Source organism: Gluconobacter sp. (assembly GCF_047723935.1).
In the GTDB taxonomy this organism is placed as follows: Bacteria; Pseudomonadota; Alphaproteobacteria; order Acetobacterales; family Acetobacteraceae; genus Gluconobacter.
In genome coordinates this window covers 1-49,792 of sequence record NZ_JBDOBO010000018.1, presented here as the reverse complement: position 1 = coordinate 49,792, position 49,792 = coordinate 1, and the positions used below count along the sequence as shown (strand labels likewise).

Genomic DNA, 49,792 nt, shown 5'->3' with positions numbered 1-49,792 from the left:
CGCTGCAGACGGGAGAACAGGATGATCTCATCCAGACGGTTCAGGAACTCGGGCCGGAAGTGATTGCGCACCACCTGCATGACCTGCGCCTGCACCAGTTCCGGCGATTCACCATCTTCCTGATTGGCTAGCACATCTGAACCAAGGTTACTCGTCAGAACGATGATCGTATTGCGGAAGTCCACAACACGTCCCTGCCCATCCGTCAGACGGCCATCATCGAGCACCTGAAGAAGGATGTTGAAGATGTCCTCATGGGCCTTCTCCACCTCATCAAACAGGATGACCTGATAAGGACGACGACGCACAGCTTCTGTCAGCACACCACCTTCGTCGTACCCGACATATCCCGGAGGTGCACCAATCAGGCGCGACACTGCATGCTTCTCCATGAATTCACTCATGTCGATCCGCAGCAGAGCCTTCTCGTCATCGAACAGGAACTGCGCCAGAGCCTTCGTCAGCTCGGTCTTGCCCACACCCGTCGGACCAAGGAACAGGAACGACCCAATCGGACGGTTCGGATCCTGAAGTCCTGCGCGGGCACGACGAACGGCATTAGAGACAGCCACAAGTGCCTGCTCCTGCCCGACCACACGCTCACGCAGCGTATCTTCCATCCGCATGAGCTTGGCACGCTCGCCTTCGAGCATCCGATCTACCGGAATACCCGTCCAGCGGGAGACAACCGATGCAATACCCTGATCCGTGACGCTATCTGCGAACAAGCCAGATTTGGATGCTGCGTCTTCCTCTTCCTGCGCTTTGGCAATCTGAGCTTCCAAGTTTGGAATCAGGCCGTACATCAGTTCGGAAGCCTTCGCGAGATTCCCCTGACGCTGCGCCACATCCACATCGGAGCGTGCTGTATCCAACTGCTCCTTCAGCTTCTGAATGGCGTTCACGCGATCTTTTTCGGCATGCCACTCGGCACCCATCGCATCGGACTGCTCTTCCAGATCTGCCAGTTCGGCCTCAAGAGCCTGCAGACGATCCTTGGACGCCGTGTCGTCTTCCTTACGGATGGCTTCACGCTCAATCTTCAGCTGAATGATGCGGCGATCGAGTTCGTCCAGAGCTTCCGGCTTGCTGTCAATCTGCATCCGCAGACGGCTGGCAGCCTCGTCAATCAGATCAATGGCCTTATCCGGCAGGAAGCGATCCGTAATGTAACGGTTGGAAAGCGTTGCAGCGGAGACGATGGCGTTATCCGTGATGCGCACACCATGGTGAAGTTCATACTTCTCCTTGATGCCACGCAGAATAGAGATCGTATCCGCAACAGATGGCTCACCGACGAAAACCGGCTGGAAACGACGGGCAAGCGCGGCGTCTTTCTCGATGTACTTGCGGTACTCATCGAGCGTCGTCGCACCAATACAGTGCAGCGTCCCGCGAGCAAGTTCCGGTTTGATAAGATTGGACGCATCCATCGCACCATCGGAACGGCCAGCGCCCACCAGCGTGTGCATCTCGTCAATGAAGAGAATAACCTCGCCTTCGGCCGTCTCAACTTCTTTGAGAACTGCCTTCAGACGCTCTTCAAACTCACCACGGAACTTCGCACCTGCAATCAGGGCGCCCATGTCGAGCGACATCAGTCTCTTGTTTCGGAGCGCTTCTGGCACATCGCCATTAACGATACGCAGCGCCAGACCCTCAACGATTGCGGTCTTACCAACGCCTGGCTCACCAATCAGAACCGGATTGTTTTTGCTGCGGCGGGCCAGAACCTGAATGGTGCGCCGGATTTCTTCATCACGGCCAATCACCGGGTCGAGCTTGCCAGCCTGGGCGATCGCCGTAACGTCACGCGCATACTTCTTCAGCGCATCAAACGTATTCTCGGCAGATGCGCTGGTCACTGTCCGCCCCTTGCGGATCTGTGCAACAGCACGTTCCAGCGCAGAGGCATCGGCCTTTCCTTCAACCAGTGCTTTACCTGCGGCTGATCCGCTCGCAGCAATGGCCACGAGCAGGCGGTCCTGCGCAACATGGCTGTCACCTGCGGCTTTTGCAGCGGCTTCAGCGGAGTCCAGCAGTCTGACGAAATCAGGCGTGGCTTGCGGCTGACCTGCACCGCCGCCCTGAACCTTCGGGAGCTTGGCAAGTGCTGCGTCATTGGCAGTCTGAACAACTTTTGGATCACCACCCGCAGCCCGAATAAGGCCGGATGCGGCGCCCTGATCATCATCCAGCAGGGCCTTGAGCAGATGTTCCGGCGTCAACTGCTGATGGTAGTCTCGAAGGGCAATAGTCTGTGCGGCCTGAAGGAAACCCTGGCTCCGCTCAGTGAATTTCTGAATATCCATTCTAATATGTCCTCTCATGCCCCGTATCGGCGGCATATGGTGTCTCGGTCGCCCCCGAAGGCGACGACCGGTGATGAATATTTAGGCACTCATTTTTTTGTTTCAAGGGCATCCCGATGACGTTTCGCTGGCCCGTGCAAGACCATGTCGGCCTCTGACAACCTGCCAAACGCATTCCGCTGCTGATGCCAGTACGGATAAATCAGATCCGGCGCACTGACATCGTCAAGCCGTGCGACTTGTGCCTTCGTCAGACGTAGCGATGCCGCAGCAAGATTATCCAGCAACTGGGCTTCCTTACGGGCTCCAATCACTACGGAAGTCACACCCGGTTTGTGCAGCAACCACGCCAGCGCAACGCGTGCAGGCGAGACATCGTGTTCCTCTGCGATCTCCACCAGCACCTCAACCGTATCGTAGAGTTTTTCGATATTGCGGACTTCCGGTTCTGGCCAACCCGAAATACGGCGGCTATCCGCAGGCGCCGTCTTCCCGCGACGATATTTGCCCGTCAGCAGCCCACAGGCCAGCGGGCTCCAGATCTGAACGCCCAGTCCTTGATCCACAGCGAGTGGCAGAAGCTCATATTCCGCATCCCGTGCTTCCAGAGAATAATAGATCTGTTCGGAGACCGGCGTGATGAGACGGTCCCGCTCTGCGGCAGACAGAAGCTTCATGGCCTGCCAGCCCGCAAAATTGGAAAGTCCCGCATAGCGGATCTTCCCCTGATCCCGAAGCGTCTGAAGTGCCTCCAGCGTCTCTTCAACCGGCGTCAGACCATCCCATTCATGCAGATAATAGAGATCGATATGGTCTCGTCCTAAACGGCGCAGGCTATCATCACAGGCATTCAGAATATGATGCCGCGACAGGCCCTCTTCGTTCGGCCCTTTGCCCGTCGGAAACCGGACTTTGCTGGTCACAAGCAGTTCCCGGCTTCTGCCTTTCAGAACACGGCCAAGGATCTCTTCGGCTTCTCCGCCCGAATAAGCATCGGCTGTATCAAACATGTTGACGCCATGCTCGACACAGAGATCCACCATTCGTGTGGCCTCTGAGACGTCAACATTGCCGGTGGAAGCGAAATCGCCCTGCCCTCCGAACGTCACAGAGCCAAAATTGAGTGCGGAAATTTTCAGGCCGGAGCGACCTAGCTGACGATACTGCATATCCATCAGGTTCCTCTTCTGAGACAGACCATGACACACAACACCTCAACGGTGGATCAGTCCCGGTAAAATCGGCCCTGCTCTCATCATCGTGAGCAAGGCGACTTCTCATGCTCGTGCACTCTGTTCAGGAACGACAGGTCAGTCCATGATTGATGTCAAAACCTTTCCTGTCCCGGAGCCGCCATGCCGTCATTCCGTCTCCGCAGAGCCCTGCTGTCCTGCGCGTTCCTGTCTTCCCTGCTTCCCGCCTTACCGGCCATGGCCTCCGAACCTGCATCATGCATGCTCGATCTTGCCAAAACACGGAATGGAACACTGGGTCTGCCCACACGATCAGAAGTGACACCGGACGGACATTCGGTTCTCTTCCTGCGTTCTGGCCCGTTCGACACACGCCTGCATCTGTTTCGCTACGATCTGCCTGACCATTCGCTGCACGAACTTGCCGCCCCGGAAGCGGGTCCAGAACACTTGTCCGTTGAAGAGAAAGCCCGGCGAGAGCGCGCCCGTCAGTCCATGTCTGGCATCACCGACTATCAGATGAGCGAAGATGGCGGCACGATCCTGGCATCTCAGGGTGGACGCCTCATCCGCATTGCTGCCGATGACGGCCGGGTATCTTCCGTTGATGGCAACTGGATCGCCCCCCGTCTTTCTCCGGACGGGCAGACCATTGCCGCAGTGCGGGACAATGACCTCTACGCGGTCAATCTGGTGACAGGCGCCGAAACACGCCTGACCACTACAGGCACAGAAACGCTGACCAATGGGTTGGCCGAATTTGCCGCAGCAGAAGAACTGGAACGCCCGGATGGCGCCTGGTGGTCTCCGGACAGTCAGACCGTGCTGTTCGAAGAAGCTGATTCAGGCAACGTCGAAAAACATTACATCACCAATCCAGAGACGCCGCAGGCGGCTCCGGTCGAGTTCCGTTATCCTCGCGCCGGCACGCCCAATGCACGAACACGTTTTGGTCTCACCAGCATCAAAGGCGGAGACGTTCGCTGGATTGGCTGGGATCATGAAGCATGGCCCTACATGGCGCGTGCGGTCTGGCGGAAGAACGGTGGCCTGTTCCTTGTTCTGCTCAACCGGGAACAGACGCAGGAACAGGTTCTGTCCGTTGATCCAGCCACAGGCAAAACGACGCTCCTCCTCGCAGAAAGCGACAAGGCCTGGCTCAATCTTGATCCGCGAGACGCCGGTGGCAGCCATGCCTTACCCGTCGTACTGAATGGCCAACAGGGTTTCCTTTGGGCCTCGGAGCGCGGAAAGACGTGGCAGCTTGAACATCACGCTGCAGATGGGTCCCTGAAGCGGGTTTTGACGCCCGATACCCTGCCTTACGTCGCGTTCAATGATTACGACGCAGACAGCAACAGCGTTGTCGTGACGGTACGCCCGAACCGGATTGATAACGAGGTCGTCCGGATTTCACTCGCGGACGGCAAGATCACTCCGGTCATCACAGAGCCGGGCATCCACAATGTCCATTTCACCAATGGCACCCATCGCCTGCTGGTCGATGCGTTTGCCGCCGCTGACGGAAGTCGGCGCACTCTTCTGCGAGACGCAAAAGGAAAAATCCTGGCCAGCCTCCCGGGTATTGCGCAGCCCCCTCACCTTCCCGTCCACGTCCAGTTCACCACGGCCGGGGAACGACAACTCGATGCCGCGATCATCCGGCCAGAGCATTTCCAGAAGGGCCATCACTATCCGGTCGTGTTGTCCGTCTATGGCGGCCCCGGCGTAAAGCTGGTGCACGATACACCGTCGAGCTTTCTGGAAGACCAGTGCCTCGCCAATCAGGGCTATGTCGTTGTCACGCTGGATGGACGCGGCACTCTGGGCCGGGATCATGACTTTGAACGTGCCATCAAAGGCAACCTGATCGATGCTCCCCTTCAGGACCAAATCGATGGCTTGCAAGGGCTAGGCAAAACCTACCCTGAACTCGATCTTTCACGGGTGGGTGTTTATGGCTGGTCTTTCGGGGGCTACTTCACGGCAATGGCCACCATCCGCCGTCCGGACGTCTTCAAAGTTGGCGTTGCAGGTGCACCCCCTGTCGATTTCGCCGATTACGACACCGCCTATACCGAACGCTATCTGAACACCCCGCAGAACGACCCGGAAGGATATCGCAAAAGCAACGTCCTAACCTATGCGGACGGCCTGAAACGCCCCCTTCTGGTCATGCATGGCCTGACAGACGACAACGTGTACTTTGAAAATACCATGAAGCTGACACAGGCCCTTCTGAAAGCCGGGAAACCTTACGATCTCCTTCTGCTTCCCGGAACGCATATGCTGCCTGATCCGCTCTTACGCGCGCGCGTAAGCCAGCGTCGTGCAGAGTTCCTGGGTGACGCTTTAAAGCCCTAAGGTTGATCTGCCTGGGCAGCATGATCCGAATGATTCGGAGAGGCGGCCCAGGCTTTCAACGCGGCCCGATATTCCCGCGATGCTTTGAGCCTTGGCAAATAGGTAATAGCCCGGCGGCTGGATGCCGGAAATGTCTGCCCATCAAACAGTCCCCGCGCTCCACAGTGCCCGGCCCGGCAAGCACCGTCAGCGTCCTGCAAAACAATATCTTTCCCAGCCCGGCGAACCGTCAGGCGACAGGGCTTCTCGCCTGCCATGAAGGGTGGCTCCTGATATACTAGAGCCTCTCCCTCCATGCGGCCGACGCCTGACAGGGAACACATGTGCCCATTGAAGAACTGTGTTTCTATTCGCAGATAGGTCGCCTCGGCGTCGACGGGCACAACCTCCAGAACATTGTCGCTCCAATAGGTATCACCTGAAACATCACCGTTTTTGAAATGCGTACTGTACCGCCCTGAGAGCTGATTTTGTTCAGAAACGGGCCGCCCCATCGCGGCATGAGCCATCGTCGCTCCCGCCAGAACCACGCCCACACAGACAGCAACACTACGCATCTACAAAGTTTTCCTCTTAGTGAGACAGCTCCGGAATCAAAACCAGAAGCGCATCCATTGCGGGACCAACGGCGGAAACCGGCGTCCGTTCATTCAGTCCATGCATGAAGGAGTCTGAATTCTTGATGAAGATCGGGCTGATGCCATAGCTGGGAACACCATGAGAGCGGAACCACATGCTGTCGCTCGCTCCGGATGACATGGCTGCAAAGACCGGCACGCCCGGATAAGCCGCGTGAATGGCGGCATCAATCGCATGCACCACATCAGGCCGCATGGGAGATGCAGCAGTTTCAACAGACCCTTCTGTCGCGTCTTCAATCTTCATACCCGGGTCCTGCGCCGCGTCTCGCAGCTCAGCCATGATCGAAGCCCGGGAGTGCCCCGGAAAGATGCGACAATTGATATTAGCCGTCGCCCGCTGTGGAAGCGCATTAAGCGCATGACCACCTTCAATCATCGTGACCACACAGGTTGTGCCAATCCGCCCCACAAAGGACGGGTCAGCCGATAGCGTGGCAATGGCCTTTTCATTGGCTGGATTGGCTGCGAACGCTTTCATGGCAGCCGCAATATCAGGCTTTTGCCAGCGGGCCGCGTTGACAAAGAAACTACGGCTCAGGTCATTCACTTCCGGTTTGAAGCGATGTTGCTGGATCCGCAGAAGATCCGCACTCAGCTCATCAATGGCATTGACGGATCTCGGCTCCGAAGAGTGACCACCGGGGTTCGTCACGGTCAGACGGAAATCAGCGTAGGTTTTTTCCGCACCTTCCCATGTGAAATAATCTGGCTTCCCCGTCTTTTCATCCAACGTGCCATTAGCCCCGTCCATGTTCAGAACAAGTTCGGCATTGGACAACTTGTCAGCGATGATGGCGCCAGTTGCCATCGTCGTCTCTTCATCTCCCGAGAACTCGATGATGATATCCCGGCGGGGCACATATCCTTCTTTTTTCAGCTCCAGCAGAGCAGAAATAGCCAGTGTGTCATCCAGCTTCATGTCCGTTGAGCCACGGCCTAGAAGATAGCCATTTTCAATCTGTGGTTTGAAAGGATCATGCGTCCAGTCAGACGCCTTGGCTTCAACCACATCCATATGGCCGGAAATCACCAGCGGTTTGAGAGACGAATCACGGCCAGGCCAACGGGCAATCAGATACGCTGTATCCTTGTAGGGCGTGATCGTCACATCCGCAGGCGCAAAACCTCCCTTAACCAGAGCCTCCCGGAAAAGGGCTGCGACCTGTGGTGTCTGGTTGGCAGGCCCCGCGACCGATCGCAGAGCGATGGCCTGTTCAGCAAGGTTCAGGGCCTGCGTTGCGGCGTCATGATGCTGGGGAGCTGCAGCAAGCACGCTCCCGCTCATCAGGGCCAGTAACAATCCTGCGCCAATCATATTCCGCATCGTCTTCTCCTGCATCAGATGCGAAATCGTAACCATACGGACAGTGGATGCCTAGCCGGGGCGTTGCAGGACATTTCCATCCATCCGGCGAGACGGTTTCAAGATGTCCTGCAATTACCTTCCCTCAGGCCGCGAACCCATCCAGCAGGCTCACACCGGATTTTTCAGACATGGCCTGACGGTAAGCCTCAACCCCGAGCGGGTAACGCAGTCCTTTGATGAGTGACATGCTGTGAAGCTGGGCAAACAGATGAATATCATCTGTGGAAAGCGTGCCATTCACGGCTTCAGGAGACTGGATCAGGGGTTCGAGCTCTCCCAGCAATGCGTTCAGCTCTGCAATTTCCTTTGAGCCATCTGCCAGAATTTCCCAGAACGGGCCGGTAGATTCTTCCTTGCGGCGAATGAAGGCCGCCCGGGAAGACGTCGTCGCGAATTCAGGCAAGGGTGCGCAAACTGCGCGCGGCAGGAAGAGCCGATACGTGGCCTTGCTACTGGCACGCAGCCAGTCTGCAATGTCCTTGCGAACCGGCCCGTTCAGAACCGGCGCGCCCACTCCATCAATATGGGAGACGATATCCATGCTCTCCGGCATGTATCGACCATTCTCCTCCAGAATCGGGACAACCTTTCTCCCAACCATACTGATCGGGCCAGCTTCGTCGTCATTCAGGAAAATACGCTTCTCGAACGGGATGTTTTTCAGGCCAAAAATCATCATGGCCTTCACGCAGAACGGGCAGTGCTCATAAACGTGAAGGATACGGGTTGTCTGATTCATGATCTGAAAATCCTCATGTCTGTCAAAAGTCGTTGCTCCGAATAAATCGGTCAGGCTTCACCCATAGCGGAGGAGAGCAGCAGCGGATCAATATTGATGGCCGCCAGTGCCTTCCCCCATTTTTTCGAATGATCCATGCCAAAGACAATCTCATCACTGGCCGGCGCAACCAGCCATGAACTATCCCGCAGAATCTCTTCTTCAAGCTGACCAGGGGCCCAAGACGCATGGCCAATAGCCATCAATGCCCGCTTGGGCCCCTGCCCCGCAGCAAGTTCCCGCAGCACATCCAGACTGGCCGTCAACGTCGCCTGATCATTGACGCCCAGGCTGCCCTCTCCATTCCAGTCTGTCGAATGCAGAACAAACCCATGTGAATGATCGACGGGGCCACCCATACAGACGGCAATCCGGCGTTCCGGAGGGTTCGGCTCGATTCCGAGCTGCGCAAATAGATCATCCAAACCCGGCTGGGCCAGACGACGGTTGATAATCAGCCCCATTGCCCCGTCTTCGGGGGAGTGAGCACAGAGATAGATCACGCTCTGGGCGAAGACTGTCTCCGCCAGTTGCGGCGCCGCAACCAGGAGCATGCCTGTCAGGTTGTCATTCTGTCCGGCGAGTGTTTTCTTCATTCTCTACAAATGGGTGCATCTCGTGCCTCTTTGCAAGCGTTCCCATGTCGAGAGTTTTATGGAGGTCTTCATGTCCCTTACCGTTCTCGTGACCGGTGCCACTGCCGGCTTCGGACACGCCATCGCCACGCGCCTCGTGCAGGATGGTCACCGCGTCATCGCGACAGGAAGACGGGCAGAACGTCTTGAAGCCCTGAAAGTCGAACTCGGGGAAAATCTTCTCCCCTTCCCTCTGGACATGACGGACCGCGACGCACTCCGCGCACTGCCGGGCAGCCTGCCGGAAAACTGGCGAACCGTGGACGTTCTGGTCAACAACGCCGGCCTTGCACTCGGTATGGAGCCAGCACAGGAAGCCAAGATCGATAACTGGGAAACGATGATCGCCACCAACGTCTCCGGTCTGGTGGAAATGACCCACGCCCTGTTGCCCGGAATGGTTGAGCGCAACTCCGGATATGTCATCATGCTCGGCAGCACGGCGGGCCTCTACCCCTACACTGGCGGCAACGTTTATGGCGCCACCAAAGCATTCGTAAGGCAGTTCAGCCAGAATCTGCGGACGGATCTTCTGGGCAAGCGCATCCGTGTCACAGATATTGAACCCGGCCTTTGCGGCGGAAGCGAATTCAGCTCCGTTCGCCTCAAGGACGATGGCAAGGCCGCAGCAGTTTACAAGGACACCACACCCCTCACGCCCCACGACATCGCAGAAACAGTATCATGGCTCGTGGGGCTGCCGTGGCACATGAACGTCAACACAATGGAGATCATGCCTGTCTGTCAGGCTTCTGGTGGGCTGGCGGTGAACCGTCATGTCGGCTGAAAGCGGTATTCCCTCGCGCCTGACAATTACGGACGGCACCAAGTTCAAGCTGGCTGACTTCAGAACCGATGACCGGATTGGGCACGACAAGAAAAGTGCCCATACCCGCATCCGGGACTGCGTGGACCGGATGGCTATCCTGCAAGGACGTCTGGCCGCGCACGGAGAACACGGAATTCTGGTCGTGCTGCAAGGCATGGATACGGCAGGAAAGGATGGCGCTATCCGCCACGCCTTTTCCGGCCTGAACCCACAGGGCTTTCACGTCACATCCTTCAAAACCCCAGCCGGAGCAGCAGAAAAGCGTGATGACCTGTGGCGTGTGCATCTGATGGCGCCGGCCCGAGGCGAAATCGCAGTTTTCAATCGCAGCCACTATGAAGATGTTCTGATTGCCCGCGTCCATCCGGATATCGTCAAAGCACGCGGGCTTAACCCCGATGAGCCCGGCTTCTGGGACCGGAGACTGGCAGACATCCGGCACTTCGAAAGCTACCTGACGCATCAGAACGTCGTTATTCTGAAGCTCTTCCTGCATATCTCTGCGGACGAGCAGAAGAAACGTATTCTCAAACGCCTGACCCAGCCCGAAAGGCGCTGGAAGTTTTCACCTTCCGATCTGGCAGAACGTGGGAAGTGGCCTGATTACACCAAGGCCTATGAGGCAGCGATACAGGCAACATCCACTCCGGAAGCCCCCTGGCACATCATTCCCGCTGACCACAAATGGGCAGCCCGGCTGATGGTCGCGGAAGCGCTGTTGGAAACCATGGAAAAGCTTCATCTCAAAGTACCTGAAGAGAAGCTCTCCGATACGTTAAGGGCTGCACGTGATGCCCTGCTCGCAGAAGGGTCCTCCAAGACCTGAAAAGAAAAAACCCCCGCCGGATCGCTCCGGCGGGGGTTTTTCAGTTCTGATGTTCGATCAGCGATCAGGAACGACGCTTACGGCTCGCGCCTTCACCAGCAGAGCCGCCAGCGCTTGGCTTGGGACGACCGAAGCCGGAACCGCCACGGCCCTTGTAACCGCCGCCAGCACCGCCACCGCGCGGACCGCCCTTGAAGCCGCCACCAGCGCCACCGCCGGACCGACCGAAGCGCTTGCCTTCGCCCGGGTTACGACCACGGGAACCATAGCTGCTGCCACCGGCAGGCTCAGCAGACGGCTCGATCGTCACTTCATCAGGCTCAGCCCCGGCAACACAGGACTTGAAGCGCTCGACGCTCTCATCCGTGATCTGGAAGTAGGTCTGATCCTGCTCGATACGGATGCTGCCGATGTCACGCTTCTGAACGTTACCAAGGCGGCAGATCAGCGGGATCAGCCACTTCGGATCAGCGCGCTCTGTACGACCGACGCTCATCTTGAACCATTCGCCCGACACGATGCGCTCTTCACGCGGTGCGCGTTCCGGACGATCGCCTCGGCTCTGAGGAGCCTCAACGGACATCGCACGGATCTGCTCAACGTTCGGCAGGCGGGCACGGTACATCTGCACCAGCGCTGCTGCGAGCTTCTTTGCGTCGTAGGTTTCAGCCAGCTTCAGAACCAGCTCATCCGTCGTGTCTTCAGAAGCGTTGGCAAGGATCGGATCGTCCAGCAGACGCTTCGTGTCCTGGGCGGCAATCGCATCCGCCGTCGGAACAGCTTCCCACTCGGCATTTACACGTGCCATGGCCAGCAGACGCTCAGCGCGACGACGCTGGTTCATCGGCACCATCAGCACACTGGTGCCCTTACGGCCCGCACGACCGGTACGGCCAGAACGGTGCAGCAGGGTTTCAGAAGCCGTCGGGATGCTGGCGTGAATCACGAGGTTCAGCGCTGGCACGTCAATGCCACGAGCAGCAACGTCAGTCGCAACACAGACACGGGCTTGACCGGAGCGCAGGCTCTCGATCGCACGGCTACGCTCGTTCTGACCCATCTCGCCGGAAATCGCGACAGAAGCGAACCCACGCTCCAGAAGAGCAGCCTGCACCTGACCAACCATCATACGGGTGTTGCAGAACACCATGGCCGTCGGGCTTTCGTAGAAACGCAGAACGTTCACGAGGGAACGCTCGATTTCCTGCGGAGCCGTTACGACGCAGCGATAGGTGATATCCGAATGCTGCTTCGCACCCGTTACCGTATCGATGCGCTTGGCATCTTTCTGGAAACGCTTGGCCAGAGACGCAATTTCGCGGGCAATCGTGGCGGAGAACAGAAGCGTGCGGCGCTCGGCCGGAGACGCATCCAAAAGCTGTTCCAGCTCGTCACGGAAACCCATGTCCAGCATTTCGTCGGCTTCGTCGAGAATGACGCAGCGCAGACCGGACAGGTCAAGGGAACCACGGGACTGATGATCACAAAGGCGGCCTGGCGTTCCCACAACGATGTGGGCGCCACGGCTGAGGTCGCGGGCTTCACGGCGGGCATCCGTGCCACCAATGCAGCTCGCGATACGAGCGCCGGTCTCGGCATAGAGCCACTCAAGTTCGGACTGGACCTGAAGGGCCAGTTCACGCGTCGGGGCAATAACCAGAGCCAGCGGCTGTGGCGACGGCGGGAGGCGATCAGCCTCACCAAGCAGCGTCGGCGCAATAGCCAGACCAAAAGCTACGGTCTTGCCTGAACCCGTCTGGGCGGAAACCAGAAGATCACGATCCTCCAGCCCTGGCTGCAGAACTGCTTCCTGAACGGGAGTGGGCTGTTCGTAGCCGCGCGCCGTTAGGGCGCGCAGAAGGGCAGGATGAGTATCGGGGAAAGGCATATTTAATGAACACTCGGCAAACGTCACGCCGACGGCAAAAAGCGGCGGCTGGGATGCCGCTGCATAAAGACTTCCGAGCATAAATGCCAGAAGTAACGCATCCGAACCTGCGAATCAGGCAAAATCAGCCTCTGGGCTTCCGCCCGACAACCGCCCGAACCGTGTCACGCCATGCCGTCAGATCTTCCGGAGGAACGACTTCACCCGTGTCGAGTTCCCCAAAACCAGCCTTCGAAAGAAGAACACTGACAAGACGTGCCCGGTCTTCTGGCTCCAGAGCCTGCCACATTGCAACAGCTTTCTGCTGATGAAACTGATCTGAGAATGTGACAATCAGAGGAGCTCCTTCCTTCAGAACACGAAGGGCTTCCGTCAAGACTTTCAACGGCTGCGTCAGGTATGCCACCCCGTCACACAGCGTTATGGCGTCAATTGTGTCGTCTTCGAACGGCAGGATTGGGTCTGCGTTCAGATCCTGTACGATCCGTGTCGTCAGCACAGGATTGGTGTCCAGCGCAGCCTTGGACGCTCCCAGGCCGATGGCATCCTGAAACCTAGCCTCTTCCGGGTAATGGCTGAGTGATCCCGCCATCAGATCCAGAACCGTGCCCCCAACGGGAAGGGAGGTCTGGTAAAGTGCCGCAACCGCCGTGCGTGCCCCCATGTCCATCAGCGAATCCGGAAGACGCTGCGCATAGAAGATCGTATCCGGTTCATTATTGACGCGCGTAAACGCCGCTGCGTGAAAACCTTCAACCTGTTCCGTGCCGCTCATATCCATCTCCTCCTGACTGACCTGTCGAAATGAGGGTATGTTCCTCGTGCGTCAACCCGCAGGATGCTCTATGGGAGGCACCATCATGACCCTTTCTTTCACCAAGATGCACGGCCTGGGCAATGATTTCATCGTCATTGATGGCCGCGAAACCGACCCCGCCCTTGACGAAGCCACCATCCGGCACCTGTGCGACAGACGCTTCGGCATCGGCTGCGACCAACTCGTCCTGCTCTCTGCCCCAACCTTGGAAGGTGCGGATGTTCTGGTCCGTTTCTTCAATGCCGACGGGTCGGAATCCGGCGCCTGCGGGAATGCATCGCGGTGTGTTGCCAGTCTCGTCGGTAACAATCCCGTTCTCCAGACCCGGGCCGGACTTCTCCTCACGTCACAGGATGGCGATCGCATCACGGTGAATATGGGCGCTCCCCGAACTGGCTGGCAGGACGTGCCGCTGTCCAAGGACTGCGACACACTTCACCTGCCTCTGCATGATGCAGCCGCCTGCTCCATGGGAAATCCTCATGCGACCGTTTTCGGCGACGTATCGCGCGCAGAAGACCTTGGCCCCTCTCTCGAGAAGTCTCCGCTCTTCCCACAGCGCGCCAATATCGGATTTGCGGATCTCATCACTCCCGGTCACATGCGTCTGCGCGTCTGGGAACGCGGTGCGGGTTTGACGCTGGCTTGCGGCTCAGGAGCCTGCGCTGCCGTGGTGAACGCCGTACGCCGGGGCCTTGCAGACCGGACCTGCCTCGTGACCATGGACGGTGGAGACCTAGAAATCACCTGGCAGGAAAACGGAGACGTCCTGATGACCGGACCGGCCACAACCGTTTTCCATGGCAAGCTTCCGTGACATCCCCTTCCGTTCTGACATTCGGCTGCCGTCTCAACGCGCATGAGAGCGACGGCATGGCGCATCACGCCCGCGGGCAGGATGACACCATCATCGTCAATACATGCGCCGTTACGACCACAGCCGAGCGACAGGCGAGGCAGGCCATCCGCCGCGCTCACCGCGAGCGCCCGGATGCAAAAATAGTCGTGACAGGCTGCGCGTCGGAAATTGACGCCAAGCGCTGGATGGAGCTGCCCGGCGTGGTGCGGGTCGTGCCCAATGCTGACAAGCTCAAGCCCACCACATGGGGTGACAGCAAGCCCGGCCTTCCGCCATCACGGCATGCCCGTGCTCTGCTTCAGGTCCAGCAGGGATGCGATCATCGCTGCACGTTCTGCATCATTCCCTATGGCCGGGGAGACTCCCGCTCCACCCCCACAACGGAAGCTCTTTCGAGAGCCCGCGCCCTAACTGAGGCAGGGCATCGTGAAATCGTTCTCACGGGTGTTGATATTGCTTCATGGCAAGGCACAGATGGCGAAGGTCTGGGCCGGATGTGCCGGACGCTCCTGCAGGACGTTCCCGCCATCGAACGTCTGCGCCTGTCGTCCATCGACCCTGTCATTCTTGATCCGGAAACGGGAGATCGGGATCTCTGGTGGCTTCTGGAAAACGAGCCCCGCCTGATGCCACATCTGCATCTGTCTCTTCAGGCTGGTTCCGACCTCATCCTCAAGCGCATGAAACGCCGACACACCACCATGCAGGTTGCGTCCATGCTCCAGCATGCTCGCACACTCCGCCCGAATATTGGTGTTGGTGCAGATCTCATCGCGGGCTTCCCGACAGAAACAGACACGCTTTTCAACGAAACCCTCTCCTTCATCGAAGAGCAGGCCATCCCGTTCCTGCATGTCTTTCCCTACAGCGAACGCCCCGGCACACCCGCCGCCCGAATGCCCGCTGTGCCGAACGGAGAACGTCAGGCCAGAGCAGCCCAGCTCAGAGCTGTCGGTGAGGCGAACCGCGATACGTTTCTTGAAAGGTTCATTGGTCAGACGGTAGACGTCCTGATCGAAACACCGGACCGCGGTCATTCTCCCGAATTTGCGCCTGTGCGCTTGGCAGCCGATGCTTCCCCCCCAACCAGAGGAAGCATCGTCCCGCTTTCGATCTACGGTGTGTCAGAAGGGCATCTTCTAGGACGCAGCCCTGCCTAAAAACCTGCTGTCAGGGCGAAGCGGGCAGAAACGGGCTCCAGCGGATGACCTGTTGCACCGCTCTGCACAGCAGAGGCCGGTGTTAGACGATAGTCATACGCATATTGTGCCGCATAGGCATGCGTATTGAAGACGTTAAAGACATTTGCTTCGAGTTTCAGATTTTTGGTGAAGCAATAGCCAATATTCAAATTGAGTTCCTGATATCCCTTGGACCGCAGGCTGTTATCCTCCACCAGCGGATATCCCCCCAGCCAGCGTACCTGCAAACCGCCATACCAGGGGCCGCGATCTGCAAGGATGCCGAATGACCAGACGAAACTTGGGGCATTCGTCACGTACCGACCATCAATTCCATAGCTGGCCAGATCTGACGCCTGATAACGCGCTTTCGCAAAGGACAGATCCGTATTCAGTTCAAGCCAGGTAACCGGATTATACTGTGCGGAAAACTCAATTCCCTCCCGACGACTGGCAGGGCCAGGAGAGGTAACACCAGCGTCGCCGTCGTAACTCAGCTCAGACGCAAAATCGATGATGAAGGCAGCCGCCTGCACATTCAGATGACGGAGAGGCGTAGTCCGTACACCGATTTCACCGCTGACAGCCGACGTCATAAGAGGAACTTTAACCGATCCTTTGGCAAATTCGTCTGACGCATAAGAACCAGACACTGAGCGGAAATCGTTGGAGTGGAACCCTCTTCCGCCACTCAGATAGAGTTCGGTTTTCTTCCAGGGGCCAAACACCAGACTTCCCTTGGGTTGAAACAGCCACTGATGCTTTCTGGTCAGGCTGCCATCAACAAGATTTTCGTCTGTACCGCCCTGATAGTCTTCACGTAAACCAACAACCATTCGAAGCCAGGGTAACCAGTGCGTCGTGTTCTGGACAAAAAGACCGACAGCTCCAAGATCGATGTTATCCCCGTTACACAGGTCAGGCACCGTGCTCTCCAGACTGGATGGGCACTCCGGCAGCGTGACACGCTGGTGGGTATGGCGCCGATCCACATACAGAAAGTCGTAACGTCCCTGAACGCCAACCTGAGTATCAGTCCGGATACGGCCCACATGGTCCTGTCGGAAATAGACACTGCTTCCGCCAAGCGTAGTTCGTGTCTCGTCCTGCTGCTGCTGATCTCCGTTTACTGGGTCATCCAGATAATGCGTGAAGTTGTTCCAGAGCGTCAGCCGGTCATGAATGGCAAAAGCACTCGTAACCCATTTCCAGTCATCGCCAGCAAGATGATAATGCGCTGACAAACTGTAGCGCTCCGAAAAGCCGCCATCGGTCGGGTCCAGAGAGCCATAGCGGCTGATAAGCCCCTCACTATAGGCCGCCACCGGTTGATCGTTTGTGGCCCTCCATTGACCGCGATAAAACATCCCCGTCAGGTCAAAGCCTTTGGTGGCGGTTCCGTGGGTGTAATGCGTCAATGCACGGATGCTCCGGGCATTGTCCGGATATTTCCAAGGACCGTCTGAATGAGAAATATTGAAGGCATTGACCCAACGATCGCCATTAGAAAATCGGGCCGTACCGCCAATGTAAGCCCGATAATCCCCTAGCGTTCCGGCACTCAGGCTAATCTGACGGGCGATGTGATCTGCCAGCTTCATGTGATCAGACCCGGCCACACCAAAATCCCCGATATCTGCGTGAAATGGCCCTTTGGTATAATCAATGCCTGAGAGTGTTTCGGGTATCAGGAAATTCAGATCCGTGTAGCCCTGACCATGCGCGTTACTGACGCCATTGACCGGCATGTCATCAACAAATGTTGCCAAGTCCGTGCCATGATCCAGATTAAAGCCCCGCAACAGGAATTGATTGGCCTTTCCCTCCCCGGAATGAGACGTCACCACCAGTCCGGGAACAGCCTCCAGAATTTGCCCCACGCGATACGCAGGCCGCTGCTGGATTTCACGTGCGGTTAAAGATCCTTCACTCGCCGTGTCCGCTCGTCCCAGAAGATTACGGCGGGAGGCCATGACACTGATGCGCTCCACCAGATGGTTTTGCGCCGCAGAAGTGGTTTTCTTTTCCAAATGTCCGGATGCTTCGACTTTATCCGTATCAGACGCCCCTTCTGCAGCAACTGCCAGTGTAGGGCCCATGAGCAAGCCGCTTATCACAACGGACACAGAAATAGTCGATCGTCGCCAGTTGCAACGACGCTTTTGAAAAGGAACAGCACTTTGCCTGAGGCGCTCTTCCGGTAACAGTACAGTCATATGAGCCCTGCTCGGTATGACAGGAACAGGGCAGACACGTTCGCAATCCGGCTGTCACAGAGGACTCCGGAACGCCACAAACAGCCGCCCCGGGCACCCCGCCGGTGGTTGAAATTGCATGGCAGGTCTCCTGGCTCACGGGTCTTCGCAGCCACCCTGTCTTCCCAGAGGCATAGGCACTCCAGTGACATCAGTCGGGTGACGGCTCGCCATTTACAGTTGCGGGGGCAGCGCCGGCCTTACACCGGACTTCCCTCTTAGCTTCACGCCACAAAACCGAGGGTGAAGAACCATACCGAAACACAAAAACTGAAACGCTTCCGTACTGTCAATGTCTGAAACACTCCTCCAAAGGCACGTTTGCCCTCAGGAAATCGACGCTACAGACTTGACGTTGGGCCTGACCTGTCCGAACTCCCGTGCATGGCTGGATTTTTCTCACGACTCAAACAGGGTCTTTCACGCTCGAGCTCACGTCTCGGAGCTGTATTCACGCATCGCAAGCTGGACGATGCCGCTCTTGAAGAACTCGAAGACGAACTGATCGCGGCAGACCTGGGTCCTGTCGTAGCAGAGCGCGTTATCGAGAGCTTTCGAAGCTCCCGTTTTGGCAAGGACGTCACAAGTGACGAAATTCGCGATGCCCTGGCCGAAGAGATTGCACGGGTTCTGGAGCCCGTTGCGATCCCGTTTGAGCCTGATCCGAAGAAGAAGCCCCATGTCGTCCTCGTGGTCGGCGTCAACGGTGTAGGCAAGACCACAACCATCGGCAAAATGGCCCGCCATTACAGTGAAGAAGGCAAATCCGTCATGCTCGTGGCGGGAGATACCTTCCGTGCTGCGGCGGTCGAACAGCTTCAGGTGTGGGGGCAACGCTCAGATGTGCCCGTTATCGCGGGAAAACACGGAGCTGATGCTGCTGGCCTCGCCTATGACGGTATCAAACGCGCGACCGAAGAGGGCAAAGACCTCCTCTTCATCGATACCGCCGGCCGCCTGCATAATAAGGGCGCGCTCATGGAAGAGCTGGCCAAGATCATCCGCGTCATGCAGAAATTCGACCCAACCGCCCCGCATTCCGTATTGCTGGTGCTGGATGCAACGACCGGTCAGAACGCCATTGAGCAGGTACGGGTGTTCCGTGAGCTGGTGAACGTCACAGGCCTGATCGTGACCAAACTGGACGGTTCTGCCCGCGGTGGAATTGTGGTCGCACTTGCAGAACAGTTCAAACTGCCCGTGCACATGGTCGGTGTCGGCGAACAGGCCGAGGACCTGCGCCCGTTCTCAGCTCAGGATTATGCGCGCGGTCTTGTGGGTGGCGCTACGGGAGATCTTGCCTCCCGGCTTGTCGAGAGCCCCTCAGAAGAAGAAACTCCGGAAAATTGAAGAAACAGGCCTCTTCAGGCCTGCCTCTCACTGTCTGAAGTCAGCCATTCCTCTCGCAGGGCGTCGATCTTCTTTTCGATGCTCCTGCGCTCCCTGCGAACGTAATCCGCATACCAAAGCCTGGCACCAATGGCAGACGCTTCCGCGACAAGCCACGCCACACCAACGGCCATCCAGTCCATGACAAGAAGCATTGGCTGCATAATTTGCTGGGTACAGGCATCCCAATCCCCATGCGACAACCATGCTTCCCTCAGGGGATGAACCATGACAGCCCCCAAATAAAACAGAACGATCATGATCCGCTGCCGATCAGCATCAGGATCGATAAATCGAAGCACGATCAGAGGCAGCAGCAGGACACCACCCACAAGCAGACTGCCCGGCACATAGGCCAGAAGCAGGCCAAGGATGAGGCCGTGCCACCATTTGAAACTGGCCTCTGGCACGCGCAAACGCCCTGACTGGCGCGTCATTCACAAAACTCCAGCCAGATGCTGGCCATGGCGACAGCAATCCCGATCAAGAGTGAAAAGAACTCTCCAGCATTACGGGCCTGTTTTTCATGGACAGCTTTGCGGGCGGGCTCCTCCTCGAGAACTTTCTCAAGATGGGCAATCTCTGCTTCAGCCTGCCGAGCCAGTTTGCGATCATGCTTCAAACCCGCAGGGTCCGTGACGTTATCAAGAAATTTCGTAAGATTTCCTGCTTCCGCCAGCTGAAATAACCGGGCACGACGCTTTATTCTGGTCGTTCTGCTCCGCCACTGCTTGAGCTCGATTTCCAGCAGCGAAAGCGCCCGCTTTGCCACCGAACTAAGAGGCGTCTTGTCGAAACGGCGCTGGGCGGCAGCCATCAACGTCAGATCTGAAAGCCAGGACGGAAGCCCCGCTTTCTGGGACTGCGCTAGTGGGATGATCCCCTGGCGCGCGCAATGACTTTCCAGAAAAGTCCGCATCTGATCGTCCAGAAAGCCTGAACGCCCCAGATCGTCGGCAGAAAGCTCCTGTTCCGAAACGTGCTGATCCAGCCATTGCAAGAGACCCGCCGACAACGAAATCCGTTCTTTCAAGCAACGAGAAGACAGGCAGGGCTGATAGACATTCACGTCGTAAGGCACACGACGGATCTGCTCCATCCCCTTTGCACCTGTTCGGCGGGCATCAGTCGCGAGATCATTGATCTGCTTTGCCTGCAATGCGGGCAGCGAAGGAACATCAAACACTTCCGGACTCGTCATCAGGAAGCCGGCTATCCCACGGATATTGCGTTGCTCTTCAGGCGGGAACCGTCCGGCTTCGGCACACGCCAACATATGAGGAATGGCGGATGGCCAGAACCAGTGGCCAGCCCAGAACATTGGAGCTGCAGGGTCCAGAATGGCAATAGCCCGCGTCACGACCATCGTCGTCGGGTCTACGGCTTTGTTTCCGCTGGATGGCAAAAAAGCAATCCCAGCCTGTTCGATCAAGCTCGACATAACTGACAGTTCCAGTTCGCGGTGTAACCACTGACTGACGATCTTTCGTTGAAGCAGAGACAGGAATTCATTGGGGTATTTCCCGGCATACCATGCCAGTGCCCGTGGCGTTCTGACCTCCGCCCCCCCAATGACCAGAGGCGAGCGCGCGGGAATATCAGACCGGATCGAAAACAGCTTGCTCGGCGCAATGGTTATAAGATCATTAGGAGAAGGTCGGTTCTCGGGCCGGTCAGACAGCATGGCCTCCAGAAGGGAGACCAGGCCCGCGGGAACGTTATGTCCCTGCATGTAGGCCTCGGCAGAGCCCACTTCAAAACGTCGCTGTAGAATTTCTTTATCTGACAGGTCCCTCAGGGGCAGTTCCCCGATGCAAAGGGAGAGAACCAGTACACCCAATGAGAAGATGTCGCAGGCAATCGTCCCGCCTCCCCGCGCCGTTGGATGACAGACCGCGGAAGACAAAGGCTCGAACAAGACAGGCTGCGCGTCTGCATTGCAGGCAACCCCCAGCGGGCCAACCACCACTTTATGAAGCCCCTGTCCGACAAACAAATTATCCGGACGAATTCCACGACAGGTCAGCCCCATAGATGAGAGCTTCTCAAGAGCATCGGCAATAGGGCGTATAACCCCATCAATGATCTGGCTTTCAGACCAGACACCCAGATTGTCTTTCAGGGACGGTCCGGGAGGGTGCGGACATAGCACCCAAAGCGAACCTTCATGATATTCATGGGCATGCAGGCCGATGACACTCTCATGTCGGAAAAACATAAGATCGGAAAAATGGGGGGATGGCATGGACGGTGCCAAAGCCAGCCAGGTTGAACCTGTGGCCGTAACGTCCTGAGCCACCCAAGCAGGACAGCCGCTGAGATCAGGTTGTTTCTGGCGCGTGTTCACCAGATAACGGTCTGCGATCAGCAGTTCGGGGCTGTCAGCTCCCTGAGTGTAATCCATGTCCGATCCATCAAATTCCTGTCTGACATTATGTGCCAAACAGGAATTGAGGCTTCGTTAACGGACCGGCTGATTCCCGTTCAGAAAAAACTCAGTCTTCGAACGGGTCACGCATCAGGATCGTGTCATCACGCTCCGGGCTGGTGGACAGCAGCGTAACCGGAGCTTCAATCAGCTCTTCAATGCGACGAACATACTTGATGGCCTGTGCCGGCAGCTCACCCCACGAACGGGCGCCCGCTGTGGTTTCCTGCCAGCCCGGCATCGTCTCATAAATCGGCTTTACGCGAGCCTGCGCACCCGGAGCGGATGGGAAGGTGTCGATCTTCTTGCCGTCCAGCTCATAGCCAACGCAGATCGAGATTTCTTCCAGACCGTCCAGCACGTCCAGCTTCGTAAGCGCAATACCCGTGACGCCGCCCACACGCGCTGCACGACGCAGCATGACAGCATCGAACCAGCCACAACGACGCGGACGGCCAGTGACCGTGCCGAACTCATGACCGCGCTCACCGATCGTCCGGCCAACGTCATCAAACAGTTCGCTCGGGAACGGACCTTCGCCCACGCGGGTTGTGTAGGCCTTGGCAATACCCAGCACGAAGCCGATGGAAGACGGGCTGACACCACTGCCAGACGCAGCAACGGCCGCAACCGTGTTGGAGCTTGTCACGAACGGATAGGTGCCGTGATCGACGTCCAGCATGACGGCCTGCGCGCCTTCAAACAGTATACGACGACCAGCACGACGCGCTTCGTCCAGACGGTCCCAGACCGGGCATGCGAAAGACATCAGACGCGGTGTGAATTCCGTCAGGAAGTCCTTGAGCTCTTCCTTCGTGAAAGTCTCAGCACCCAGACCCGCCAGCAGCGTGTTGTGATGCAGAAGTACTTCGTCCAGCTTCCAGTCCAGCGTCTCCGGCTCAGCCAAATCACAGACGCGAATGGCACGACGGGCAACCTTGTCTTCGTAAGCCGGGCCAATACCGCGACCCGTTGTGCCGATCTTGCGATCCCCACGAGCAGCTTCACGCGCACGATCCAGCGCACCATGTACCGGCAGGATCAGCGGAGCATTCTCAGCAATCCACAGCGTTTCCGGCGTGACCTTCAGGCCCTGCGCCGTTACGCGGTCAATCTCGGACATCAGAGCCTTCGGATCGATGACGACGCCGTTGCCGATCACACCGATCTGACCGCGCACGAGACCCGATGGCAGCAGTGACAGCTTGTAAACCTGATCGCCGACAACCAGCGTATGACCGGCGTTGTGACCACCCTGGAAACGGACAACGATATCAGCGCGGCTGGCAAGCCAGTCCACGATCTTGCCTTTACCCTCGTCCCCCCACTGGGTTCCGATCACGGTGACGTTGGACATGAGCTGGCTTCCTCGACTTGGTATGCAGAGCAGAAATTAGAAAAAACTGGGGGTCAGAGCGCGTGCGCTGCGCCATTCCGCCAGACATGGGTGCAGCGCAGATGGCGCGCTTCGGCATCAGGCTCTGCATCTACTTCAAGTGCAGAAACCGTCGCAAAACCTTGAGCATGGAGGGCTGCCATGGCCTCATCCTCCAGCCGAACGGGCACATAGCACCGCGGACGGGACGGCGGCACAGGAGCCGCACGCAACAGCGCCTGCGGACGCAACGTCAAACCACAGGCTGGCTCCTGACCCGCAATATACCGTCCACCACGACCCAGTTCTTCACGCGAGGTGGTGGAAAAGACCGTGATGCATAGCCCGGTATGATACTGCCATCCCCGGAAATCCACGGGATCTACCGTCAGACGCAGGGACGGTGCGCGCTCGCGAATAGCGGCAACGGAGGCAACCAGACGCTCGAAATGCGGACGGACGGAAGCCGGAAAGTCGAGAGAGGCGAGCAGATCAAGCGCGCGACTGGCAGGGCCTGCGGCCTGAAGCATGACCGCGAGAGTGTCCGCGATTGAGCCGCCAAGTTCAGCAACAGACGCTGCATCCTTGCGGTTCAGCGCCTGAATCAGATCTTCCCGGTCCGCTTCAGGAATAGCAGTCTCGATCAGGCCCAGAGCCAGAGCTGGCATCGAGAGATCAAAGGACACACCCTTGATGCCAAGCTCTTCAAGTGCTCTGGCGCCCAGCGCCACTACTTCAGCATCAGCCTGTGCGGAATCCGGGCCGATCAGTTCGATACCAGCCTGGGAAACCTGACGGTCAGCTTCACGTCCTGGCGTACCGATGACGATACAGCTTCCGGAATAGGAGAGACGCAGCGGGCGCGGTGCATCCTGAAGGCGGACACTGGCGATACGGGCAATCTGCGTCGTCATATCTGGCCGAAGGGCCATCATACGATGAGAGCTTGGGTCCATCAGACGGAACGTCTGAGTGGAGAGCGCACCGCCTGAACCGTTCAGAAGGGAGGTTTCAAACTCCAGCATGGGCGGACGTACACGCTCATAACCATGCCGGGAAAAGGCTTCCATCACGCAGGCAATACCACGCGCCTCAGCTTCGGCTTCACCCGGCAGAAGGTCAGAGAAGCCAGACGGCAGAAGGGCAGCGCTCGGGGTCTCGGAATACAGGCTCATGCAGCAAACTCCTCGCGCGTGCACTCATACGCCCAGTCCAGCCACGGAAGGAGAGCCTGAATATCCGCTGCATCAACGGTGGCTCCTCCCCAGATCCGCAAACCAGCAGGGGCGTCTCGATAAGACGCGAGGTCATAGCCTGCACCTTCCTGTGCGACCAGCCCGGTCAGGTGCTTGACGGCCTTGGCCCGAGCTTCAGGCGACAGTGCCTCGAACCAGGGTGCTACGATTTTGAGGCAGATTGACGTGCAGGACCGCGTTGCAGGATCGGACGCAAGAAAGGACACCCAATCCGTCTTTTCCACCCATTCCGCTACGACGGCCAGACTGGCTTGCGAGCGCGCCTTGAGAGCAGGGAGACCACCCGCAGACTCTGCCCACCGCAAACCATCCAGCGCATCTTCGACGCACAGCATGGAGGGCGTGTTGATGGTATCCCCTTCGAACACAGCCTCCAGCAGACCTTTCTTTCCCGTCAGACGGAAAATTTTGGGCAGCGGACGTGGGGCAGCCTCTGTCAGACGAGCGGCAGCACGGGGGCTGATGGCCACCATGCCGTGAGCAGCTTCACCGCCGAGGGCCTTCTGCCAAGACCACGTGACGACATCCAGACGATCCCACGGAAGGTCCATGGCGAAAGCAGCGGATGTTGCATCACAGATGATCAAACCGTCATGCTCGACGGGAATAGCCTCTGCATTCGGAATGCGAACGCCTGACGTTGTACCGTTCCAGGTCAGGACGACATCGCGGGACCAGTCTACAGCCGCCAGATCCGGAAGCTCTCCATAAGGAGCGTCCAGCACGCGAAGATCTTCGATTTTCAGAACGTCCCGCAGATCCTGCGCCCATGTTCCAGAAAAACTTTCAAAAGACAGCACATCCATGCCGCGCTCACCGGCGATGGCCCAGAGAATCATCTCAACCGCACCAGTGTCCGAGGCCGGAACAATAGCCAGCCGCCAGTCTGCGGGAATGCCTAGGATATTTTTTGAGCGGGTAATGACTTCCTTCAGGCGCGCACGACCTTCAGGGGCACGATGTGACCGTCCCAGCAGGGCCTGATCCAGAGCCGAGAGGGACCAGCCAGGGCGTTTTGCGCACGGACCAGAGGAAAAGAACGGGCGGGAAGGTCTGACAGTCGGCTTGGACATGCTCGTTCCGGGCTAAACGGTCCTCGGGTGCAGCCAGACTGGTGCGCCCGGTTTGTGGTGCGAGAGGGGGGATTCGAACCCCCATGCCTTTCGGCGGTCGATTTTGAGCCGACTGCGTCTACCGTTCCGCCACTCTCGCGCGAACGGCCCAGACCCTAGTGCATTCCTGAGCAAAGGACCAGACCGTGAAAAAAAAATCCCAAACCGTGGAAAATCAGAGACCCAGCATCAAAAGCAGATTCTGGATCGCAGCGCCAGAGGCTCCTTTACCCAGATTGTCGAGACGCGCGGTCAGAACCACTTTTTCTCCTTGCGCATTGCCGTGCACACGGAGCTCCATATTATCCGTATTGGCCAGCGCATCTGCCAGGAGTTTGGGTTCAGACGGCAGAACCCGGACATGGTCACACCCGCGATAAGCTTTTTCAAGCGTTGCCTCCAGATCGCGCGGCGTCGGATGGCCGGGCAGATCCGCAAGGTGAAGCGGGATGGACACAATCATGCCCTGCGGAAAGTGCCCTACAGACGGCACGAACACCGGCTGGCGCGTCAGGCCGGAGTAGTGCTGGATTTCTGGAAGATGTTTGTGTTCCAGCGTCAGCCCGTAAAGAAAGAATGCCGGGCCGCCATCCCGTTCATGTGCCTCAATCGCGGAGCGCCCTGCCCCGCTGTAACCCGAAACGGCATTGATGGAGATGGAGTGATCTGCTGGGACAAGTCCAGCGCGAACCAGCGGCCGCAACAGTGCAATTGCACCCGTCGGATAACAGCCAGGATTCGCAACATGGGTCGCACCGCGGATCAGAGCGCCCTGATCTTCATCCAGTTCCGGCAGACCATAAACCCAGCCAGCAGCAATCCGGTGCGCCGTACTGGCATCCAGAATACGGACGTTCAGCCCATCTGCCAGAGCAACGGTTTCACGCGCGGCGTCATCTGGCAGACAGAGAATGGCAATATCTGCCTGTGCCAGCAGGGCGCGCCGCGCCTCAGCGTCTTTGCGCAGAGCCGGATCAATCGATAGCAGTTCCAAGCCGTAATTTTCGGGCAGGCCCTCGATACGCTGGCGGATGCCCAGCCCCGTGGTCCCTGCTTCTCCGTCGATAAAGATCCTGGCCATGTATTTAAAATCCGGTCTGCAAAAAAAGTCCGGCCTGTCCAAGCAGCCGGGCTGGCCTTCTTATCGCGTTACCCTTGGTGCTGTCATCCCGTGAGAGCGGTTCGTGCGCTCTGTGCTTTCTGTCTGTGCAACGAAAGAGTATGCTTTTGGGTCAGGCCAGACGCCAGATCATTACCCAGGAGCTGTTATGCCCCAGACCCACCCCGTCCGTCAGATTGACCGCCTTCTGGACATCATGAAGCGCCTGCGCGACCCGCAGAGCGGTTGCCCGTGGGACGTGGCACAGACACCCGAAACCATTGCGCCCTTCGCTATAGAAGAAGCCTATGAGGTGATGGATGCCATCGCCCGGGATGACAGTGATTCCTTGCCGGATGAACTCGGGGATCTGCTGCTACAAGTCGTATTCCAAGCTCAAATGGCTGAAGAAAAAGGCCAATTTGACTTCGAAACCGTTGCTGGAAAGATCGCTGACAAGATGGTCCGCCGCCATCCCAACATCTTCAGCGATGTAGAACACGACGAAGACCTGTGGGAACGCACGAAAGAAACCGAGCGCCACGCCAAAGCAGAATATGGCGCACTTGCTGGTGTGGCCCAGCACCTGCCTGCCCTGGTCAGAGCCGCCAAGCTGTGCCGCCGTGCAGCTCGCGTCGGGTTCGACTGGGATGATGCGTCAGGCGTGTTGGAAAAGGTGCAGGAAGAAATCGGCGAACTTAAAGCTGAACTGGACGGAGACCGCGACCGGATCGAAGACGAACTGGGGGATGTTCTATTCACTGTCGCCAGTCTGGCACGCAAGCTGGGCATTGACCCGGAGGCCGCATTGCGCCGCAGCAACCGGAAGTTCACACGCCGTTTCGAAGCCATGGAAGCCAGCCTGGCCTCTGAGGGTAAAACAATGGGCGAGCAAAATCTGGAAACGCTGGAAACGCTTTGGCAGACGGTCAAGAAACAGCCGGGGATGCGCTGATCGTTCCCCGCTCATCTTCCTCAATTCTACATCGCCCCTAAGGATACCTTGATATGGACCTCCAGCTTTCCGGCCGCAAAGCTCTTGTTCTTGGCGCCTCTTCCGGCCTGGGCCGGGGCGTTGCGGAGGCACTGGCGGCAGAAGGGGTCCATATCGTTCTGGCTGCACGCGCCAGTGACAGGCTGACAGACGCAGCAACAGCGATTGCCAGTCAGCACGGCGTTCAGACTGTGGCGCTGCCGGTTGATCTGTCGAACAGCGCCTCCGTTGAGGAATTCGTTCAGGCCATCCGCACGCAGCATCCGGATATTTCCATTCTGGTAAACAATACCGGCGGCCCCTCCCCATCAGGTGTTGAGGGCATTTCCATAGACACATGGAAACAGCAGTTTGAGACCATGGTTCTGAGCCTGTTCAGAATTACGGATGCGGTACTGCCCGGTATGAAGGAGCGCCGGTGGGGACGCATCCTCACCATCGCTTCGGCTGTTGTGGTTGAGCCAAATATCAGGCTCGGCGTCTCCGTCACATTACGCTCGGCACTCGCGGGCTGGTCCAAAACGCTTGCGACGGAAGTGGCCCCCTATGGCGTGACGGTCAACATGCTTCTGCCCGGCCATATTACAACAGATCGAACCCATTTTTTGGCCGAGGCCGAAGCCCGCAAGACGGGTAAAACGTCAGAAGACATTCAGGCGGGAAAAGCCCGCAATATCCCTGTTGGACGATACGGCACTGTCGAGGAATTTGGCGCGACTGCGACTTTCCTCGCCGGCTCGACTGCTGCCTATATAACCGGCAGCATGATCCGTATTGATGGTGGCGCACTGAAGTCGATCTGAAACAATCGGGCGCAAAAGAACTCCCTATTTTCTTTTTTAGGAAACTGCGTTCCCCCGTGTGGGATTAATCCTTTCGGTTACCCCAAAGGAAAATTCCATGCCGCCTACGTTGCGACGCAGTTCGTTCCTGCCCCTTGTGACGGGCATTTTGCTCGTTCTGCTTGGCTTAGGGCTGGCTTTACCCGGTCTGTGGTTAATTGGACTGGGAGGCTCTTTCTATTACGCCGTCGCAGGCGTCCTCATGGTGGCGTCCGGCATTCTGATGATCCGACTTCACCCCGGCGCTTCCGCAGTTTATGCAGGGCTCCTGCTTTATACGCTTTTCTGGGCGTTAGAGCGCGTTGGCCTTGATGGCTGGCGCCTTCTCCCGCCCCTCGCCCTGCCAGCAGGAATGGGCCTGTGGGTGTTCAGCCCCTGGATTACAGGGCGACTACTCCAAGGCCCGGAGCGACGCTCCGTTGTTGCAGGCGGCATGACATTCTGCGCGGCATTGTTTGTCTTTGTGTTCGCCTGCGGCTGGCACATTACCGCATCACGAAACCACCAGTTCAATCCGTTCCCCGGGGAGACCGGTGCGACCCTTCCGGGCGCAGACCAGCAGGCTGCCAATGACTGGCAGTTCTATGGCGGCACTCCGGCCGGAGACCGCTTTGCCATGCCAACCCAGATCAACGCTTCCAACGCTCATGATCTGAAAGTGGCGTGGGTCTATCACAGCAAGGATCTGCCACGCGCGGGCGAGAACTCCCGCGGGCGAGAATTCAGCTTTGAAGCAACACCTATTAAAATCGGCAACCGGCTGTTTTTCTGCACGCCACACCGAGATGTCGTGGCGCTGGATGCAACATCCGGAAAGGAAATATGGCGATATTCGCCGGGTGGGGAATTCGGCAAGAACATCTATCAGGCCTGCCGTGGCGTTTCCTACGTCAATGCGCCGGGAACAGACTGCGCCCATCGCATCGTCTCAACAAATTCCAGCTCCCCTCCAACCCTGTTTGAGGTCGATGCCGACACGGGAAAACTCTGTGAAAGCTTTGGCGATCATGGCGTTGTGGATCTCCGGGGTGGGATGGGTGCCATTCCGCCCGGCTTTCACTTCATCACCTCCCCACCCATGGTGCTGCATAACCGCATCATGACGAGTGGCTGGGTTTATGATGATCAGACGGTTGGCGAACCTTCCGGCGTTATTCGTGGCTTTGATGCTATTACGGGCCAACTGGCCTGGGCCTGGGACATGGGTCGCACACCAGCCAACAAACCTCTCGATCCCGGCGAAGTCTTTACCCGTGGCACTGCCAATGGCTGGGGCGTCTATACGGCCGATGCCGGGCTAAACATGGTTTACGTCCCGCTCGGGATTGCCACGCCTGACTATTTCGGCGGCAAGCGCCGGAGCTTTGACGAGAAATATGACAGCTCCCTTGTCGCACTGGACATCACGACGGGCGAAGAGCGCTGGCATTTCCAGACCGTTCATCATGATCTGTGGGATTTTGACCTCCCCGTCGGCCCATCTTTGGTGGATCTGCCAGATGCCCACGGCACCCTGACCCCCGCACTGGTACAGACAACCAAGCAGGGCGAACTTTTCGTGCTGGACCGCCGAACGGGTGCCCCATTCTACCGTGTTCAGGAAATACCAGTGCCCGCAGGGAATACGCCGGGCGAACATTATTCACCAACGCAGCCTCTCTCCTCAGAGATGCCCAATCTACGCCGGCCTAATCTGACGGAAGACGATATGTGGGGCGCGACCCCATATGATCAGATGTTTTGCCGCATTGCCTTCCGCTCCATGCGATACAAGGGCCTCTTCACACCACCGAGCCAGCAGGGCACCGTAGGCTTTCCAGCATTTGATGGTGTGGCAGACTGGTATGGTGGCACCATCGATCCGACGCATGGTGTCATGTATATCAACACCACGTTCATTCCGTTCCTGATGACGCTGGTGCCACAGGAAAAAGCCCTAGCCAAAGGGCTCTACAAATCCTGGCATGATTGGACTCAGCCTTATCCAGAACCTGTTTTCACAAACAACCCACAGCATGGCCTGCCCTTCGCGGCCGTCGTGAAGCCATGGCTTGGCCCGTTTGGCGCTCCATGCCTGGCACCCCCATGGGGCAAGATGCAGGCGATTGATCTTGTTCACCGTCGGGTCATCTGGGAGCGGGCTTTGGGCACAACGAAGAATGTTGGCCCGACGAACATGCTGCGGATGCCCGTTGGCCTCCCCACCAGTGTCTTCTCCATGGGCGGCAGCGTGACCACACCGAATGGTCTGGTGTTCATGGGCGCGCTGGCGGATCAAAGCTTCCATGTTCTTGATGGGCATGACGGCCATACGCTTTTCAAGACAGAACTGGACGCCGGCGGCAATGCCACGCCGCTGACCTATATGGGCGAAGACGGCCGGCAATATGTCGTGCTGGCTGTAGGTGGCCATGGCGGGCTAAAAACGCGCAACAGCGATGAAGTCGTGGCCTTTGCATTACCCAAAGCCCCATGAACATACTGTCTTCCTGCCATCAGGGCAGGAAGACAGCACACTTATTCCGTGAAGGTTGTCTGGACCGGCAATACGGGAACCGGCACATCCTCTGCCCGCAGCTACACGCGCAATTACGATATTACCGCACCGGGCAAGCCCAGGATTGAAGGATCATCCGACCCTTCTTTTCACGGAGACCCTGCCCGATGGAATCCTGAAGATCTGCTTCTGGCACCCCTGTCAGCCTGTCACAAACTCTGGTTTCTGGGGCTCTGTGCGCAGGCAGGCATCGTCGTTACGGCATACGAAGACCATGCCACCGGCGAAATGGAAGAAGAACGCACCGGCGCCGGGCAGTTCACGTCCGTAACGCTTCATCCCCACGTCACCCTGTCCACCACGTCAGACGCCGAGAAAGCACTGGACCTGCATCACAAGGCGCACGACATGTGCTTTATCGTACGATCGGTCAATTTCCCGGTCATGAACGAGCCTGTTATCGTTCATGAGGCCGCACACGACGCCTGAAACGCATCCACCTCGACGGCTTGACGCCAAAAAAATCGCCTTTTGACCGAAAAGATGCGCCGGGCCACCTGGTCCGGCGTTTTCATGTTGGCTGAACCTGCTAGAGAGCATCCCATGACGGATGAACTCGCCACGTTCGACTTCGAACTGCCCCGCGACCATATTGCGACCGAACCCGCCAGACCGCGTGACAGCGCAAAGCTGCTGCATGTGCGGTCCGGAGAAGCACCCGATCTGCGGATCATACGCGATCTGCCTGGCCTGCTGCGGGAAGGCGATCTGCTGATTGCCAACAATACTGCCGTCATCCGTGCCCAGCTCTCCGCCACGCGCGGCGAGGCAAAAATCGGCATTACACTGGACCGGATTCTGGCTGACGGAAGCTGGCATGCGCTCGCCCGCAACTCCCGCAAGCTGAAGCCGAACGATACGCTGAACTTTGGCGATGATCTGGTCACGGCATCCGTTGTGGAAAACGAAGGCGATGGTGCCGTCAGCATCCGCTTTTCCGTCGAAGGGGATGCGTTCGATGCGTTCCTCGAGCGCGTGGGAGCATTGGCCCTTCCGCCTTATATCGACCGTCCTTTCGGCCCGACCGTGCAGGATGACAGCGATTACCGGACGATCTTTTCCGAGCATCGCGGGGCTGTGGCGGCGCCCACCGCTGGGCTGCATTTCACGCCGGATTTGCTGGCCGCGCTCGACGCAAAAGGTATCCAGCGCCGGACGCTAACGCTTCATGTTGGCGCTGGCACGTTCCTGCCCGTCCGATCCTCGATCGCGGAGCATCGCATGCATGCGGAATGGGGCGAGATCGACGCGGAAACAGCGCAGGCCATCAATGAAACACGCGCCCGCGGTGGCCGTGTTGTTGCTGTCGGAACCACGTCTCTCCGCCTGCTGGAAAGTGCGGCGCAGGAAGAAGGTACGATTCAGCCCTGGCGGGGTGAGACGTCCATTTTCATCAAGCCGGGCTACCGCTTCAAGGCGGTGGACCTGCTCATGACCAATTTCCATCTGCCGCGCTCGACGCTCTTCATGCTGGTCTGCGCGTTCAGCGGCACCGACACCATGCGTGAGGCTTATGCCTACGCCATCGCCAACGGACTGAGGTTCTATTCCTACGGCGATGCCTGCCTTCTGGAGCGAGCACCATGACCGAACAGGCCACAAAGATGACGTGGGTTCCGGAAGCAACCTGCGGACAGGCCCGCGCCGGCCATCTGCATACCCGTCACGGCACCGTCCCGACCCCGACCTTCATGCCCGTTGGCACCGTTGGCACCGTGAAGGGCATGACCATGGATGCCGTTCGCTCCACGGGCGCAGGCATTGTTCTGGGCAACACCTACCATCTGATGCTGCGCCCGACGGCGGACCGCGTGCAAAAGCTGGGCGGTTTGCACAAGATGATGGACTGGTCCGGCCCGATCCTGACGGATTCTGGCGGGTTTCAGGTCATGTCTCTCGGTGCACTGCGCAAGCTCGATCAGGACGGCGTGACGTTCCAGTCCCATATTGATGGCAGCAAGCATCGTCTGTCGCCTGAGATCTCGACGGACATCCAATACAAGCTCGATGCCACGATCACCATGGCGTTCGATGAGTGCCCGGCCCTCCCCGCCACGCCGGAAGCGCTCCGCAAATCCATGGAACTCTCCATGCGCTGGGCAGCCCGCTCCCGTGAGGCATTCGTGGCACGTGAGGGCTATGGCCAGTTCGGCATCGTGCAAGGCGGCACCGAGCGCGACCTGCGCGAATATTCCATCAAGGCGCTGACGGAGATCGGCTTCGAAGGCTATGCGATCGGCGGTCTGGCGGTGGGTGAAGGTCAGGAACTTATGTTCTCGACCCTCGATTTCACAACGCCAATGCTTCCGCAGGACAAGGCGCGCTACCTGATGGGCGTTGGTACGCCGGACGATCTGCTGGGGTCGGTCATGCGTGGTGTGGACATGTTCGACTGCGTGATGCCCTCGCGTGCTGGCCGTACGGCGCGAGCTTATACGGAGCGCGGCTACATCAACCTGCGCAACGCACGCTTTGCTGAAGACACGCGCCCGCTGACACCGCATGACGACAGCCCGATGGCCGGTCGTTACACCCGCGCTTATCTACATCACCTGTTCCGTGCTGGCGAGATGCTCGGCCCGATGCTGCTGACATGGCACAATCTGGCCTACTACCAGCGCCTGATGCGGCAGATCCGTGCCGCTATCGTGGACGGTACTTTGAACGAGCTGGCGATCAAACTACGCGAGGACTGGTCCAAGGGAGACTGGACCGAAGACGAATGGCCCATGCCCTCTCTCGCTTTGTAAGTTTTCATTCTGATCCTGTTCCAATAATGTGTTTCCCCAACGACCTTCGGCTTTGGGGAATACGGATTTGAAACGCTTTAATGCAGGCCTGGCTTTTGCCGGGCTTCTCTGTGCGGGCAGTGCTTTGGCTGCGCCCCATAAGGAAGAAATCAAGGTTCTTGTTGTTGCCAACTGGGAAGTCGGCGCGGACAAGGGCGACGAACCGGGCGAATATCAGGACTGGGTGGAGCGTCTTCATCTTAACGAAGAACGCCCCATTCGCGGCGTACAGGAAAAGCTGCGCCGCAATGCGGATGGCGTTTATGGCATCGCCCTGAAGAGCGGCAGCATTGACCTGCACGCGCTTGCCCTCGACCCGCATTATGATCTGACGCACACCTACTGGATTTTCACCGGTATTTCCGGCGTGAATCCGAATGTCGCGTCTGTTGGGAGTGTGGCCTGGGCACGTTGGGTTGTAGATGGAGACGCATTGCGGGAAATCGATGACCGCACCGTTCCGAAAGGCTGGCCGTATGGTTTGTATGCCATCGGGGCGGACAAGCCGGATACGCTGCCAGCCAACGCAAACCATTATGGCTCTGTCACGGATGTGGCGGAACTCAGCAAGGCCTATCCGCTCAATCAGGGTCTGGCAAACTGGGCCTTCAACCTGAGCAAGAACACTCAAATGGCAGATGATCCTGCCATTGCCGAGCGCCGGAAAGCCTGGAAAGGCTTCCCCAATGCCCAGAAACCGCCGATGCTCATCATGGGTGAGACGCTTGGGGCGCTTCGTTACTGGCACGGCCCGTCTCGCAACGAGTGGGCGGAAAAATGGGTAAAGCTGTGGACGAAAGATCAGGGTCAGTTCGTCATGACCAATGAGGAAAGCCAGACCTATCAGCTCGATATGCGGACATTGGCCCGTCTGGGATATGTCGATCTGAACCGCGTCATGGTTCTGCGCTCAGGGAGCAATTTCGATATGCCGCCCCCAGGCGTGCCGATTACCGAGAGCATCGGCGACGAAGCACCCGGCCAGAAACTTGCTTTCGACAACAACGAGCGTGCCGGTGAGCCGGTTGTCCATGAACTGATCGCACATTGGGCGACCTACCGGACGCATATTCCCGGCCAGAATTGATTCATCACATTGGTTTTTACGTCATGACCCTCGAACACTCGACGTCAACGCAGCGTTAGTACTGCTATTATGACGGGAAGAAGGCTGGGTCATGACAGGTTTTTTCGACCTGACCGCAAGAGGTTTTATCGGTGAAGGTCGGCTTCAGCTCGAAGAACTGGTGCTGGCATTCATCCTGTCCTCGCTTGTCGGGCTGGAGCGGGAACTTCGGCAAAAGAGCGCAGGCCTAAGAACTCATACGCTTGTCGGGGTCTCGGCTGCCCTGTTCATGCTGATCTCAAAATACGGCTTTATGGATATCCTGGCGCCCGGCAGAGTCGTTCTGGACCCGTCACGCGTGGCAGCTCAGGTCGTTTCCGGAATCGGTTTTGTGGGCGGTGGCGTGATTTTCATGCGTCGGGATATCGTCCGGGGCCTGACAACAGCAGCCTCCATCTGGTTTACAGCTGCGTTGGGTATGGCGTGTGGTGGTGGCCTCATTCTACTGGCGCTGGCAACGACCGGGGCACATTTTATCGTCATGGTGCTGTATCCGCGCCTCCTGAAACGCCTTCCCAACACACGGGAACGCACCTCGGAGCTTGCGATACAGTATCGAGAGGACATGGTAAAACCAGTTCTGACATGCATGACAGAACTGGGTTTTTCCCTCGATAGCCTTACCTTCAGCAATGCGGATGCCAATCCCAAAAACATCACGACGATGACTGTCAGGATCCGTGGGAAACGTGCAATTTCCCACGGTATTACGGCCCTGGCGGCACTCCCCGGAGTTCAGGGCGTACACCTCTTGCCCTCAGATAAAAGGCAGTAGGTTCTTACAAGGCGTGTGGCATTGTCTTCTCATACTTATCCCAGTGGGTCGCCAGTTCACGTACGACGACACTTCCCACCGTATAAGCGGCCTCGACCGACGGAATGAACGCGGAATAACTGCCCTCGTGAGCTTCTTCCGCCAATAGTTCAGCGGCCGTCTGACCGGGATACTGCATGTCGAAATTACTGGTCGTGCGCAGGATCAACGCACGCTGTGGATCAACACGCCCTGCCTTGGCCTGTGCGGCAAGTGCCTGACAGAACGCAACGTCTTCTTCGGCCGTCGTGGCGAGCGTGCCCTGATTATCCGTCCAGTAACGAACCCAGCGCTCAGCCCAGGCATTCATCTTCTCACCAGCCCAGAACGTCTCGCCGGAAATGGTATCCCCCACCATAACAGACGGTGCTTTCAGGGCTTCTGGATACCCCTTATAGCGGGCACGGGACGCCTGAAGGCCCGGCGTATCTGGCAGGCTCATGTTTTTCGTCAGGCCATAAGCCCACTGCACGAGCTCCGGATTGAACGTGTAAACCATGTCTCCGCTAACAGAATGAAGCGGCGGCCGTGGCTTTTCATCCGGAACACTACCCTGAACAGGCGTAAAGCCATCAGGCCAGGACTTCGGAATTTCCCGCGGATCAATCAGATGCGATAGACCACCATTGATCACACGTGGTGCCCAAATGGCAGACCCGACCGTCCCAAACTTCGGATCGACACCACCGATCCCGGCCAGAACGAAATAGGCGTGCTTCAGATCAAAGCGTGGATCAAGGACGAGCGCCGTGATGGCGGACGCCATGTGCTCCGGCCCTTCCCCGGACGCGATACCCAGAACATGCAGTTCCGGATTGTAGTGCATGACATCATGGTCCGTACCGGGGGCCGGAATTTCCTGCGAGAGCGGGAGCTTCTCAACCCAGTTCTGGTACTCGCCCGGCGTGTCTCCCGTGTCCTTGCCAAGTTCGAAGGTCGTCACCACAACCACGCGCACAGGAATAGGCCGCGTTTTGGCAGATGCGCTGGAGACACTGCCTGAAACTGCGAGGACGGACAGGGCAGTCGCCCCGAGGAGAGTTTTCAGGCGGTTCATTGATAGAGGCTTTCGTGTGGAGCGGAGGTTTCAAAGGCGACAAACCGCGATTCAAGCTGCCATTGAAGGCGAGCTTTCTCGCTGGCTTTCAAAAGATCAGCACAAGGGCCGCTCTCAGGCTGTGAAGAAGGCAGGGTCTGGCAGGCTGCAACAGGCTTGCCAACCTGATGGTTGTCCCAAAGGCTCTGTCCCGGAATAAACGCATATTCCAACCCGGTACGGGACATCTGTTTCAGGTCCGCATAGCTGAGATTGTAGGTTCCAGCAGCGCGAACATATTCCTGTGTCAGATCACCACGAGAAACGCCCTCGTCATCCGTTGAGAGCGCAACAGGAACACCGGCCCGGCGATAGAGCGGCAACGGATGTTCAGCGCCCTTCACGTTCAGGATCTCATCATTGCTCGTCAGGTTGATTTCCACCATGACGTGCTTCTTAGCCATCTCGGCCAGCAGCCCGGCGACGTCGTCTTCCGAAGCGATATCAACGCCATGGCCAATACGCTTGGCGCCGGCAATTTCAATGGCTTCACGAATGTGATGCTTCAGTCCTTCAGGTGGAACCAGCTTGCCAGTCAGTTCACCAGCATGAAGGCTGAGGTTCACACCCGGATAAACCTGTGAAAGAAATCTGAACATATGCATATGCAGGGTGTAGTCCCGCATGGCGATAGCATCATCTTCCGGTGCAACAATATTAAGGCCGACAAATCGGGGATCGGCCTTAACGACCGCATATCCGGCATCAAGCTGGGCATAGACAGCTTGGGGCGGCAGCGTACGAAGAACCTGGAAAAGGTAATGCACACTCACGCTGCAACCCGGATGAGCCTCGGGCGTGCCGCATTTCAGAACCTTCTGTGCCTGCTTGTCCATGGCATCCGTCTCCTGACGGGCCTGCGTGACAAGCGCCGGGATTTCAGCCTCCAGCGTTTTATGAGCGGCAGCAAAATCCTCACCATTCATCGGATGTTTGAAACCTGCATGGATCATCGCTGGAAGAGCCGGAGAGATCATGGGTTCGATATAGGTGATATGATCGTGTGCGGCACGATCCATGACCTCTGCCAACATATCTCCCTGATGGGCTGCGTCGATCGCTCCAAAATGCTGAAAAGCCGCAAAGAAGTGGTCATGGCCTGAACGGTCAGAAGGAGACGGCGTGAAGTCCCGCATGGACATGGCGTCAATCAGGCGGTTTTCTGCATCCGGGTTTCCCGCCAAAGCAGCGGCTGGCATCTCCCCATCTTTAGGATGCGGGCAGGCATGGCTCAGGATCTCAAGGCTTTTGAGAGAAACGCACAACCCGTCCCGGGCGGCCCAGTCCAGCATGTTTTCTGCGTAGATTGCCCCTACGAGATGATTGTGCAGATCTGCGCCCTTTGGGAAGGCTCTCAGGAACAGCCCAAGCCGAACCGGATCATTCCGAAGGGAGTTGTAAGTCTGCTCAACAGCAGACGGAGCTTCGGCCCTTGCCAGAGGAGACAGGGCCGTCAGAGACAGGGCAGCCGCTACGAGAACGGAAGGAATGGTGCATCGCATGGTGGCACGATGCCGACTGCCCACGCCCCTGACAAGACATTTTCAGACCGTTATAAACTCTGCAACAGACCGTTCTCAGACTTCGCTTTCCAAAGTGAAGAATCCGTCCATGACAGCGACACAGGAACCCGCAACATAGGCCTTCCCCGCCTGGGTTCTGGCTTCGAGCAGGCTCGGCCGTCCCATATCTACACCTTGCGTAAAGGTCAGGGACAGATCGGCACCGTTTTGCAAGGTCGATAGGAATGCCACGGCGGCGACAGTTGCGCTTCCTGTTGCAGGATCTTCCGGAATACCATCAAGGGGAGAGAACATCCGCCCCTGAATGTCGCTATCTTTTTCAAAGGCATTTTCGCCAGCGTTCCGCGTATAGGCGTAAACGGAGTCCACTCCACTGGACGCAAGGAATGTGCGATGGGCAGAAATCTCACCATAGGCCCGGCGCAAAGCCTCGCGGGACGCCAGTTCGACAATCAGAAACGGCAGGCCGACCGATACGATCTGGGGAGCATGATGATCGGTGCGAATATCTTGCGGTTGAAGCCCAAGACAGGCTGCCGCGTTTTCAGGGATCATCCGGCTCCGACGTGTTATTGCTTCCGGCGCCATGAGTTCCGCCCGAATGACACGGCCGTTCTCACGCTCCAGCCGCACAGGGACCAGCCCGGCCTTTTCTTCGAACACCAGCGTTTCCGGCAGATCCCGGCCCTGCGCTTCTGCCTGCCGCGCCAGGGCAAAAGCCGTTCCGATATTAGGATGCCCGGCGAATGGCAGCTCTCCGCCTGGCGTAAAGATACGGACATGCGCTGTATGCTCTGCCTCTACTGCAGGCAGCACAAAAGTGGTTTCAGAATACCCGAACTCAATGGCGATTTTCTGCATCTGGTCGGTCGATAGTCCCGCCGCATCCAGCACGACCGCCAGAGGATTCCCCCCAAAAAGCTGGTCCGTGAAAACATCTAGGGTGACATAGGAACGACGCATAACCGGTTCTCTCATCGGAGAATGAAGACATCCCATCATGTCTGATTGGCCCCTTGGGGGAAAGATGGCGTAAACTGCTGATTCTGCTTTCCATCCATCTGCTGAGCGCATGACATCACGCCCGTCCCTCTCCCACCCCGGACGTTCCCTTGAGGAACGGATCGAGGACCATGCCCGGCATCTGGGGTTTGATGCCGTGGGCTTCTGCGCGGCGGAGCTTGGCCCGGATGTGGAAGCCGGCCTGCGCGCTTTTGTTGCCCAGGGCCATCACGGAACGATGGAATGGATGGAGACGCGCATCGAACAGCGCAGCCACCCGCAGGCCCTCTGGCCTGAAGCCCGCAGCGTCATTTCCCTCGCAGTCTGTTACGCACCCGCCGAAGACCCGGACGCAACGCTGCGTAAGCCGGATCGGGGCAATATCTCCGTCTATGCCCGTAACCGGGACTATCATGACGTCATCAAAGGGATGCTAAAGCATCTGGCGCAGTTCGTCGTGAAGCTGGGCGATGAGACTACGCAGGTGAAGGTCTTCGTCGATACGGCCCCGGTTTCGGAACGCGTTCTGGCAGAAAAGGCGCATCTGGGCTGGCAGGGCAAGCATACCTGTCTGGTGTCCCGCACCCATGGTTCCTGGCTTTTGCTGGGAGAAATCTACACGACGCTGGATTTAAGCCCGTCCGAGCCAAAAGGCGGAAGCTGCGGCACCTGTACGAGTTGCCTGACCGCCTGCCCGACAGATGCTTTCCTTGGCCCCTATCGTATGGATGCGCGGCGGTGCATTTCGTATCTGACCATCGAACACAAGGGGCCGATCCCGCACGACCTGCGGGAGAAGATGGGTAACCACATCTATGGCTGTGACGACTGCATTTCCGCCTGCCCGTGGAACCGCTTCGCCGAGGCGTCCCGCCACATCAAGCTTCAGGCCAGACCCGAACTGATTGAGCCAAAACTGGCAGAACTGGCGGCCCTCGATGACGCGGCTTTCCGCACGCTTTTTTCGGGCTCACCGGTAAAGCGCATAGGTCGCAACCGGTTTGTCCGTAATGTTCTGATCGCAATCGGCAACTCGAACGATCCTGCTCTCGTATCCTCAGCGCAGGCTCTTCAGTCTGACCCCGATCCCGATATTGCCGAAACCGCCCGCTGGGCTTTGGAGCGCCTGACATGAGTGACCTTATCAAACGCAGCCTTTCGCTCTCAGGACATCGGACGTCCGTTGCGCTTGAACCAGAATTCTGGGCAGTCCTGGATCAGATGGCTACGGAGCGGGCCTTGAGCTTTGCGGCCCTTGTTGCGTCGATTGATGCGAAACGCACACCAGACCGCCCCTTGGCTTCAGCTCTCCGTGTTGCAGCTCTCATGGATGCGCGGAAAACGGCCGACGACTGATCGGATTACTTCGCGTTCGGAGGAAGATCCATCCAGTCAGGGTGCTTTCTCTGGATCCAGTTCAGAGCTTTCTCCATCAAACGACGGAAGAACGGAATATCTTCGGAAAGGAGCAGGATACCGACAGGAATCATCCACACCCCGAGGACTGGCAGAAAAGCCATACAGCCCCCGAGCATGAACAGAATACCCGCCGGAATACGAATCCATTTACGCTCTGGCTCACGTAGCCAGCTCACGGTCTTCTGCATCCATTCAGGAAGCTTGCGAATCAGAGCCTGCATCTTCTCCTCGTAATCGTCGGGCGCCGCAGACTGGGCGACAGGGAGATGCTGGGTCTGATCGGACATAACTGGGGTGACCTTGTTTTTCATGATGCTCCTTCAACACCCGAAGCCTCCGGGAGATCCAGTTCTTTCTGTGGGCGGTACATGTCCGATCTGTCATTTGCCGCTTTCCGGGACCATGCTAGATTGTCGATATGGCTATCTGGGGCAAAATGTTCGGTGGTGTTGCTGGCTTCGCAGTCGGCGGCCCGTTCGGGGCACTGATGGGAGCAGCCCTTGGGCATGCCGCCGACAGTGGCTCTCTGCTTAATCCTTCTACTGGGGGGTGGAGCGAACGCTTTCCTGCCCGGGGTCGTCCTGACCCGAACAGTGCAGCATTCTTTGGTGCTGCAAAAATTGCGGCGGCCATGGGCAAAAAGGACCAGCTTTACGCCATTGGCCTTGTGGCGCTGTGCGCAAAGCTGGCGAAGGTCGACGGGCCCGTCAATCGCTCCGAAATCAACGCGTTCAAAACCTGCTTCCAGTTTCCACCCGACAACACGCGTGAAGTTGGCATGTTGTTCGACCGCGCGCGGGAGCGAACGGACGATTTTGAAATGTACGCCCGCGAGATGGGCTCAGCTTACGGAGACGACAAGGCACCGCTGGAAAACCTGATGGTGGCCCTTTTCCGGATTGCCCGTGCAGATGCTGGAGCATCCAGAGAACTCCATCCGAAAGAAATCGATTTTCTTCAGCGTGTCCATCGTGCGTTTGGGCTGTCATCCGGAGCATGGACACGGGCAGAAAGTGGCGACAGTCGTGCCGCCAGCACTGGCGAGCCAGACGCCTATCGCGTTCTCGGCATCACGCGTACAGCGTCTGACAAGGAAGTCCGCGTTCGGTGGCGCACGCTCATCCGCGAGTATCATCCGGATGTTATTGCTCAGAAACCCATGACGGATCTGGAGCGCAAGCGTGCCCAGGAACGCGTAGCCCGGATCAATGCGGCATGGGACCGCATCAAACGAGACCGCCAGCTTTAACCTCACAGGTCTGACGATTATATCGACCCGCACGGCGATATTTCTCCAGCCACGACACCCGTACGGGACAGAGTAGGCATAGCCCATCAAGAAAAAAACCACCTCTCAATGAAGAGAAGTGGTTCAAAAACCTGTCAGCCAATTATTTTTAGGCTGGCAGAGCAGCTTTCACGCCCTTTTCGCGAATGATCTTACGCAACGCGATGACCTTCTCATTCAGTGTCGCATTATCAAGGTCACGCCAGGCATCAAAAGCCGGAAGCTTCAGCGCGCTCTCAAAGTCATCTGCCTTCGCAAGCGCCTTCTGCTGCTCACCGAAGGTTGGCTCGAACGGCTCGTAGGTTCCACCCTTCTCGCTCTTCCCACGCAGCATCTCAAGGTAGGCTGCCATGCCAAACGCAATTCGGGATAGATCCCGCTTGCCTTCAAGCGCCTGACGCACTGTTTCCGTCCAGAAGACCTGAATTTTTGAAGAGCCATCCCCCGAAATTCGCAGGGTCTGGTCAGCCATCGCGGGGTTGGAGAAGCGGCTGATCACGCTGTCACGATACCCTTCCAGCGTCATGCCCGGCGGGGCTTCCAAGGTCGGAATGACATCCTTGTTGAGGAAGTTCTCCAGATTGCCCCGCAGATCCGCATCACGAACCGCCTCATCAACATTCTCATACCCGACCAGAACGGCTGGGAAGCAGAGCATGATGTGACCAGCATTCAGCATGCGGATCTTCACATGTTCGTAGTCCGTCACATCATCGACGAACTGGACGCCGGCCTTCTCCAGTGCCGGGCGTCCATCAGCGAAGCTGTCTTCCAGCACCCACTGGTGAAAATCCTCAGCAACGAGCGGAAGGTCATCGCTCAGGCCACTGGCCTCATTCAGGCGCTTGGCAATTTCTGAAGACACTGTCGGTGTGATGCGATCCACCATTCCGTTGGGGAATGTGGCGTTTTCTTCAATCCACTTAGCCAGTTCCGGATCACGGGCCTTTGCATAACCCAGGAATGCCTTACGGGCGACATTACCGTTGTGCCGCAGATTATCGCAGGACATGATCGTAAAGGCCTTACCCCCGGCATCCCGGCGGCGACGGAGCCCTTCCACAACATATCCGAAGATCGTGGACGGCGCTTCCGGCGTCTTCAAATCCTGCTGAACAGCCGCATTCTCAAGATCGAACGCACCCGTCGACTCATTGATGTTGTAGCCGCCTTCCGTGATCGTCATGGAAACAATCCGGATGGCAGGATCTGAGAGGTGCTTCAGTACAGCTTCCGGATCTGCCGGAGCCAGCAGATAATCCCGCAATGCGCCCATGACGCGGACAGTGCTTTTGCCGGATGGTGCGGTTTCCGTCAGGGAGAAAAGGCAGTCCTGCTTTTTGAACTCTTCAGCTTTTTTCTTTGAGCGATCACCGCCCGTCAGACCGACGCCAATGATGCCCCAGTTGGGATCATCCTTGAGAATTTGTTCAACATAGAATGCCTCGTGGGCACGAAAGAAATTGCCCACACCAAAATGCACGATCCCTGGCTTTATCCCGTTGATGTCGTAGGGCGGAGCCTGCACACCGGCGGGAAGAGACTTGAGGGTTTCGTGCGTAATCATGGATTTCTCCGTTCCTAATGACCAGCCTCTGACGGGGGCTGGCTTTCCGGGCAGATGCACCGAGCTCTCCAGAAAACGCGGGAGATCACGACCGGGTTTCGAAAAAACGCCATCAACTGGCACCTAGAGCCCTTTGGCAGCACTGGCATCGTCCCGCATGAGAACGCCTACGGCGCGCTCCAGATCATCCTTGAACAGAGACATGACGAAGCGCATTTCAGGCCGCGTCTGTTCTTCCAGCCGAGGAAGAAGTTCGAGAATGTCCTTGTCTTCCGGCTGATGCGGATGACGGTCCTGCTTGCGAACAAATCTTTGTTCACAGCTATGAGCCAATGCTCTCAGCGTGTGGCTGAGGCTTTTGTAGAGTGGAACAAGGCCTGTATTCCCTGCTGCACGGCCTGTCGCGATTGCTCGAGCCACCAGCATCGTATCGTTCAGGAGCCGCCGCATCAACCTTGGAAGTGCTGCGAGCACAGGGTCGCGCTTCTCCAGGTCACTGAAACGCTCGCGTCTGGCCTCTTCCACTGCGCCTTCAAGTTCGATCAGAAGGGCCACGCAGGCTTCGTTCCGGGTTTCAATTTCCCGCCAGCCCGTTTTCTGATCCAGTGCGCCTTCCAGCAATCCATCCAGACGCCGCAGGATGCGGCTGGACGTATGGAAAGCCTGCTTTCGGGCACTGCTGTGCAATACCACAAAAGACACCACCAGAGAGACGACCACACCAATCATGATAGCCGTCAGCCGCGTCACCATTGGCAGGAACGGGCTGCCTTCACTGGGAAACAGATACACAATAATCAGGGTAATACAGGCAAACCGCAGATTGGTCTGAACGGCTGCGAGGAAGGCCAATGGCGCAAGAACTACCCAGAAAGGCAGCCACCGCAGACCCGTCCACATTTCCAGCAAGACCGCTACGATCCCCGCAACAGCGCCCAGCAGAGTCCCGGTAATCTGATCGCGGGCTGTTGCCATTGTCTGCGTTATGCTGGACTGCGTAACAATCAGCGCGGTCACGAGCGCCCATATTGTTTCCTGAAGATGCAGCGTCATGCCCACAACCCAGGCCGTGACAATCGAAACCAGAACGCGAATGGTCTGGCGTGTGGCAGGTCGCAGGACCTCCCGCCAGTTGCTTCCCTTGGGCGGAACCATCAGCCAGGTCTGTGTGATTTTTTTCAGAGCACTCATCATTTCATGAGCGCTTTAAGAGCTTCCGAGTTCTTCAGTCCACTCGTTTCCGAGCGCCGACTCATTCAAACGATCCGTTGGACCAGCCATTTTCTGGAATGACTATCGGTATCGCCCCCAAGAAACAGAACACCACAATCGGGATTGGCGCTCAGAACCTGAGAGGCCACGCCGCAGCGACAAATAGGGCGGCCTCATTCAGATTGAGAAACGGCGCAAACCGGTCCGCTTTTGAAGCAAAACCGATAATGTAATTTTCCGTCGTCCCTCAATCGTATTGATCCAAATTAAGTCAGTTTCCCAGAAAGGGGACTGGCACCCAGCGTAGCCCGTCATCATCCTGCACCAACAGCAGAACTTCTTTCTTTTTCTGTTCCAGCGCGCGGCTCACAGCTTTAGCAAAGGCATCCGGTGTGTCGATCTGATCCTGCCCGACCTGCGTAATCACATTCCCAACGGCAATCCCGCGAGATGTGGCCGGACTGGAGGGTTCAACCCGATCCACCAGCACGCCACGCTGGTCGTCCGTCAGAGCATATTGGGTGCGCATTTCCGCATCGATGGAACGCACCGCGAGACCCAGCTCGCCAAAAGCTGCTTTCGTATGCGTTGGCTGATGCGTGTCGGACGGTGGCATATCTGGCGCGTTTGGCGACTGTGCCAGCGTGATCGGAAGCGTCTTGATGCTGCCCTTATGCCAGACGGTCAGCTCTGTCTTTGTTCCAGGCAAAATGGACGCAATGATGCGCGGCATGGTTTGACCCGTCACATCCTGACTACCCACACGAGTGATGATGTCACCAACCTGCAGGCCAGCCTGAGCTGCCGGACTTTTCGGCCCCACTTCAGATACCAGAGCGCCCTTGCCGACCGTGCCGTCCGCCTGGTGGAAATCAAGGTCCTCAGCAATGTCGTAAGAGACATTCTGGAACTTCAGTCCCATCCACCCGCGCGACACATGACCTGTCTTACGCAGTTGATCGATGATGCCACGCGCGTCATCTGCCGGGATGGCAAAGCCGATCCCGATGGAGTCACCGCCAGCTCCACCATAGATCAAAGTGTTGATGCCAATGACTTCGCCAGAAAGATTGAAAAGCGGACCGCCAGAATTTCCCCGGTTAATGGCTGCATCCGTCTGGATATAGTCATCATACAGGCCGTGTTCGACATTCCGTCCGCGGGACGAGATGATACCTGCCGTGACCGTTCCGTTCAGGCCGAACGGATTGCCAATGGCCACCACCCAATCTCCGATCCTGGCGGCATCGCTGTGTCCTAACGGAACAGCTGGCAGCGAATGCTTCGGTTTGACTTCCAGAACGGCCAGATCAACCTGACTGTCACGCCCCACAATCTTTGCCGGCAGTTCCGTACCATCCTGAAGTGTCACAGAGACCTGATCTGCGCCTTCAATGACGTGATTGTTCGTCACGATAATGCCCGCCGGATCGACAATAAAGCCTGATCCTAAAGCCTGCATCCGCCGCGGAGGGCGGTTCGGTGCCGGCTTGTGCGTCATGTAATCGTGGAAGAATTTTTCCAGCGGAGAGCCCTGTGGGAACTGCGGCACCTGCGGGCCATCCGGACCACTGGAGTCCGGCCCCTTGTCCTCATCCTTACCGGGCTTGAGCACAGCAGACGTCGAAACGTTCACCACGGACGGAAGAAGGCGATTTGCCAGATCCGCAAAGCTGGACGGAACGGAGCGCGGGGCTGGAACGGGTGCCGGAGAGGGCTGCGGGGCGGTCTGGGCCTGTACCGTCGTGACGGACAGCGCCAGGGAAACGGCGCAGGACAGGACAAGGCTGGCGGTCAATCTGCTCATGGTGACACGCTAACGCAGAAGACTGCCCTTCGTCACCATCCTGTAGTTCAGGAGGGGCGTATGCTACGCTGTTTCTTCTTCCTGACAGGCCGTTCCCCCAGAAAAAGAGTCTTGGCATGACCGATCATCTTCCCCCGACCAGTTCTTCTGACGAATCCCATGCCAATGCCGAAAAACGCATTTCCGAGATTCTGAACAATGAACAGGCTGGCCCCGGGTCGAATGTGTTGTCCTTTGCATCGCTGGAAGGTGTTTCAGTCCGCGATGGACATGCGCACGTGACCCTTGCCACCTCGCGAGATAATGTGTCGCGCATGGAGCCGATCAGACCTCAGGTTGAAGCAGAGATCGCGCGCATTCCAGGCCTGACGGGAGCAACAATTTCCCTGACAGCCCATCGCGCTACCACGCCACCACCGGCCAACACACCAGATCCAGCAGCAGGGGTCAGTCATCGGCCGTTCAATCTGGGCGGCAAACGGCAGAATGCGTCCCGCCGTCATGCTCCAGAGACGCTTTTGCCGGGCGTAAAAGCCGTCGTTGCGGTTGCGTCCGGCAAAGGAGGCGTCGGCAAATCCACAACCGCTGTGAACCTTGCAGCCGGCCTTGCCAAACTCGGTGTTCGGACGGGCCTCCTGGATGCAGACATCTACGGCCCATCCCTTCCACGCATGCTCGGCCGCAACACACGCCCCGAAGTTGTCGAAGGCCGGATCATCCCCATTGAAGCCTGGGGGCTGAAAAGTATGTCCATCGGCTATCTGGTGGACGAGCATCAGGCCATGATCTGGCGTGGCCCCATGGTCATGGGCGCCCTCACCCAGTTCCTTGGAGAAGTGGACTGGGGAGATCTGGACGTCCTTGTCATAGACATGCCACCCGGAACCGGTGATGCCCAACTGACACTGGCCCAGAAGCTTGGAGCCAAGATGGCCAAGGGTGGGGCTGTTATTGTCTCCACGCCTCAGGACATTGCGCTGCTGGATGCGCGACGTGGCGTTTCCATGTTCGAACGGATGGAAACCCCCATCCTCGGCGTTGTGGAGAACATGTCCTATTTCTGCTGCCCAAACTGCAATCACCGCACTGAGCTTTTCGGCCACGGTGGTGCCAGAGAAGAGGCCGAACGCCTTGGCGTGCCGTTCCTCGGCGAAATTCCCCTGCTGGCTGACATCCGGGCCAGCGGCGATCAGGGCACGCCCATTATTCTCTCGGCACCTGACAGCGAAGCTGCCCGTGCCTACACGGCCCTCGCCACGACTATTGCCGAGGCTCTCAGCCACTCTGATGAAAAGGCTTCCTCATGACCCGTCTTCTCCTGCTGGGAACAGCACTACTTCTGTCGGCTTGTGCTCGACCGCCTGTAGTCCATCATGGGCTTTCTTCAGATGGCTACGGCTTCACGAATAACTCCTCCCATCTCCCCCCACCACCGAGCCTCATGACCCCTGCGACACGATAAAATTACAGAATCGACACTCAGGAGCTTGACCAAAGGGGTCTCGGCGTGGAAAAAGCCGGGCTGTGGATGCCGGGTTAGCACAGTGGTAGTGCAGCGGTTTTGTAAACCGAAGGCCGGGGGTTCAAATCCCTCACCCGGCACCACGATTTTTCCCAGAAAATCAAGCTTTCTGAACGATTCCCCAAAAAGAATCGTCCACGCCTTCGAACCCAGTTTTATGGGACCAAACCCTGTGGATAAGTTTGTTGATTAAGATCTACGAAATGTGAGTCCGACGTGATTCCACATTCGTTCTCCGTAGAATCCGTTCAGAAACGGCGATTCCGGAAAACAGGAAATCCACCGACCATTTTACTCACCGAAATACGAACTCAATTTTCGGCGGTGGGGTCAATTTTATAGCAGTGTTCAGTCAGGCCCTTTTTACAAAGGGCCATATGCTTATGTGCCGGTGCAGGCCAGAAAATGTGGATGCACACGGACGCAAGAATAAGCAGTCCTGCCAGAATCGCCCAAGGCCAGATCCGTGGTAACCGCGGCTCTATCTCAGCCGCGGTTTCACTTTGCACGGAAGGGGCGTCTTGCAGGAGCTTATCAAAATCGTTCACGATTTCGGCTATCTCAGGCTTCTGATTCGAGAATGGCGTTCATCTCGATCCATTCGCGCTTGGAAAGCCCAGACGTTTCCTGCGTCACGGCCTCTCCCGCCAGACGGCGGCGCACAACGTTCAGCATCCCCGCTGAGAACGTGAAGGCTCCGCGACGATATTCTTCGAATGCAGCGGCCGTTGCCGGCACCCAGGCGTGCAGCAGTTCGATCATCTTTTCTGCGTACACACGAATCTCGTACTGCGCATGCGGATCTGCGCGCAGGGCAAGGAAGTGCATCAGATTGTGCAGATCGATCTTCCAGTACCACTGGGTATAGGTGTTCAGCGTCAGGTTCATGCGCGCCAGTTCACGGGCCAGGCCAGTGCCCTCCGGGTCCAGCATTGATTCATAATCGTCGTAGCACTGGCTGGCATCACGACGCAGAATCTCAAGCACGCGCTCTGCTGTTTCCGGATCAAGAGCTTCGCTACGTCCCTGACGGTTCGAGGCGCTCTGCGATGCAACCTGATCCAGAGCTGGCAGATAGAACTCACGGTCGAGAATCGAATAGCGCGCGGAATATTCGTTCACGCTGGCCATGCGATGACGAATCCACTGCCGTGCCACGAAAACCGGAAGCTTCACGTGGAATTTGATCTCGCACATCTCGAACGGCGTCGAATGCCGATGACGCATCAGATAGCGGATCAGTCCGGCATCTTCAGACACCTTCTTGGTGCCACGCCCATAAGACACCCGCGCAGCCTGAACGACGGCTCCATCATCGCCCATATAATCGACGACGCGCAGGAAACCATGATCCAGCACCTCGATGGGCGTGAAAAGAAGTTTCTCCATCGCCGGAACGGTCGGGCGGGAGGTCAGCTGGGGCTCATTGCGTTGCGCTTCAATTTCAGCGCGCTGTTCGGATGTCAGTGCCATAGGCCGCGGCTCTAGCATGACGAAACATCTCCCGCCACCGCAAGAGACGAGTCCGGGCGGCATCATCATGCGCTTCGTCTTTTCCCCTTGCAGGACGGCAACAGCACTCCTATGTTCAGCAGTGCAAGGGGTTCGTCCCCGGCTATGGCGATAAACGG

The 49,792-nt window shown here is 57.7% G+C and carries 42 protein-coding genes, 2 tRNA genes and 1 riboswitch; of the genes, 20 read left to right on the top strand and 24 right to left on the bottom strand.

Going from position 1 to position 49,792, the window contains the following annotated elements:
- Both clpB and ABF979_RS08680 read right to left on the bottom strand, forming a co-directional pair.
- Nucleotides 1-2,312, bottom strand: a 2,312-nt coding sequence (clpB, locus tag ABF979_RS08685) for an ATP-dependent chaperone ClpB (protein WP_415559167.1), incomplete at its 3' end; no start/stop codon positions are given.
- 89 nt (nucleotides 2,313-2,401) lie between these two features.
- Nucleotides 2,402-3,481 (bottom strand): aldo/keto reductase, encoded by a 1,080-nt coding sequence (locus ABF979_RS08680; RefSeq protein WP_415559172.1) that lies wholly within the window; start codon nucleotides 3,479-3,481, stop codon nucleotides 2,402-2,404.
- A 186-nt stretch (nucleotides 3,482-3,667) separates the two neighbouring features.
- On the opposite strand from ABF979_RS08680, the gene ABF979_RS08675 reads away from it, so the two are divergent.
- Nucleotides 3,668-5,869: a DPP IV N-terminal domain-containing protein gene (locus ABF979_RS08675; RefSeq protein ID WP_415559165.1), complete on the top strand. Its 2,202-nt coding sequence runs from the start codon at nucleotides 3,668-3,670 to the stop codon at nucleotides 5,867-5,869.
- On the opposite strand, the gene ABF979_RS08670 is transcribed toward ABF979_RS08675, so the two are convergent.
- The 4 genes from ABF979_RS08670 to ABF979_RS08655 all read right to left on the bottom strand — a co-directional run bounded on the left by ABF979_RS08670 (nucleotide 5,866) and on the right by ABF979_RS08655 (nucleotide 9,250).
- A complete protein-coding gene (locus ABF979_RS08670) occupies nucleotides 5,866-6,426 on the bottom strand; it encodes a hypothetical protein (protein ID WP_415559163.1) in 561 nt (186 codons plus the stop codon). The genes ABF979_RS08675 and ABF979_RS08670 overlap by 4 nt on opposite strands.
- A 16-nt stretch (nucleotides 6,427-6,442) precedes the next feature.
- The gene (locus tag ABF979_RS08665; RefSeq protein ID WP_415559161.1) at nucleotides 6,443-7,834 is read right to left on the bottom strand and encodes a M20/M25/M40 family metallo-hydrolase; all 1,392 of its coding nucleotides are present in this window, start codon (nucleotides 7,832-7,834) and stop codon (nucleotides 6,443-6,445) included.
- A 124-nt stretch (nucleotides 7,835-7,958) separates the two neighbouring features.
- Nucleotides 7,959-8,615 (bottom strand): glutaredoxin 2, encoded by a 657-nt coding sequence (gene grxB / locus ABF979_RS08660; RefSeq protein WP_415559159.1) that lies wholly within the window; start codon nucleotides 8,613-8,615, stop codon nucleotides 7,959-7,961.
- A 50-nt stretch (nucleotides 8,616-8,665) separates the two neighbouring features.
- On the bottom strand, nucleotides 8,666-9,250 hold the full coding sequence (locus ABF979_RS08655) for a YqgE/AlgH family protein (RefSeq protein ID WP_046900835.1): 585 nt from the start codon (nucleotides 9,248-9,250) through the stop codon (nucleotides 8,666-8,668).
- A gap of 70 nt (nucleotides 9,251-9,320) precedes the next feature.
- Between ABF979_RS08655 and ABF979_RS08650 the strand changes: the two genes are divergently transcribed.
- Together ABF979_RS08650 and ABF979_RS08645 are read left to right on the top strand one after the other, a co-directional pair.
- Complete coding sequence (locus ABF979_RS08650) at nucleotides 9,321-10,076, top strand: SDR family NAD(P)-dependent oxidoreductase (protein ID WP_415559157.1); 756 nt, start codon at nucleotides 9,321-9,323, stop codon at nucleotides 10,074-10,076.
- Nucleotides 10,066-10,944, top strand: coding sequence for a PPK2 family polyphosphate kinase (locus tag ABF979_RS08645; RefSeq protein WP_415559155.1), 879 nt, complete (start codon nucleotides 10,066-10,068; stop codon nucleotides 10,942-10,944). The genes ABF979_RS08650 and ABF979_RS08645 overlap by 11 nt, the downstream gene beginning before the upstream one ends.
- A gap of 64 nt (nucleotides 10,945-11,008) precedes the next feature.
- Here the strand turns inward: ABF979_RS08645 and ABF979_RS08640 are convergent, their stop codons facing one another.
- Complete coding sequence (locus ABF979_RS08640) at nucleotides 11,009-12,832, bottom strand: DEAD/DEAH box helicase (RefSeq protein ID WP_415559153.1); 1,824 nt, start codon at nucleotides 12,830-12,832, stop codon at nucleotides 11,009-11,011.
- A gap of 124 nt (nucleotides 12,833-12,956) precedes the next feature.
- A complete protein-coding gene (locus ABF979_RS08635; protein WP_174694804.1) occupies nucleotides 12,957-13,607 on the bottom strand; it encodes a class I SAM-dependent methyltransferase in 651 nt (216 codons plus the stop codon).
- A gap of 85 nt (nucleotides 13,608-13,692) precedes the next feature.
- On the opposite strand from ABF979_RS08635, the gene dapF reads away from it, so the two are divergent.
- Both dapF and ABF979_RS08625 read left to right on the top strand, forming a co-directional pair.
- Nucleotides 13,693-14,466, top strand: a complete 774-nt coding sequence (dapF, locus tag ABF979_RS08630) for a diaminopimelate epimerase (protein WP_211503550.1) — start codon at nucleotides 13,693-13,695, stop codon at nucleotides 14,464-14,466.
- On the top strand, nucleotides 14,463-15,668 hold the full coding sequence (locus tag ABF979_RS08625; protein ID WP_415559150.1) for a MiaB/RimO family radical SAM methylthiotransferase: 1,206 nt from the start codon (nucleotides 14,463-14,465) through the stop codon (nucleotides 15,666-15,668). The genes dapF and ABF979_RS08625 overlap by 4 nt, the downstream gene beginning before the upstream one ends.
- Here ABF979_RS08625 and ABF979_RS08620 read toward each other — a convergent pair.
- Complete coding sequence (locus tag ABF979_RS08620; RefSeq protein WP_415559148.1) at nucleotides 15,665-17,905, bottom strand: TonB-dependent receptor; 2,241 nt, start codon at nucleotides 17,903-17,905, stop codon at nucleotides 15,665-15,667. The two genes, ABF979_RS08625 and ABF979_RS08620, sit on opposite strands and share 4 nt — an antisense overlap.
- A 102-nt stretch (nucleotides 17,906-18,007) precedes the next feature.
- Nucleotides 18,008-18,215: riboswitch (cobalamin riboswitch) on the bottom strand.
- 113 nt (nucleotides 18,216-18,328) lie between these two features.
- Between ABF979_RS08620 and ftsY the strand changes: the two genes are divergently transcribed.
- The gene (gene ftsY / locus ABF979_RS08615) at nucleotides 18,329-19,294 is read left to right on the top strand and encodes a signal recognition particle-docking protein FtsY (RefSeq protein ID WP_202207229.1); all 966 of its coding nucleotides are present in this window, start codon (nucleotides 18,329-18,331) and stop codon (nucleotides 19,292-19,294) included.
- Between the two features lie 14 nt (nucleotides 19,295-19,308).
- Here ftsY and ABF979_RS08610 read toward each other — a convergent pair whose 3' ends face one another.
- The 7 genes from ABF979_RS08610 to argC all read right to left on the bottom strand — a co-directional run bounded on the left by ABF979_RS08610 (nucleotide 19,309) and on the right by argC (nucleotide 26,585).
- Complete coding sequence (locus ABF979_RS08610) at nucleotides 19,309-19,770, bottom strand: hypothetical protein (protein WP_415559144.1); 462 nt, start codon at nucleotides 19,768-19,770, stop codon at nucleotides 19,309-19,311.
- Nucleotides 19,767-21,737 carry a protein kinase domain-containing protein gene (locus ABF979_RS08605; protein WP_415559142.1) on the bottom strand — a complete coding sequence of 657 codons (1,971 nt, stop codon included), beginning with the start codon at nucleotides 21,735-21,737 and terminating at the stop codon, nucleotides 19,767-19,769. The genes ABF979_RS08610 and ABF979_RS08605 overlap by 4 nt, the downstream gene beginning before the upstream one ends.
- Before the next feature lie 91 nt (nucleotides 21,738-21,828).
- Nucleotides 21,829-23,118 (bottom strand): adenylosuccinate synthase, encoded by a 1,290-nt coding sequence (locus tag ABF979_RS08600; protein ID WP_046900827.1) that lies wholly within the window; start codon nucleotides 23,116-23,118, stop codon nucleotides 21,829-21,831.
- 53 nt (nucleotides 23,119-23,171) lie between these two features.
- On the bottom strand, nucleotides 23,172-24,311 hold the full coding sequence (locus ABF979_RS08595) for an ATP phosphoribosyltransferase regulatory subunit (protein WP_099211890.1): 1,140 nt from the start codon (nucleotides 24,309-24,311) through the stop codon (nucleotides 23,172-23,174).
- Nucleotides 24,308-25,465 (bottom strand): phosphoserine transaminase, encoded by a 1,158-nt coding sequence (locus ABF979_RS08590; RefSeq protein WP_415559140.1) that lies wholly within the window; start codon nucleotides 25,463-25,465, stop codon nucleotides 24,308-24,310. Before ABF979_RS08590 ends, ABF979_RS08595 begins: the two co-directional genes overlap by 4 nt.
- Nucleotides 25,466-25,520: 55 nt before the next feature.
- A tRNA-Leu gene (locus tag ABF979_RS08585) sits at nucleotides 25,521-25,604 on the bottom strand.
- Nucleotides 25,605-25,679: 75 nt separating this feature from the next.
- On the bottom strand, nucleotides 25,680-26,585 hold the full coding sequence (gene argC, locus ABF979_RS08580) for an N-acetyl-gamma-glutamyl-phosphate reductase (protein WP_415559138.1): 906 nt from the start codon (nucleotides 26,583-26,585) through the stop codon (nucleotides 25,680-25,682).
- Between the two features lie 187 nt (nucleotides 26,586-26,772).
- On the opposite strand from argC, the gene mazG reads away from it, so the two are divergent.
- The 8 genes from mazG to ABF979_RS08540 all read left to right on the top strand — a co-directional run bounded on the left by mazG (nucleotide 26,773) and on the right by ABF979_RS08540 (nucleotide 35,686).
- The gene (mazG, locus tag ABF979_RS08575) at nucleotides 26,773-27,558 is read left to right on the top strand and encodes a nucleoside triphosphate pyrophosphohydrolase (RefSeq protein ID WP_415559136.1); all 786 of its coding nucleotides are present in this window, start codon (nucleotides 26,773-26,775) and stop codon (nucleotides 27,556-27,558) included.
- A 53-nt stretch (nucleotides 27,559-27,611) separates the two neighbouring features.
- Nucleotides 27,612-28,400 (top strand): SDR family oxidoreductase, encoded by a 789-nt coding sequence (locus ABF979_RS08570; RefSeq protein WP_415559134.1) that lies wholly within the window; start codon nucleotides 27,612-27,614, stop codon nucleotides 28,398-28,400.
- 97 nt (nucleotides 28,401-28,497) lie between these two features.
- Complete coding sequence (locus tag ABF979_RS08565) at nucleotides 28,498-30,915, top strand: membrane-bound PQQ-dependent dehydrogenase, glucose/quinate/shikimate family (protein ID WP_415559133.1); 2,418 nt, start codon at nucleotides 28,498-28,500, stop codon at nucleotides 30,913-30,915.
- A gap of 48 nt (nucleotides 30,916-30,963) precedes the next feature.
- A complete protein-coding gene (locus tag ABF979_RS08560) occupies nucleotides 30,964-31,425 on the top strand; it encodes an OsmC family protein (RefSeq protein WP_415559131.1) in 462 nt (153 codons plus the stop codon).
- A 114-nt stretch (nucleotides 31,426-31,539) separates the two neighbouring features.
- Nucleotides 31,540-32,583, top strand: coding sequence for a tRNA preQ1(34) S-adenosylmethionine ribosyltransferase-isomerase QueA (gene queA, locus ABF979_RS08555; RefSeq protein ID WP_415559129.1), 1,044 nt, complete (start codon nucleotides 31,540-31,542; stop codon nucleotides 32,581-32,583).
- Nucleotides 32,580-33,746, top strand: a complete 1,167-nt coding sequence (tgt, locus tag ABF979_RS08550) for a tRNA guanosine(34) transglycosylase Tgt (protein WP_202207218.1) — start codon at nucleotides 32,580-32,582, stop codon at nucleotides 33,744-33,746. The genes queA and tgt overlap by 4 nt, the downstream gene beginning before the upstream one ends.
- A gap of 67 nt (nucleotides 33,747-33,813) precedes the next feature.
- Nucleotides 33,814-34,872: a purine nucleoside permease gene (locus ABF979_RS08545; RefSeq protein ID WP_415559127.1), complete on the top strand. Its 1,059-nt coding sequence runs from the start codon at nucleotides 33,814-33,816 to the stop codon at nucleotides 34,870-34,872.
- Between the two features lie 91 nt (nucleotides 34,873-34,963).
- A complete protein-coding gene (locus tag ABF979_RS08540) occupies nucleotides 34,964-35,686 on the top strand; it encodes an MgtC/SapB family protein (RefSeq protein WP_415559125.1) in 723 nt (240 codons plus the stop codon).
- A gap of 4 nt (nucleotides 35,687-35,690) precedes the next feature.
- Here the strand turns inward: ABF979_RS08540 and ABF979_RS08535 are convergent, their stop codons facing one another.
- The 3 genes from ABF979_RS08535 to ABF979_RS08525 form a co-directional block, all read right to left on the bottom strand.
- Entirely contained in the window at nucleotides 35,691-36,782 is a 1,092-nt protein-coding gene (locus ABF979_RS08535) for a purine nucleoside permease (RefSeq protein WP_415559123.1), read from the bottom strand.
- Nucleotides 36,779-38,323, bottom strand: a complete 1,545-nt coding sequence (locus tag ABF979_RS08530; RefSeq protein WP_415559171.1) for an adenosine deaminase family protein — start codon at nucleotides 38,321-38,323, stop codon at nucleotides 36,779-36,781. Before ABF979_RS08530 ends, ABF979_RS08535 begins: the two co-directional genes overlap by 4 nt.
- 75 nt (nucleotides 38,324-38,398) lie before the next feature.
- On the bottom strand, nucleotides 38,399-39,307 hold the full coding sequence (locus ABF979_RS08525; RefSeq protein WP_415559121.1) for a PhzF family phenazine biosynthesis protein: 909 nt from the start codon (nucleotides 39,305-39,307) through the stop codon (nucleotides 38,399-38,401).
- A gap of 109 nt (nucleotides 39,308-39,416) precedes the next feature.
- On the opposite strand from ABF979_RS08525, the gene queG reads away from it, so the two are divergent.
- Nucleotides 39,417-40,481 (top strand): tRNA epoxyqueuosine(34) reductase QueG, encoded by a 1,065-nt coding sequence (gene queG / locus ABF979_RS08520; RefSeq protein WP_415559120.1) that lies wholly within the window; start codon nucleotides 39,417-39,419, stop codon nucleotides 40,479-40,481.
- On the top strand, nucleotides 40,478-40,702 hold the full coding sequence (locus tag ABF979_RS08515; RefSeq protein WP_415559118.1) for a ribbon-helix-helix domain-containing protein: 225 nt from the start codon (nucleotides 40,478-40,480) through the stop codon (nucleotides 40,700-40,702). Before queG ends, ABF979_RS08515 begins: the two co-directional genes overlap by 4 nt.
- A 5-nt stretch (nucleotides 40,703-40,707) precedes the next feature.
- Here ABF979_RS08515 and ABF979_RS08510 read toward each other — a convergent pair whose 3' ends face one another.
- Entirely contained in the window at nucleotides 40,708-41,076 is a 369-nt protein-coding gene (locus ABF979_RS08510; protein ID WP_415559116.1) for a hypothetical protein, read from the bottom strand.
- Nucleotides 41,077-41,183: 107 nt separating this feature from the next.
- On the opposite strand from ABF979_RS08510, the gene ABF979_RS08505 reads away from it, so the two are divergent.
- Entirely contained in the window at nucleotides 41,184-42,014 is an 831-nt protein-coding gene (locus ABF979_RS08505) for a TerB family tellurite resistance protein (RefSeq protein ID WP_046900812.1), read from the top strand.
- A 148-nt stretch (nucleotides 42,015-42,162) separates the two neighbouring features.
- On the opposite strand, the gene ABF979_RS08500 is transcribed toward ABF979_RS08505, so the two are convergent.
- The 3 genes from ABF979_RS08500 to ABF979_RS08490 form a co-directional block, all read right to left on the bottom strand.
- Nucleotides 42,163-43,620 carry a mannitol dehydrogenase family protein gene (locus ABF979_RS08500; protein ID WP_415559114.1) on the bottom strand — a complete coding sequence of 486 codons (1,458 nt, stop codon included), beginning with the start codon at nucleotides 43,618-43,620 and terminating at the stop codon, nucleotides 42,163-42,165.
- A gap of 123 nt (nucleotides 43,621-43,743) precedes the next feature.
- The gene (locus ABF979_RS08495) at nucleotides 43,744-44,814 is read right to left on the bottom strand and encodes an FUSC family protein (RefSeq protein WP_237389920.1); all 1,071 of its coding nucleotides are present in this window, start codon (nucleotides 44,812-44,814) and stop codon (nucleotides 43,744-43,746) included.
- Between the two features lie 289 nt (nucleotides 44,815-45,103).
- A complete protein-coding gene (locus ABF979_RS08490; RefSeq protein ID WP_415559111.1) occupies nucleotides 45,104-46,639 on the bottom strand; it encodes a Do family serine endopeptidase in 1,536 nt (511 codons plus the stop codon).
- Between the two features lie 116 nt (nucleotides 46,640-46,755).
- Between ABF979_RS08490 and ABF979_RS08485 the strand changes: the two genes are divergently transcribed.
- The 3 genes from ABF979_RS08485 (at nucleotide 46,756) to ABF979_RS08475 (ending at nucleotide 48,244) form a co-directional block, all read left to right on the top strand.
- On the top strand, nucleotides 46,756-47,946 hold the full coding sequence (locus ABF979_RS08485) for a P-loop NTPase (RefSeq protein WP_415559109.1): 1,191 nt from the start codon (nucleotides 46,756-46,758) through the stop codon (nucleotides 47,944-47,946).
- Nucleotides 47,943-48,101, top strand: a complete 159-nt coding sequence (locus ABF979_RS08480) for a hypothetical protein (protein WP_202207209.1) — start codon at nucleotides 47,943-47,945, stop codon at nucleotides 48,099-48,101. Before ABF979_RS08485 ends, ABF979_RS08480 begins: the two co-directional genes overlap by 4 nt.
- A gap of 68 nt (nucleotides 48,102-48,169) precedes the next feature.
- Nucleotides 48,170-48,244, top strand: a tRNA-Thr gene (locus tag ABF979_RS08475).
- Nucleotides 48,245-48,722: 478 nt separating this feature from the next.
- Here the strand turns inward: ABF979_RS08475 and thyX are convergent.
- Complete coding sequence (gene thyX / locus ABF979_RS08470) at nucleotides 48,723-49,634, bottom strand: FAD-dependent thymidylate synthase (protein ID WP_415559169.1); 912 nt, start codon at nucleotides 49,632-49,634, stop codon at nucleotides 48,723-48,725.
- Between the last annotated feature and the right edge of the window lie 158 nt (nucleotides 49,635-49,792).

Coding starts and splice junctions, on each gene's coding strand:
- ABF979_RS08495 (WP_237389920.1), bottom strand. CDS start 44,814: ATGATGAGTGCTCTGAAAAAAATCACACAGACCTGGCTGATGGTTCCG.
- ABF979_RS08600 (WP_046900827.1), bottom strand. CDS start 23,118: ATGTCCAACGTCACCGTGATCGGAACCCAGTGGGGGGACGAGGGTAAA.
- ABF979_RS08645 (WP_415559155.1), top strand. CDS start 10,066: ATGTCGGCTGAAAGCGGTATTCCCTCGCGCCTGACAATTACGGACGGC.
- ABF979_RS08610 (WP_415559144.1), bottom strand. CDS start 19,770: ATGACGCGCCAGTCAGGGCGTTTGCGCGTGCCAGAGGCCAGTTTCAAA.
- ABF979_RS08680 (WP_415559172.1), bottom strand. CDS start 3,481: ATGCAGTATCGTCAGCTAGGTCGCTCCGGCCTGAAAATTTCCGCACTC.
- mazG (WP_415559136.1), top strand. CDS start 26,773: ATGCCCCAGACCCACCCCGTCCGTCAGATTGACCGCCTTCTGGACATC.
- queG (WP_415559120.1), top strand. CDS start 39,417: ATGACATCACGCCCGTCCCTCTCCCACCCCGGACGTTCCCTTGAGGAA.
- ABF979_RS08675 (WP_415559165.1), top strand. CDS start 3,668: ATGCCGTCATTCCGTCTCCGCAGAGCCCTGCTGTCCTGCGCGTTCCTG.
- ABF979_RS08565 (WP_415559133.1), top strand. CDS start 28,498: ATGCCGCCTACGTTGCGACGCAGTTCGTTCCTGCCCCTTGTGACGGGC.
- dapF (WP_211503550.1), top strand. CDS start 13,693: ATGACCCTTTCTTTCACCAAGATGCACGGCCTGGGCAATGATTTCATC.
- ftsY (WP_202207229.1), top strand. CDS start 18,329: ATGGCTGGATTTTTCTCACGACTCAAACAGGGTCTTTCACGCTCGAGC.
- ABF979_RS08525 (WP_415559121.1), bottom strand. CDS start 39,307: ATGCGTCGTTCCTATGTCACCCTAGATGTTTTCACGGACCAGCTTTTT.
- ABF979_RS08510 (WP_415559116.1), bottom strand. CDS start 41,076: ATGAAAAACAAGGTCACCCCAGTTATGTCCGATCAGACCCAGCATCTC.
- grxB (WP_415559159.1), bottom strand. CDS start 8,615: ATGAATCAGACAACCCGTATCCTTCACGTTTATGAGCACTGCCCGTTC.
- ABF979_RS08500 (WP_415559114.1), bottom strand. CDS start 43,620: ATGATTACGCACGAAACCCTCAAGTCTCTTCCCGCCGGTGTGCAGGCT.
- ABF979_RS08490 (WP_415559111.1), bottom strand. CDS start 46,639: ATGAGCAGATTGACCGCCAGCCTTGTCCTGTCCTGCGCCGTTTCCCTG.
- ABF979_RS08620 (WP_415559148.1), bottom strand. CDS start 17,905: ATGACTGTACTGTTACCGGAAGAGCGCCTCAGGCAAAGTGCTGTTCCT.
- ABF979_RS08480 (WP_202207209.1), top strand. CDS start 47,943: ATGACCCGTCTTCTCCTGCTGGGAACAGCACTACTTCTGTCGGCTTGT.
- ABF979_RS08665 (WP_415559161.1), bottom strand. CDS start 7,834: ATGCGGAATATGATTGGCGCAGGATTGTTACTGGCCCTGATGAGCGGG.
- queA (WP_415559129.1), top strand. CDS start 31,540: ATGACGGATGAACTCGCCACGTTCGACTTCGAACTGCCCCGCGACCAT.
- ABF979_RS08670 (WP_415559163.1), bottom strand. CDS start 6,426: ATGCGTAGTGTTGCTGTCTGTGTGGGCGTGGTTCTGGCGGGAGCGACG.
- ABF979_RS08485 (WP_415559109.1), top strand. CDS start 46,756: ATGACCGATCATCTTCCCCCGACCAGTTCTTCTGACGAATCCCATGCC.
- ABF979_RS08570 (WP_415559134.1), top strand. CDS start 27,612: ATGGACCTCCAGCTTTCCGGCCGCAAAGCTCTTGTTCTTGGCGCCTCT.
- thyX (WP_415559169.1), bottom strand. CDS start 49,634: ATGGCACTGACATCCGAACAGCGCGCTGAAATTGAAGCGCAACGCAAT.
- ABF979_RS08540 (WP_415559125.1), top strand. CDS start 34,964: ATGACAGGTTTTTTCGACCTGACCGCAAGAGGTTTTATCGGTGAAGGT.
- ABF979_RS08590 (WP_415559140.1), bottom strand. CDS start 25,465: ATGTCCAAGCCGACTGTCAGACCTTCCCGCCCGTTCTTTTCCTCTGGT.
- ABF979_RS08640 (WP_415559153.1), bottom strand. CDS start 12,832: ATGCCTTTCCCCGATACTCATCCTGCCCTTCTGCGCGCCCTAACGGCG.
- ABF979_RS08635 (WP_174694804.1), bottom strand. CDS start 13,607: ATGAGCGGCACGGAACAGGTTGAAGGTTTTCACGCAGCGGCGTTTACG.
- ABF979_RS08595 (WP_099211890.1), bottom strand. CDS start 24,311: ATGAGCCTGTATTCCGAGACCCCGAGCGCTGCCCTTCTGCCGTCTGGC.
- ABF979_RS08650 (WP_415559157.1), top strand. CDS start 9,321: ATGTCCCTTACCGTTCTCGTGACCGGTGCCACTGCCGGCTTCGGACAC.
- ABF979_RS08655 (WP_046900835.1), bottom strand. CDS start 9,250: ATGAAGAAAACACTCGCCGGACAGAATGACAACCTGACAGGCATGCTC.
- ABF979_RS08505 (WP_046900812.1), top strand. CDS start 41,184: ATGGCTATCTGGGGCAAAATGTTCGGTGGTGTTGCTGGCTTCGCAGTC.
- ABF979_RS08515 (WP_415559118.1), top strand. CDS start 40,478: ATGAGTGACCTTATCAAACGCAGCCTTTCGCTCTCAGGACATCGGACG.
- ABF979_RS08535 (WP_415559123.1), bottom strand. CDS start 36,782: ATGAACCGCCTGAAAACTCTCCTCGGGGCGACTGCCCTGTCCGTCCTC.
- ABF979_RS08530 (WP_415559171.1), bottom strand. CDS start 38,323: ATGCGATGCACCATTCCTTCCGTTCTCGTAGCGGCTGCCCTGTCTCTG.
- tgt (WP_202207218.1), top strand. CDS start 32,580: ATGACCGAACAGGCCACAAAGATGACGTGGGTTCCGGAAGCAACCTGC.
- ABF979_RS08605 (WP_415559142.1), bottom strand. CDS start 21,737: ATGGATTACACTCAGGGAGCTGACAGCCCCGAACTGCTGATCGCAGAC.
- argC (WP_415559138.1), bottom strand. CDS start 26,585: ATGGCCAGGATCTTTATCGACGGAGAAGCAGGGACCACGGGGCTGGGC.